Below are 53797 nucleotides of genomic sequence, written 5' to 3' on the forward strand. Positions count from 1 at the left end.
GGGGAGGTGCCGGCGGGCGAGATCGGCTACCTGGTCGACGAGATCGCCCCGGCCGTCCGGGCCGTCGGCGTCGACGACCCCGAGGCCTCCGAGAAGGCGATGCGTGCCCACGTGGGCCGCACGGTTCGCCGGCTGAACGCGGTGGACGTGGTGGCCGACGCGGTGGCCGGCGGGCGGGCCGGTCTGGTGGGCGCCGTCTACGACCTGGACACGGGACTGGTCGAGCTGCTGCCCTGATCGCCCGTTAAGTCGTGATCATGCCTCGGTGATCTTCATGCACCGATCCTCGACGCATGGGCTGAGATTCACCAAATGAAAAGGCGCCCGTCGGCCGATGGCCGGCGGGCGCCTTGACGTCGGGGACGCTCAGCCCTCGAAGATGCCGGCTTCGGCGAGACGCTTCTCGGTCGCGCCCCAGCCGTCCTGCGGGTGGGCCTCGTCGAGAGCGGTCAGCTCGGCACGGATCTTGGCACCGTGGCCGGCGGCAGCCAGGACGCGGATCTCCTCGACGAAGGCGTCCGAGTCGGTCTTGAGGTGCGCGGTCTTGCCGTTGGTCAGGTTCCGCACGTACGCGAAGCGACCCTTGGCGAGCGGGATGACGTACTTGTACTCGCCGAGCACGCTGAGCGCGCCGCCCGTTCCCTGGCCCGCGCGGACTGATGCGCGGGCGGTCTTTGAGGTGTTGCTCGCCACGGCGGGACTCCTTGGAGAAAGCAGAAAAAAGGCCTTGGTAACTCTACACGATACCGGCGGGACCGTGCCGTCCGAGCAGGTTGAAGCGTTGTTCAGGGTGTGCCGCTACGGCCGAGCCGATGTCGATGTTGCCGATTCTCTGGCGCACCATCCGTACCAACCGGCATCATGGGACACGATCAACCGCGGTCGAGGTCGTAGGGGAAGACGCACCTCGGTCTCCGGGAGGTCACCGTGCCAACGTGTGGCGTCGTATACGTCCACTCGACTCCACTCGCCGTGTGCCAGCACGTCGAGTGGGCGATCGCGCGCGTACTGACCGCGCCGGTCACCCTGCACTGGACGGCGCAGCCGGTTGATCCCGGCATGCGGCGCGCCGAGTGCAGCTGGACCGGGCGGGCCGGTACTGGCGCCGAGCTGGCTGCTGCCCTCAGGCAGTGGCCCATGATCCGTTTCGAGGTGACCGAGGAACCCAGTCCCGGAGTCGACGGCGAGCGTTTCATGCATGTCCCCGGTCGAGGCCTCTTCCACGGGATCATGGGCGCGTCGGGCGACATCCAGATCGGCGAGGACCGGCTGCGCGCCATCATGGCCTCCGCGCGGGCGCCCGAGGCGCTCGCGCATGCCCTGGAAAAGGCGCTCGGCACGGCCTGGGACGCCGAACTGGAGCCCTACCGGTACGCCGGCGACGGCGCACCGGTGACGTTGCTGACCCGGGTGGGTTGATCCCGTACGGTCATGATCCACTTTTACGGATCGGCCGTGCGTCCGCCACGCCGGAGCCGGCCCGGGGCGTGTGTCCGAGTGCGGCCAGGTCGCGGCTCGGCCATGCCGTGGCCCGGCTCCGGTGCTCGAGCGCGCCGTAGTTCGGCCCCCCCGGGATGCGCCGTAGTTCGGCCCCCCCGGGATGCGCCGTAGTTCGGCCCCCCGGGATGCCCCGGCAACCGCGTGCTGATTCGATGGCGGGCGTGATGACACCGGCGGGTCCGAAGAAGATGGCGGCCGTGCGGGCCGCTCTGGTCGTGCCGTTGCTGCTCGCGGCGGCGGCGTGCGGCTCGGACGAGGAACCGGAGCCCGCGGCGAGCGCACCCGCGGCGCCGCCTCCGTCGGCTGCGCCCTCGGATCCGAGCCCGAGCCCGTCGGGAGATCCCTCGGCGCGGGCGGCCGCCGCCGTGGCCGCGATGAGCGACACCGACCTGGCCGGTCAGGTTCTCATGCCGTACGCCTACGGCAGTTCGGCCACGGTCGTGGACAAGGGCTCGGCCGCCGGCAACCAGGGTCTCGCCGGGGTGGACACGCCCGCCGAGATGATCGCCAAGTACCGCCTGGGCGGCCTGATCCTCGTCAGCTTCACCGCCAAGGACCCGACCGGCGCGACCAACCCCACGACCAACGTGGAGAACCCCGAGCAGGTCCGCAAGCTGACCGACGGCCTGCAGGAGGCCGCCCGGAAACTGCCCGGCGGCGCCCCGCTGATGATCGGCACGGATCAGGAGTACGGGGTGGTCACCCGCATCACCGAGGGCGTGACCATGTTGCCCTCGGCGATGGGGGCGGGCGCCGCGGCGCAGCCCGGGCTGACCGAGGCGGCGTGGCGGGCGGCCGGCGAGGAGCTGGCCGCGATGGGCGTCACCGTCGACTTCGCGCCGGTCGCCGACACCCTCGGCCCGCCGGCCAACACGGTGATCGGCTCGCGCGCGTTCGGCTCCGACCCGCAGGCGAACGCCCAGCAGGTCGCGGCGGCCGTGCGCGGGCTCGAGGGGGCCGGCGTGGCGGCCGGCCTCAAGCACTTCCCGGGCCACGGGCACACCAGCGGGGACAGCCACGAGGGGCTGCCGGTGATCTCGCAGAGCCGGGCCGCCTGGACCGCACAGGATCTGCCGCCGTTCCGCTCCGGCGTGGGCGCCGGGGCCGGTGTGGTGATGTCCGGCCACCTCGACGTGCGAGCGCTGGACAAGGGCGTGCCGGCCACCTTCTCCAAGAAGATCATGACCGACGTGCTGCGGGGGCAGCTCAAGTTCACCGGCGTCGCGGTCACCGACGCGATGAACATGCCGCCGGCGATGAAGTGGCCGCCGGGCGAGGCTGCGGTGCGGGCGCTCAACGCCGGCAACGACATGCTGCTCATGCCGCCGAACCTCGGCGCCGCCCGCGACGGCATCCTGGCCGGTCTCAAAGGCGGCTCGCTCAAGAAGGAGCGGCTGGTCGAGGCGGTCACCCGGATCCTCACAATGAAGTTCCGCACCGCCGCGCGGACCCGGCCCGAGCTGGCCGTGGTGGGCTCGCCGGAGCACGAGAAGGCGGTGGCGGCCCTGGACGCCGCCTCGATCACCGTGCTGCGCGGACCCTGCTCGGGGGCGTTGCTGAGCGGCCCGGTCACGGTCACCGCGCCGGGCGACCGTGAGGTGGCGCGGGTCAACCTGGTCCGCGCGCTGCAGGCGCAGGGCTTCAAGGTGCAGGCGGCCGGCGGGGCGGTGGTGCGCCTCGTCGGGTACGGGGACAAGTCCGTCGACCTGGATCCGGCGGCCCGGGTCACCGTCATGATGGACACGCCGCACCTGCTGGCCTCGTCCCGGTCACCGGTGCTCGTCGCCACGTACTCGTCGAGCAAGCTCTCGCTGAACGCCCTGGCCGCCGTGCTGGCCGGCAAGGCCCAGGCGCCCGGCCGGAGCCCGGTGGCTGTCACCGGGCTGCCCCGCACCGCCTGCTGACGGCGAAGCCCGGCCGTCCCCGGAAACTCCAGGAGACGGCCGGGCTTCCGGCGAATGATCAGACGCGGGTGAAGACCAGCGCGACGTTGTGACCGCCGAAGCCGAACGAGTTGTTCATGGCTGCGGGGATGTCGAGCTGGCGGGCCTTGTGCGCCGCCACGTCGAGGTCGAGCTTGTCGTCCGGGTCGTCCAGGTTGATCGTGGGGGGAACCACGCTCTCCCGGATGGCCATGATGGTGGCGATCGACTCGAGAGCCCCGGCCGCGCCCAGCAGGTGGCCGGACATCGACTTGGTCGAGGTGATCACCGGGTGGGTGCCGATCGCCGCCTTGATGCCGACGATCTCACCCATGTCACCGACCGGCGTGGAGGTGGCGTGCGCGTTGACGTGGACGATGTCGGCGCCGGTCAGCCCGGCGTCGCGGATCGCCCGGGTCATCGCGCGGGCGCCGCCCTTGCACTCCGGGTCGGGCTGGACGATGTCGTAACCGTCCGACGTGATGCCGGCGCCGGCGAGCCGGGCGTAGATCCGCGCGCCGCGAGCCCTCGCGTGGTCTTCGCGCTCGAGCACCAGCGCGCCCGCGCCCTCGCCGAAGACGAAGCCGTCGCGTCCCTTGTCCCAGGGGCGGGAGGCCTTCTCCGGCTCGTCGTTGCGCGTCGACATGGCCCGCATGTTGGCGAACCCCGCGTACGGCAGCGGGTGGATGACCGCCTCGGTGCCGCCGGCCACGACCACGTCGGCCCGGCCGGAGCGGATGATGTCGAGGCCCAGCGACATGGCCTCGGCGCCGGTCGCGCAGGCGCTGGCCATGGCGTGCACCCCGGCCTGCGCGCCGAGCTCGATGCCGACCCAGGCCGCCGGGCCGTTGGGCATGAGCATCGGCACCGTGTGCGGGCTGACCTTGCGCTGCCCCGACGCCTCGAGGATGTCGTCCTGGTTGAGCAGCGTGAGCGCACCCCCTATGCCGCTGCCGAAGCTGACGGCCAGACGCTCCTTGTCGATCTCCGACCCCTCGAGGCCGGCGTCGGCCCAGGCCTGCTTCGCGGCGATCAGCGCGATCGCCTCGGAGCGGTCGAGCCGGCGCATCCGCACCCGCTCGATGACCTCGGACGGGTCGACCTTGAGCTGGGCCCCGATCTTGACCGTGAGCTGCTCGGCCCACTCCAGGGTGAGGCGACCCACCCCGGAGCGGCCGGCGAGCATGGCGTCCCAGGTGGACGCGACGTCCCCGCCCAACGGGGTGGTCGCGCCGAGCCCGGTGACGACGACGTCGACGTTGCTCATGTCAGTGGTTCGCCTCGATGTAGGTCACGGCGTCGCCGACGGTCTTGAGGTTCTGGACCTCGTTGTCGGGGATCTTGACGCCGAACTTCTCCTCGGCGGCCACCACGACCTCGACCATGGACAGCGAGTCGACGTCCAGGTCGTCGGTGAAGGACTTCTCCTCGGCGACGTCGTCCGGGTTCACCCCGGCGACCTCCTCGAGGATTTCGGCGAGGCCGGAGGTGATCTCTTCGCGAGTAGCCATTACTGGTAGTTCCTCTCGATGGTGGGGACTGCTCCGACAGGAAGAACGCTTACGGACAGCGGACGACCTGGCCGGCGTAGGTGAGGCCGCCGCCGAAGCCGAAGAGCAGCACCGGGGCGCCCGAGGCGACCCCGCCGCTCTCGATCAGCTTCGACAGGGCCAGCGGCACACTGGCCGCGGAGGTGTTGCCCGAGTGGACGATGTCCTTGGCCACGACGACCTCGGGACCCAGACCGAGCCGCTTGACGATGCCGTCGATGATCCGGGTGTTGGCCTGGTGGGGCACGAAGGCGGCCAGCTCGGAGGGCTTCACGCCGGCCTTCTCGCAGGTCTCGAGCGCGAACGGGGCCAGCGCGGTGGTCGCCCAGCGGAAGACCGTCTGACCGTCCTGCTCGATGTAGGGCTGCCAGCCCTCGATCCGCAGCGCGTCGCCCTTGTCGGGGGCCGAGCCCCACAGGACCGGGCCGATGCCGGGCTGCTCGCCGTCGGCCACGCCGGTGACGACCGCGGCGCCCGCGCCGTCGCCGAAGAGCACGGCGGTCGTGCGGTTGGTCCAGTCGGTGACGTCCGACAGCTTCTCGGCCCCGATGACCAGGGCGTTGCGCGAGGCGCCGGCCCGGATCGCGTGGTCGGCCGTGCCCAGGGCGTACGAGAACCCGGAGCAGGCCGTGTTCAGGTCGTACGCGGCCGGGGCGGTGATGCCGAGCCGGGCCGCGACCCGGGTGGCGATGTTGGGGCACCGGTCGACCGCGGAGCAGGTGGCCACCGTGACCAGGTCGATGTCGGCGGCGGTCAGGCCGGAGGCGGCCAGCGCCTTCTCGGCCGCGAACGTGGCCATGTCGGCGACCGACTCGCCGTCGGCGATGCGCCGCTCGGCGATGCCGACCCGGCTCTTGATCCACTCGTCGTTCGTGTCGATCGTCGCCGCTAGGTCGTCGTTGGTGACGACGCGCGAGGGCTGATAGTGGCCCATCGCGAGAATCCGGGTGCCGGCGGTCATCGTGGTGCTCCTTCGATCGGGTGTCCACCGTGCCGGGCGATCAGATCCTGGGCGGCGGGCAGGTCGTCCGGCGTGTTGAGGGTGACGATCTCGGGGGCCCCTTCGCCCTTGAGCTCGCGCTTGACCAGCCCGGCGAGCGTGCCGGCGGGCGGAAGTTCGAGCACGCCGGTGACACCGAGGCCGGCCAGCGTGCGCATCACGAGATCCCAGCGCACCGGTGCGGTCACCTGGCGGACCAGGCGCCGGACCATGTCGCCGCCGTCGGTCACGGCGGCGCCGTCGAGGTCGGACAGCAGGGTGCGGGCCGGGCCGGTGACGGTGACACCGCCGGCGATCGCGTCCAGCGCGGCCTCGGCGGGCGCCATGTAGGGCGTGTGGAAGGCGCCGGCCACCTGGAGCGCGATGATCCGCGCCTTGGCGGGCGGCTCGGCCGCGAGCCGGGCCAGCCCGTCCAGCGACCCGGCCGCCACGATCTGGCCGGCTCCGTTGCGGTTGGCCGGGTGCAGGCCCTGCTTGTCGATGGCCGCGAGGACCTCTTCGGGGTCGCCGCCGAGGACGGCGCTCATGCCGGTGGGCTCGAGGGCGCAGGCGGCGGCCATCTCGCGGCCGCGCACCCCGGCCAGGGCGATCGCGGCCTCGGCGGGCAGGACCCCGGCGATCGCGGTGGCGCCCAGCTCACCCACGCTGTGCCCGGCGACCACGTCGACGCGCTCCAGCGGCAGCCGGCCCGCGGCGAGCAGCGAAGCGGCGACCAGCAGAGGCTGGGTACGGGCGGTGTCCTTGATCTCCTCGGCGCCGGCCTCGGTGCCCAGGTGCACCAGGTCCACGCCGGCCAGAGCCGACCACCAGCGCAGCTTGGTCTCGGCGCCGGGCAGATCGAGCCAGGGGATCAGGAAGCCGGGTTTCTGGGAACCCTGGCCGGGGGAGAGTACGGCGAGCACGTCCTCGACTCTTCCGGATCGGTCGCGGTTGCGGGGTTGACGGCGGCCACCAAACCCTACGACAGCGATTGTAGGAACCCTACAAACGCCTCCGTTAATCGTCCTTAATAGTCCTCTTTTGAGGGGCCTTCAGAAGCTGAACGATCTCTCATCCGCTGCAGTGAGTTATGTCGCAGGATCGAGACGGCCCACTGTCAGGGCGATCCGCAGGGCGAACGCGTCGCGGCCGTCGAGCGGCGACAGGCCGGTCACCTCGGTGACCCGCTTGAGGCGGTAGCGGATCGTGTTGGGGTGCACGTAGAGCTCACGGGCCGCGCTTTCGAGCACGCCGCCGGAGGCGAAGAAGGCGTCCAGCGTCTCCAGCAGGCCGCTGCCGGCCCGGGCGAGGGCGCCGTAGGCGTCGTGCCGCAGCGCCCGGCGCGCGTCCATGTCGCCCGCCAGGACGCGTTCGGGCAACAGGTCGTCGGCGGCCACCGGGTTGGGCGCGCCGGGCCAGGCGGGCGCCGCCCGGAAGCCGGCCAGAGCCGCGCGGGCCGACTCGGTGGCCTGGTCGAGCGACGGCACGGCCGGGCCGACCACGATCGGACCGGCCCCGAAGCTGACCGCGAGCGCCTCGGCCGTGGCCACCGGGTCGGTCGCGCCGCCCATGACCACCACCAGGCGGTCGCCGTGCACGCCGCCGATCACCTCGATGCGGGCGCGGCGGGCGGCCCGGTAGACCGCGTGCAGGACGGCGGTGATGTCGCCGCCGGGTGACCGGCCGACCACGACGGCCACCGGCGGGGCGTCGGCCCAGCCGAGGGCGGCGGCCCGGCTGGCCAGCACGTCCGAGGAGTCGCCGCGCAACAGGGCGTCGACCAGCAGGGCCTGCAGGCGGGCGTCCCAGGCCCCGCGCGACTCGGCCGCGCGCGCGTAGACCCGGGCCGCCGAGAAGGCGATCTCCCGGGAGAACTTGAGGATGGCCTGGAGGAGGGGCTCCTCCTCGCCCGGGGCGGCCAGGGCGGCCACCTCCGTCTCGGCCACGTCGATGGTCACCTTGATCAGCTGAACGGTCTGGGTCAGCGTGAGCAACCGGGCCAGCGCGCGCGGCGCCGCGGCGAAGACGTCGTCGGAGATCTCCTGCGTGGTCTCGGCGACCACGCCGCCCGACCGCAGCCACTCGACCAGCGACCGGACGCCGGCCTGGGCGACCAGCATGACCCAGGACCGCTGGTCGGCCGGCAGCGCGCGGAACCAGGGCAGTGTCTCGTCCATGCGGGCGACCGCCGAGGTGGCCAGCGCGCCCGCGTGCCGTTCGATCCGGCGCAGGGTGGCGGCCGGTGGCGGCTTCGCGGCGCCGGTGGCCGGCGCGGTCTCTGACACGTCCTTAGCGTGCCACGAGCGCGGGCCGGGTGAGTTTCATACCGTTTTGACCCTTAAGTCCGGAGTAGCGGTGCGCCCCTGCCGTGATTTCGGTCGGTGACCTGGCAGGGTGTCGTCCTAGCGTCGGCAGACTCACACCCGTCCGGGGTCAGGGCGGGCTACGAACTGCCGATGAAAGACCGCGACAGCTTGAGGGGAGGCGAGATGACGGAACGGGAGATCGAGCCCGCCCCGGCGACGGAGGCGTTGCCGGTTCCGGCGATCGCCGTGCCGGCCGAGGAGCTTCCCGCTCCGCCGGTGGTCCAGGACGACCCGGGGCCGAGCCGGGTCGGCTGCCGCACCGAGCTGCACGGCTGGGCCGGTGGCCACCTGCACGGGGCCGTGCGCCCGCGCCGCCGCGCAGCCGGTCGCGGCCGGCCGCCGGGACGCTGGTGCTGACGGCGTGCTGAGTACCACGGTCGGGTGAGCCACGCGTCTGCTCCCGGGCGCGTCCCGGCGGCCGGGCCGCGAAGCCGGAACGGTGAACCGGTGGACGACAAGAGACGGCTGATCCTCGACCAGGCGCTGGCTCTCGTCGACGAACGCGGGCTCGCCGCCATGTCGATGCGAGCGGTAGCCGAGCGGGTCGGGCTCACCTCGATGGCGCTCTACCCGTACGTCGGCGGCAAGGACGCGCTGCTCGACGGCCTGGTCGACCTGCTCAACCTGGAACTCGGCGACGAGGTCGGCGACGGGCTCGGCGACAACGGGCTCGGCGACAACGGGCTCGGCGACAACGGGCTCGGCGACAACGGGCTCGGCGACAACGGGCTCGGCGACAACGGGCTCGGCGACGGCGGGGCGGAGCCGGACTGGCGGCGCCGGCTGCGAGCGCTGGGCCGGGCCGTGCGCGGCCTTGCCGCTCGACATCCGGGGGCGTTCCCGCTGCTGCTCAACCGCTCGGCGGCCGGCGCCTCGACGTCGTGGCTGACCGCCGCTCTGCGGGGCGTCCTGCACGACGCGGGTGTCCCCGCCGGGCACGTCCCGCGTCTGGCCCGGATGATCGTGGCCTTCCTGCTGGGCTACGCGACCGGCGAGGTCACCGGCGGCCTGCCGGCCCCGGCTACGCCCGAGGCGGGTCAGGCCGAGTTCGAGGCCGACCTGTCCGACCTGGTACGCCTGGTGGAGACCGCCGTCCGGGTGGCGTAAACGCTGTTCCGCACCGAACAGGGGTGTTCGGCACCTATAAAGGGCCTATGTCCGGCGACAACGACACGGCCCTGCGCGAGTTCGTGACCAGCCGCCTGCCTCAGCTGCGCCGCTCGGCCTTTCTCATGTGCGGCGACTGGCGGATGGCCACCGAGCTGACCCGCGCCACCCTGGCCCGCACGGTGGCGGACAGCCGGCGGGGCGTCGTGGCGGACGCGGACGTCTACGCGTACGCGGACCTGATGGAGGCCTGCCGCCGCCGCAACCGCCGCCGCGAGCACGTCTTCGTGGCGTCGCCCGGCGCGGCCGGCGTGGAGGCCGAGTCCATCCTGCTGCTGGACGCGCTGCACAAGCTCACCCCGCGCTGCCGCGCCGTCCTGGTGCTGCGTCACTGGGACGGCTTCGACGTGCCGGCCACCGGGGCGATGCTCGACCTCGACGAGGAGCAGGTGGCCGCCTACGAGAAGGCCGGGCTCGCGGCCCTGGAGAAGCTGCTCGGCGAGTCCGAGGCAGCGATGGCCGGATGAGCGCGCCGCTGAACCGGCTGCTCGAGCACGTGCTCGAGGGGGAGCCGCCGCTGGGCGATGAGGTCGACGCCGTTTTCCGCCGCGCGGCCCGGCTGCGCCGCCGCCGGACCCAGGCGGTGCTTCTGGCCGGCGCCGGGACGGCCGGGCTGATCGTCGTCCTCGGCTACGTGCTGACCGCCACCCTGCTCGACGCGCCACCGGCCACCATCTCGTCCGGCCCCAGCACTCCGGCCGGGGTTGCGGCGGTCCCGCCGCCGCCCGTGCCCAGCGGGGCGTCCGCGCCCGGGCCCGCGCCCGGGCCCGCGTCCGACGGGGTCCTCAAGGTGATCGGGCCGCTGGTCAAGGGGCGGGAGCTGCGCGTCGAGCCCGCGTCGCAGCGCAAGGGCGACGGCTGGCGGGAGTACGGCCTCACCGACGCTCAGGGACGCTCGCGCGGCACGGTCCAGGTCGCGGTCTTCGACGTCCGCCGGAAGTGGTGCTTCCCGGTGGCGGCCGATCCCGAGGCGTGTGCGCGCGCGGACCGGGCGAGCGGGCTGGAGTTCGTCCGCTACGACGACGTGAGCGACCCGGACCGGCAGGTGCGGCAGACCCTCGCCCGCCGGCTCGATGGCGATCGTGTGCTGGCCGTGCAGGTCGCGGGGGAGCCCGGCGTCGGGGCGCGGCGCGGGAAGCCCGGGCTGACCGGAGCCCAGGTCGAGCAGGTGGCGACCGACGAGCGGGTCTTCGACGCCTTCGACGTGGACGAGAACTGCGACGACGGGTGCCCGGCGTTCCGGACACCCGTCAAGTGAGCAGAGCGGCGCGAACCCGGCCGCGGGCCGCCGTGGTCGATCAGGCGCTGTGGTCGATCAGGTGCTGTGGTTGATCAGGTGCTGTGGTTGATCAGGTGCTGTGGTTGATCAGGCGCTGTGGTTGATCAGGCGCTGTGGTCGATCAGGTGCTGTGGTCGATCAGACCCGGCGGCGGATCAGGAACGCGATGCCGGCCAGGCCGACCAGGATGATCATCAGCACGCCGCCGTTGAGCAGGAAGAGCCGCCGCATCTCGCCGAGCACCTCGCTCGCGTCGGCGGGCGCCTCGGCCTGGGCGTCGAGATCCTGCCCGACACCGCCGCCGATGCCGCCGGCCACCACGTCGGGCTTCGCCTTGATCGGCACGCCGCTGACCCGCAACGTCTCCGGCATGGTCAGCCGGCCGTAGAACCAGCCGTCGGCGATCTTCTTGGTGCCGGGCTGCTTGGCCGGGCGGTGCGCCCGCGGGCCACCGGCCGCCATCGGGAAGAGCTCGTAGGTCTGCAGGGCCGACTTGTTGGCGAGCACGGTGATCGTGTATTTCGGCCCGAGCTTGTCGGCCTTGAGCGCCGTGGTCTGCGACCGGGCCGAGGACATCCAGTTGACCTCGCTGAGCAGGCTCCCGAACAGGCGCTTGCTCTCCGCCATGGTGATGACGATCGCCTTGTCGATGTCCTTGCCGACGATCTGGATGGTGTTCGCCTTGGGCGCGGGCTTCGGCGCGGCGGAGGCGGCGTTGGGCGCCAGCCCGATCGCGAGCGCGGCCGTCACCGCGAGCACCCCGGCCGCCGACACCAACCGCGTCAGCGCCACCCGGGCGCGCGAACCGTGATCAGTCGAACCGTGACCAGTCGAACCGTGACCAGTCGAACCGTGACCCGACAAACCGTGATCAGGCGAACCGTGACCCGGCGTCCCCCGACCCAATACCCCTCGAACCATCGTCCGGCCTCCCCGCCCCGTGGTGGACATGGCTTCGCGCACCATTGGCCACTCCCGCGACAGTCCGTCGTGGAGCGACCGAGGCCTTCAGCCTTCCCGAGCGGACGCCCGGGCGCATCTCAGGCCGGACGAATTGCTGCCATCCGGTGGATGACGTTCGACACTACGAGGGCCGTTGATCAGCGGGCCGAATAGTACCTACTGCCCGCAAGGGATGGGGGCCCGGTCACCCGCTCAGCGGATTTCACCACCGTTACGACGGCGGACGAATGGCGGACCGGGCCACCTATGCGATAAACAGGGACGTTTCAGGCGAAGTTTCAGGCCGTGAGGCGGGCTCGCGCGGCCCGCAGCCGGGCCAGCGTGCGCTCGCGCCCGAGCACCTCGACCGACTCGAAGAGCGGCAGCCCGACCGAGCGGCCGGTCACCGCGACGCGTACAGGCGCCTGGGTCTTGCCCAGCTTGAGCTCGCGAGCCAGGCCCACGGCCTCGAGCGCGCCCTTGAGCGGCTCGGCCGCCCACTCCTCGAGCGCCTCGAATGCGGTCACCGTGGCGTCCAGGATGTCGCCGGCGCCCTCCTTCATGGCCTTGGCCCACGACGCCTCGTCGAAGGCCGGCTCGTCCAGGAAGAAGAAGTCGACGTACTCCACGATCTCGGCCAGCACCGCGATGCGGGTCTGGGCCAGCGGCGCGACGGCGGTGAAGACGTCCACGTCGAAGGCGGCCGGGCTCCACGGCGGGGACGGGATCGTGTCGGTGCCGCTCAGCCACGGCGTGCAGAGCTGGATGAACTCCTCGACCGAGAGCGCGCGGATGTAGTCGCCGTTGAAGGCCCGCAACTTCTTGATGTCGAAGAAGGCGGACGCGTGGTTGACGTCCTCGAGCCGGTACTCGTCCTCGATGACCTGCCACGGGACGATCTCGCGGTCGTCGCTGGGCGCCCAGCCGAGCAGCATCAGGTAGTTCTTCATCGCGGCGGCCAGGTAGCCCTCGTCGCGGTAGCTCTCCAGGGCCACCTTGTCGCGGCGCTTGGACAGCTTCTGCCGTTTCTCGTTGACGATGACCGGCACGTGGGCCCAGATCGGCGGGGTGTGGCCCAGCGCCTCCCACAGCAGCTGCTGCTTGGGCGTGTTGGGCAGGTGCTCCTCGGCCCGGATCACGTGGTTGATGCCCATGGTCATGTCGTCGACGACGTTGGCCAGCAGGAACAGCGGGGAGCCGTCGCTGCGGGCGATGACGAAGTCCTCGATCAGCTTGTTCTCGAAGGCGGGCTTGCCGCGCACCAGGTCGACCACCACGGTCTCGCCCTCGTCGGGCGTGCGGAAGCGCAGCGCGTGGCCCTCGCCCGGCCCGAGCGCCCGGTCACGGCAGAAGCCGTCGTAGCCGGTGTGCTGGTTGCCGGTGCGGGCGATGACGTCCTCACGCTTGCAGTCGCAGTAGTAGGCCTTGCCCTCGCCGTAGAGCCGGGTGGCCGCGGCGATGTGGTCCTGCGCGTAGGACGACTGGTAGTACGGCCCCTCGTACGACCCTCGTTCGATGCCGATCCAGTCGAGCGCCGAGAGGATGCCCTCGGTCCACTCGGGACGGTTGCGGGCGGCGTCGGTGTCCTCGATGCGCAGCACGAAGACGCCGTCATGCTGCTTGGCGTAGATCCAGTTCTGCAGCGCCGTACGGGCGCCGCCGACGTGGAACATGCCGGTCGGGGAGGGGGCGAAGCGTACTCGAACAGTCACCCGCTAAGGGTACCTACGCCACTGAGCGGATTTTCATCACCGCTACCGCACCCGCCAGGGTGACGACGCCGGTGAGCCCGAACAGCGCCGGATAGCCGCCCAGGTGGGTGACGATCGGGGCGGCGAGCAGGGGGCCGAGCGCCTGGGGGGCGGCGCTCGCGATGTTGACCACGCCCAGATCGCGGGCCCGGTCGCCCTCCGACGGGAGCACCTGGGTGATCAGGGCGGTGTCGACGGCCAGATAGACCCCGTAGCCGGCCCCGAACAGCAGCGAGGCGACGATCGAGACGGGCCAGGTCGGCCAGATCGCCAGCAGGGTGGCGGCGATCGTGATCAGCACGCCCGACCAGACCACGAAGATCTTGCGGCGGCCGAGGCGGTCGGAGAGCCAGCCGCCCAGCATCGCCGTGCCGATCATGCCCACCGTGTAGAGCAGGATCATGTACAGCAGGCCGGTGTCGGGGTCCTCGAGCTTGACCGCGTCGGTGAGGAAGTAGAGCAGGTAGAGCGTGCCGAGCGCGTTCCCCAGCTGCACCAGGAAGCGGGTGCCCCAGGCCCAGAGATAGTCGGGCTTGCCCCGCAGGTCGATCTTCCACCGGACCTTGACCTTGTGGTCGCCCGGGAGCGGGTCGTCCTGCGTGAGCAGGGCGAACGGGGTGGTCAGCACGACCAGGCCCAGCCCCAGGGCGATGTACCCGGTGCCGATGTCCGTGAAGACGGCCGTGACCAGGATGGCTCCGATCACCAGGCCCAGCGCCTGTGGCATGCCGATCCAGCCCGAGACCAGGCCGCGCTGCGCGACCGGGACCCGGTCGGGCACCGCCGCGGTCAGCGACGCGAGCATCGTGTTGATGCCGATCGTCACGAAACACCAGGCCAGCGTCACGGTCAGCAGGTTCGGCGCCTCGGCCAGCACGGCGATGGCCAGCACCGAGATGATGCAGCCGCCCAGGGTCCAGACGTGCCGCCGGCCGTACGGGCGGCCGAACAGCTTGAGGCGGGTGCGGTCGGAGAGGGCCCCGGCGAGCGGGTTGACCACGATGGCGACGATCGCGCCGATGCCCGTGACCACGCCCAGCCAGAGCTCTTTGTTGTCCGGGGCGATGTCGGCGACCTGCATCGGCAGCAGGATCTGGATCGGCGTGAAGTAGGCCATCCAGAGACCGAGGTTGGCCGCGAAGAGCAGGCCGATCCAGGAGCGGCGTACCGGCTCGACCGGGGTGGCGAGGACCGGAACTCCGTGCGCGACGGCCATCCGGCCTCCTCGAAAGGTGAAATTTCCTCGGAGATTAGAGGATCACAGACCCCTCGGGAAGGCCTGCGGCCACCCACTTCGGCAGCTTACGGATAAGGGGGACGAGTGGTCCAGACCCTGTGTCATTTGACCGGTGCTGTGGGTAGCGGTAATTTACCGAACGGCTAATTAACCGGCGAGTAAAACAACCAGCTAGGGGTCAGGCATGGGGAAAATCATCGCGGTGGAGTACGTGACCCTCGACGGGGTCTTCGAGGAGCCGGGCTGGAGCGGGCCGTACTTCAACGACGAGCTCGGCGCCTGGCAGGACGCGAATCTGCGGGAGGCCGACGCGCTGCTGCTCGGCCGTAAGACGTACGAGGGCTTCAAGGCGGCCTGGCCGCAGATGGAGGCCGAGACCGGGCACTTCGGCGTCAAGATGAACTCGATGCCCAAGCACGTGGCCACCACCACGCTCACCGAGCCGGAGTGGAACGCGACCTTCCTGCGGGGCGAGGTCGCCGACGCCGTCCGAGAGCTCAAGGCCGGCCCGGCTTCGCTGCTCATCAACGGCAGCGCCGACCTGGTCAACTATCTGACCCGGCACAACCTGATCGACGAGTACCGCATCATGATCTTCCCCGTCGTGCAGGGCGAGGGTCGCAAGCTCTGGGCCGACGGCACCAAGATCGCGCTGTCGCTCACCGGCACCTGGCAGACCACGACCGGCGTCGACGTGGTCACCTACGTCCCGGCCTGATGAGCGAGGTGGCCGCCGATCGGCTGAGTGCCGTCTTCGCGGCGCTGGCGGATCCCACGCGCCGGGCCGTCCTGGCCCGGCTCGCCGAGGGGCCGGCCACGGTCAACGAGATCGCCGAGCCGTTCGCCATGACCCTGCCGGCGGTCTCCAAGCACCTCAAGGTGCTGGAACGAGCCGGTCTGATCTCGCGGGGGCGGCAGGCGCAGTGGCGGCCGTGCCGGCTCGAGGCCGAGCCGCTGCGGGCCGCCGACGAGTGGATGAGCCGCTACCGGGTGTTCTGGGAGGGCGCCGACGCGGCCGGCCCGGGCTGAGACGGCAAGGCCGGACCCGCCCCGAGGGGCGGATCCGGCGTTGGTGTCCCGTTCAGCTCAGCTGTCGCCGCCGGTCTCGCCGACCGGAGCCGCGTTCACGTCGTCGATCGCGTACTTCTTGGCCGCCTCGGCCGGCACGTGCGACGGCACCTTGCCGCGCAGGGCCAGCTGACGCAGCGTGGCCACGACCACCGACTCGGCATCCACGTTGAAGTGGCGCCGCAGCGCGTGCCGGGTGTCGCTCATGCCGAAGCCGTCGGTGCCCAGCGACGTGTAGTCGTTCGGCACCCACCGCGAGATCAGGTCGGGCACCGCGCGCATGAAGTCGCTGACCGCGATGACCGGGCCCTCGGTGCCCTCGAGCTTCGTCTGGATGTACGGCTTGCGGGGCTCGTCGCCGACGTGGAGCAGGTTGTGCTCCTCGGCCTCGACCGCGTCGCGGCGCAGCTCGGTCCACGAGGTGACCGACCAGACGTCCGCGCTGACCCCCCAGTCCTGGGCGAGCAGGTTCTGGGCCTTGAGCGCCCAGGCCAGGCCGGTGCCGGAGGCCAGCAGCTGCGCCTTCGGGCCGGTGCTCTCGGCGGCCGGCGCGTACCGGTAGATGCCCTTGAGCAGGCCCTCCACGTCGAGGTCAGCCGGCTCGGCGGGCTGCACGGCCGGCTCGTTGTAGACGGTGAGGTAGTAGAAGATGTTCTCCTGCTTCTCGCCGTACATGCGGTGCAGGCCGTCCTCGACGATGTGCGCGATCTCGAACGCGAACGCCGGGTCGTAGGCCACCACGGCCGGGTTCGTCGCCGCGATGAGCAGCGAGTGACCGTCCTCGTGCTGCAGGCCCTCACCGTTGAGCGTGGTCCGCCCGGCGGTGGCCCCCAGCAGGAAGCCGCGGGTCATCTGGTCGGCCGCGGCCCACAGCTCGTCGGCCGTGCGCTGGAACCCGAACATCGAGTAGAAGATGTAGAGCGGGATCATCGGCTCGTCGTGGGTGGCGTACGACGTGCCGGCGGCGATGAAGCTCGCGGTCGACCCGGCCTCGTTGATCCCCTCGTGCAGGATCTGGCCGTTGGTCGCCTCCTTGTACGACAGGAAGAGCTCGCGGTCGACCGACGTGTAGGTCTGGCCGTGCGGCGAGTAGATCTTCTTGGTCGGGAAGAGCGAGTCCATGCCGAACGTGCGGGCCTCGTCCGGGATGATCGGCACCCACCGGGCGCCGAACTCCTTGTCCTTCATGAGGTCCTTGAGCAGCCGGACGAACGCCATCGTGGTGGCGATCTTCTGCTTGCCGCTGCCCCGCTTGACGTCGCCGAACGCCTTCGAGTCCGGGATCTTCAGCGACTTGGCCGTGGTGCGCCGCGACGGGATGGACCCGCCCAGCTCCCGGCGCCGCTCGAGCATGTACTGCATCTCGTCGGACTTCTCGCCGGGGTGGAAGTACGGCGGGAGGTACGGGTTGTCCTCGAGCTGCTTGTCGCTGATGTCCAGGTAGAGCCGATCGCGGAAGCCCTTGAGGTCGTCCAGCGTCAGCTTCTTCATCTGGTGGGTGGCGTTGCGGGCCTCGAAGTGCGAGCCCAGCGTCCAGCCCTTGATCGTGTGCGCGAGGATCACGGTCGGCTGGCCGGTGTGCTCGGTGGCCGCCTTGTACGCCGCGTACAGCTTCTTGTAGTCGTGGCCGCCGCGCTTGAGGTTCCAGACCTCGTCGTCGGACATGCCCTCGACCAGCTTGCGGGTGCGCGGGTCCCGGCCGAAGAAGTTCTCCCGCACGTACGCGCCGGACTCGCCCTTGTAGGTCTGGAAGTCGCCGTCGGGCGTGACGTTCATGAGGTTGACCAGCGCACCGTCGGTGTCGGCGGCCAGCAGCGGGTCCCACTCCCGGCCCCAGACGACCTTGATGACGTTCCAGCCCGCACCGCGGAAGAACGACTCGAGCTCCTGGATGACCTTGCCGTTGCCGCGCACCGGGCCGTCGAGCCGCTGCAGGTTGCAGTTGATGACGAAGGTGAGGTTGTCGAGCTCCTCGCGGGCGGCCAGGCCGATCGCGCCGAGCGACTCGACCTCGTCCATCTCGCCGTCGCCCAGGAACGCCCAGACGTGCTGCTGGCTGGTGTCCTTGATGCCGCGGTTCTGCAGGTAGCGGTTGTAGCGCGCCTGGTAGATCGCGTTCAGCGGGCCGAGGCCCATGCTGACCGTGGGGAACTCCCAGAAATTGGGCATCAGCCGCGGGTGCGGGTACGACGGCAGGCTGTTCGGGGCGTGGGACAGCTCTTGGCGGAAACCGTCGAGCTGGTCGGTGGTGAGCCGGCCCTCGAGGTAAGCCCGCGCGTACATGCCCGGGGAGGCGTGACCCTGATAGAAGATGTGGTCGCCACCGCCCGGGTGGTCCTTGCCCCGGAAGAAGTGGTTCATGCCGACCTCGTAGAGGCTGGCGCTCGACGCGTACGTCGAGATGTGGCCGCCCACGCCGATCTCGGGCCGCTGGGCACGGTGCACCAGCATGGCCGCGTTCCACCGGATGTACGCCCGGATGCGCCGCTCCACGAACTCGTCGCCGGGGAACCAGGGTTCCTGCTCGGGCGGGATCGTGTTGATGTAGTCCGTGGAGGTCAGGGGCGGAACGCCGACCTGTCGCTCCCGGGCCCGTTCGAGCAGGCGCAACATAACGTAACGGGCTCTCTTGACGCCGCGTTCGTCGATGACTCCGTCGAGCGACTCGACCCACTCATTGGTTTCTTCGGGGTCGATGTCCGGAAGCTGGCTCGGCAGGCCGTCACTGATCACCGGGCGCTTGCGCTCCGTGGCCACAGGCATTCCTCTTGGTCGGGTGTCGGAACCGAGCGGCCCATTGTGTGAGTCGCGCGGGTGTAACTCCATCCTGCCCCTTCGCCGTGCGCATCGTCACGCCTACCGTGCGGGCGGCGATCCGGGACACATCGGTTACCGATGAGTAACTATTCGGTGACTCAACCGGGCAGAAAGCTGAACCGTACCTGGCGCTCCGGGTTGTCGCCGTTGGTGTCCACCAGGCAGACCGACTGCCAGGTGCCCAGGGCCATCCGGCCGCCGATCACCGGCACCGACGCGTACGGCGGGATCCAGGCCGGCAGCACGTGATCACGGCCGTGTCCCCGGGAGCCGTGCCGGTGCCGCCAGCGGTCCTCGGCCGGCAGCAGCTGGTCGATCGCGGCCAGCAGATCGTCGTCCGAACCGGCGCCGGTCTCGATGATCGCCAGACCGGCCGTCGCGTGCGGCACGAAGATGTGCAGCAGCCCGTCCCCTTCGGACTCGACGAACCGTTCGGCCTCACGGGTGATGTCCCGCACCACGGGACGCGACCCGGTCCGAACCGTGATCACTTCGGTACGCATGGCCCGAGTCTGCCAGCTTGCCCGGCGAGCCTTCGCAGGTCCCGGCACGTGTGGCCGGGCACGAGGCGATTTGCGGCGTGGCGGGGCGCGCACGGGTGGGCAATGCTGGTCCGGTGACCACCCCGCAGAACCTCGATGAGCGCTTCCGCAATGCGGTCATGGGACTCCGCCGGTCCGAGCCGACCCAGGCCGCTCCGGACGGCCGCCGGCCGCCCGGCGATGCCGTCCGCGACGGTTCCACCCTGACCGGCGCCCGCGCCCTCGAGTTGTTCGACGCCCAGCTCGCCAGCCGCCACCTCGACCTCGCCGCCCGCTGGCTGCGCAGCTTCAACGAGGGCTTCTACACCATCGGATCGTCCGGTCACGAGGGCAACGCGGCCGTGGCCGCCGCGCTGCTGCCGACCGACCCGGCTCTGCTGCACTACCGGTCGGCCGCGTTCTTCTGCGCCCGGGCCAAGAGCTTGACCGACGCCGCGCGGGACGTGCTGCGCGGCGTCGTCGCGTCCTCCCGCGACCCGATCGCCGGCGGCCGGCACAAGGTCTTCGGCAGCGCCGACCTCAACATCGTCCCGACCACCTCCACCGTGGCGTCCCACCTGCCCCGGGCCGTCGGGCTCGCGTACTCGCTGTCCCGGGCGCTCCCGGACAGCCGGTGGACGCGCGACGCGATCGCCGTGGCCTCGTTCGGCGACGCCTCGGCCAACCACGCCGCGGCCACCGCGGCGCTCAACTCGGCCGGGTGGTTCGACCACTCCGGCGTACGGCTGCCCCTGCTCCTGATCTGCGAGGACAACGGCCTGGGCATCAGCGTCCCCACGCCCGACGGGTGGATGGCGGCCATGCTGGGGTCGCGCCCAGGGCTGCGCTACACAGCGGCCGACGGCTGTGATCTGGCGGCCACCTACGACGCCGCGACCGAGGCCGTGGGTTACGTGCGCCGTGAGCGCCGACCCGCCGTGCTGCACCTGTCGACCGTACGACTCATGGGACACGCCGGAGCCGACGCCGAGGTCGCCTACCGCACCACCGACGAGATCAACCGCGACCTGGAGCGCGACCCGCTGATCGGCACGGCCCGGCTGCTGGTCGAGGCCGGCCTGCTCGGGCCCGACGAGGTGATCACCCGCTACGACGAGGTCGGCTGGCAGGTGCGCAAGGTGGCCGAGGAGGTGCTGGGCGAACCCAAGCTGGCCGGAGTGGCCGAGATCGTCGCGCCGCTCGCCCCGCGCCGCCCCCTGCGCGCGGCCCACGAGATCACCGAGGTGGCCTCGCGCGCCCTCGGTCCCGGCGCCGCGGCCCGCTCCCGGGCGTTCGGCGGCAAACTGCCCGAGCAGTCCGGCCCGCTCACGCTCGCCCAGACCATCAACGCGACGCTGACCGACGCTCTGGCCTACCACCCCGGCGTCCTGGTCTTCGGGGAGGACGTGGGGCGCAAGGGCGGCGTCTACGGGGTCACCAAGCACCTGCAGGAGCGGTTCGGCGACGATCGGGTCTTCGACACCCTGCTCGACGAGACGACGATCCTTGGGCTGGCCCTCGGCGCCGGGCTCGACGGGCAGCTCCCGGTGCCCGAGATCCAGTATCTGGCCTACCTGCACAACGCCGAGGACCAGCTGCGCGGCGAGGCGGCCACCATGTCGTTCTTCTCGTCCGGGGCCTACCGCAACCCGATGGTCGTGCGGGTCGCCGGGCTCGCCTACCAGCAGTCCTTCGGCGGGCACTTCCACAACGACAACTCGGTCGCCGTGCTGCGCGACATCCCCGGCCTGGTGCTGGCCGTGCCCAGCCGGCCCGGCGACGCGGCCCCCATGCTGCGGTCCTGCCTGGCCTCGGCGGCCTCGGACGGCACCGTCTGCGTCTTCCTCGAGCCGATCGCGCTCTACCACACCCGCGACCTCTACGAGCAGGGCGACAACGAGTGGCTGGCGCCCTACGCCGGCCCGGCCGCGTGGGCCACCGAGCACGTGCCGATCGGCCGGGCCCGCACCTACCCGGTCGGCGACGCGGCGGACCTGACCATCATCACGTACGGCAACGGGCTGCGCATGTCGCTGCGTGTGGCCGCCCGTCTGGCCGAGCAGGGTTACGGATCCCGAGTGGTGGACCTCCGCTGGTTGAGTCCGCTACCGGTCAACGATCTGGTCCGCGAAGCCGCCGCCACCGGCCGCGTGCTGATCGTCGACGAGACCCGCCGATCGGGCGGCGTGGGCGAGGGAGTTCTGGCCGCCCTGGTCGATGGCGGTTTCGTCGGCGCCGCTCGCCGTATCGCATCGGCCGATTCACTGATTCCGCTGGGTCCGGCAGCACAGCATGTGCTGGTAGGGGAGGATGCCATCACACAGGGTGCCCACGCCCTGCTGGCGCGGTAAATTGCCACACACTCGGTGCGCCACTTGCGCTGGGGCCCGGGAGTGTGTGGACTACCCCCAGGTTTACCTTGGAATTGACAGCTAGGAGGACTTCGACAGTGAGCGCGACCGCTGGTCAGGCCGACGGCGTACGCAGCCTGGCGGACCGGTTCGGCTTCGAGCCGAACATGGTGGTCATGGAGATGGGCTACGACGACGATGTCGACGAGGACCTCCGTGACGCCCTGACCGAACGTGTCGGCGAGTTGGTCGACGAAGACACCGACGAGGTCGTCGATGCGGTGCTGTTGTGGTACCGCGACGGTGACGGTGATCTTTTCGAGATTCTCACCGATGCCCTGGGCCCCCTCGCCGACAACGGCGTGGTGTGGCTGCTGACCCCGAAAGCGGGCCGGGACAACCACGTCGAACCGAGCGAGATCAGCGAGTCGGCCCCCACGGCCGGTCTGCAGCAGACCTCGACGGTCAACGCGGGCAAGGACTGGACCGGCGCCCGGTTGGTCTCCCCCAGGGGCAACAAGAAGAAGTAGCTCGCTGCCCTTCCACCTGCGGTCGGCGTCCAACGGGACGCCGGCCTGGCTAAGGTTGTGCCCATGCCACTCGCCGTCGGCGTCGTCGCGCCGGAGTTCGCGCTGAAAGACCAGAACAACCAGCTCGTCAGCCTCGGTGACTTCCGCGGTCGCAAGGCGGTGCTGCTGGTCTTCTACCCGTTCACCTTCACCGGCACCTGCCAGGGCGAGCTGGCCGGCATCCGCGACAACCTGCCCGACTACCAGAACGAGTCGGTGCAGGTCCTGGCGGTCAGCGTCGACTCCGTCTACGCCCACAAGGTCTGGGCGATGCAGGAAGGCTTCGACTTCCCCCTCCTGGCCGACTTCTGGCCGCACGGCGCAGTGGCCCAGGAGTACGACGTCTTCCACACCGGCGGCGGCATGGCCAACCGAGGCACGTACCTCATCGACCGCGACGGCGTGATCCGCTTCGCCGAGATGCGCGGCCCCGGCGAGCCCCGGGACCAGAAAGCCTGGCTGGCCGCCCTGACCGACCTGCCCGGCTGAGTTTGGGTAGGATGACCACTCCGGCCGCATGCCGTGCCGGGCGCGTAGCTCAGTGGGAGAGCACTCGCCTTACAAGCGAGGGGTCGTAGGTTCGAAACCTACCGCGCCCACCCGTGTGTTCAGCAGCTCCCGCCTCTGGTTCAGCAGGTAGCGGTACCCATTCGGTGCTCCCGATTCATGGCGATCAGGCCGTCGAGGGTGTCGCGGGTTTCGGTGAGATCGGCGATGTGTGCGGTCAAGCGGTCGCGTTCCTGCATCATCCGCTCGAAAGCAAGGTCGGAGTTCTCGTCGGTCGGTGTCTGCACGCAGGGCAGAAGCTCGAGGATCGTGCGGCTGGACAGTCCGGCGGCGTACAGCGACTGGATGAGCGCCACCCGTCCCACCTCGTTCTCGGTGTAGTGGCGCTGCCCGCTGGCGCTGCGGGCGCTGTACAGCAGGCCCTGTTCCTCGTAGTAGCGCACAGCGCGCACGCTCACCCCGGTGCGTGCCGCCAGGTCTCCGATCCGCATGGTCCCCTCCTCCGGCCGACAGGCCGTTCCATCCGCGACGCCGACATCTGACGTCAACGTCAGTGTTCCAGCGTAGCCGCACGCCCGGCGGGCAGACGGGACCGCTCAAGTCGGCACTCCGGCTGTACGGGTGCTTTGCTCCGGTGGGCTACGGCTCGCAGTGGTTTGGGTGCAGCTTGGTCTCGGCACTTCGGCGACGTCGGCTTCGTCGTGACGTCTCGCGCGTCGAGCGCCGGAGTCGGACGGCTGGGTGACGATTACACCGCTGGAGGTGTGAGAGTGGGTTTCGCGGCCGGGGTCGAGGCTCGGATCACCTGGCTGCGTTGGAAGGCGAAGTCGAGCGTCAGCGCGGCGTAGACGGCGACCATCGTGTAGATGGCGGCCTTGCCCGCGGGCGGTGTGTTGGTTTCGATCATCGTGTCCACGAGCATGAGGGCGGTCACGACGGTCAGGATGCCGACGTTGGCGGTGTCGGTGCGCGACCAGGTGGCGCCCGGGCGGTTGAGGCCTCGTAGGGCCTGCTCGCGCAGGTGCTGCACCAGGAAGGCGAGGGCGACTGCTCCGAAGAACATCCAGAGCCAGCCCCAGTGGTCGCCGTCGGCCACGTCGGCGACTCCGTCGGTCAGCAGGTTGGCGCCGAGGTAGCCGGCCGGGATGGTGCGGAAGAAGCTCGGACCGGCGGAAAGATTCACATCGTCAGTATCGGGGACGCTGTTGAGGTGAGGGGGGCCGTCGGGGGGCGACTGCCGCGGTGGCTCGTCACGGCTGCTGTGCCGGTTTCCGGGCCTGGTAGAGCCAGGCGTACCGGCGCAGGACCAGCGGGCCGCGCGGGGTGAGGTCGTCGATCAGCCGGCGCCGGAAGTCGGCGCGGCGAGCGGGGGGCAGGTCGTCGAAGAACTTGCGGGTGCCGTGGGTCTGGAACCACTGCCAGAACGTCTCGGCGTCGGCCACGGGCAGCTCCAGCCTCAGATCTGTTTCCCGAATCTGCTCGAAACCGGCGGCGGTGAGCGTCTCGATCTCGTCGAAGGGTGCGCCCATGCTGCCTTGTGGTGGCAGGTACGAGGCGAACTCGGCGAACAGCGCGTTGGCCCCGTCGGCGAACTTGAAACCTTCGGGTACGCGGCCCGGGGTGGTGAAGGCGAACAGGCCACCGGGGCGGAGGACCCGTCGCACTTCCCGGCTGACGGCCTCGGCATCGTCCAGGATGTGCATCGTCAGCCCGGCGGTGACCACGTCGAACGAGTCGTCGGGGAAGTCGAGGCCGGCCGCGTCCATCAGCCGCACGTCGAGGCCGGGCTGCTCGTCCCGCAGCCGCGCCACCATGGCGGGGGCGGCGTCCGTCGCGGTCACTTCGAAACCGCGCGCCCGCGCCGGAACGGCGATCGCTCCGCGGCCGGCTCCGATGTCGAGCAGACGGCTTCCCGGCTTCGGGGCGGGCAGACGGCTTCCCGGCTTCGGGGCGGGCAGACGTCCGGCGACCAGCCGCCCGAAGCCGGCGAAGAACGGCAACACGTCGTCGTAGCGCCCGGCGACACGGTCGAACAACTCGACCACGGATTCCGTCACGTCCGGATCCTCACCGTCCGGCAAACCCTGCGGCAAGGCAATTAGGCCCGCGTACGGCGTTCCGGCTGCGCTTGGGAGCCGCGCCCGACCCCGCGGAGCAGGTGGACAGCTTTGGCGCGAGGAACGGCTCAGCCGGCCCCGCCGCCGCAGCCGGGACCGCCGCCGCCGGGGGAGGAGTAGTCAGGTGGGGGCGGCCCGAACGGGTTGCGGCCCCGGACCGGGCGGCCGGCGCCTTGCAGGTGTTGCAGGCAGAGGGCGCCGGGCACGTCGTAACAGGTGCCCCGGCCCCCGCAGTCGGCCAGGTAGCGCCGGCCGCCGGGGAACTTCAGTTGCTGGTCGATGCGGAACAGCAACGGCAGCGCGGTGGGACCACCCGGCTCGTCCTGCCGGGCCAGCCGGTGCGTCTCGGCCAGCGCTCCGAAATCGACACCCGGCGGCGAGGCGGCATCGGCCGGTGGCGGCGGGAACCGGCGGCCGAAGGCCTGCTTGCTGAAGGCGGCGTAATCGGTCTGCAGGGCCACCCCGCGCCACAGGGCGTACGCCGCCGACGACGGCATGGTCAGCTTGGCCCGGGGATGACGGGCGGCCAGGCGGAACCACTGCCGGGTCGCGGACTCGACCTGATCGAGATCGGCCTGGGCCAGTTTGTCGTGCTCGGCCGCGAAGCGCTGGCGCACGATCGCGGGAGCGCGGTAGGCGTCGATCGCGGCGAGTCGGTGGTCGGTGCGTCGCCAGCTCATCGTCCGACCGTGCCGCGCACCCACGGCAAGGGTCATCGGTCGTTCGTCTCCCGATGGTGTCGGATCACGGACCGAATGCCGCTTCACCAGCGGCGATGCTGCCACCCTGGCCACCACACGAACGCCGGCGCCGCCGGGGAGCACGCCCACGTCAAGCACTGCCGGAGAGGGTGCCGGATGGCCGAGATCTCGCCGGATCTGTTCCGGCGCTGGTATCGCTCCTTCGAGGAGGACACCGACGACCAGGCCGTCTACCGGCCCGCCGACTTCCCGTTCCCGCCCAGCCGGGCGCCGCGACCGGGTTTCGAGCTGCGGCCGGGTGGCGCCTATGTCGAGTACGCCGCCGGGCCGGTCGACGGAGCCGTCGCGAGCCCGGGCCGCTGGGAGCCGGGGGAGGGCGACGCCGTCCGCGTGCGGGCCGGCGCGGCGTCCCGCCTGCTGCACATCGTCGCCCACGACGACCAGGTGCTGAGGATCCGCCGTTAGCTGGCGCCGACAGCGGAAGCAGGCAGCAAGAGCCGAGCAGGCAGCGAGACCCGAGCACACAGCGAAATGCGAGCAGACAGCGAAAGCAGACAGCGCGAGGAGATGAAGCCCGATGGACACCGCCGACATCGTCGAGACACCGGTACGGCGCCGCTGCGGCAGCGAGGACGTGCACCGCCGGCTGCTCAACGAAAGCCTGAACTACCGGCTCAACCGGGCCGCCATCGAGAATCTCGCCTTCGCCTTCGCCACGGGGCAGGAACAACCGTCGCGGGCCGAGGTCGTGACCGTGCCGGTGGTCGTCCATGTCGTCTTCGGCGCCGACGAGCAGAACGTCTCGGACGAGCAGATCGACAGTCAGATCGCCGTGCTCAACGAGGACTTCCGGGCAACGAACGCCGACGTCGCGAACGTGCCCCCGGTGTGGCAGGGCCTGGTCGCCGACGCGCGTCTGGAGTTCCGGCGGGCGAGCGTCGACCCGCAGGGCAACCCGACCGACGGCGTCACCCGGCGGCGCACGGATGTGCTCTCCTTCTCGGACGACGAGGCGGTGAAGTTCACCGCCCGGGGCGGCGCCGACGCGTGGCCGGCCGACCGCTACCTCAACGTCTGGGTCTGCCGGCTGGGCGGCGGTCTGCTGGGTTATGCCCAGTTCCCCGGCGGGCCGCCGGCCACCGACGGCGTGGTGATCACCCACACCGGGTTCGGCACCACCGGTACGGCGGCCGCGCCGTTCAACCTCGGGCGGACCACCACCCATGAGATCGGCCACTGGCTCAACCTGTTCCACATCGGCGGCGACGACGGCACGGGCTGCAGCGGCACCGATTTCGTGTCGGACACCCCCAACCAGGCCGGGCAGAACTTCGGCACGCCGTCCTTCCCGTCGGTCACCTGCAACAACGGGCCGGACGGCGACATGTTCGTGAACTACATGGACTACACCGACGACGCGGCGATGTTCATGTTCACCCACGGGCAGATCCTGCGGGTCGAGGCCTGCCTGGCCGGCCCCCGCCAAGGCTTGATCACGGCAGCCGGCAGCCCGCCACCAGACAGTGCTCCGGCGAACAGTGCTCCGGCGAACAGTGCTCCGGCGAACAGTGCACCGGCCAACCGCGCACCGGCCGACGCCGCGCCGGTCGGCGGCGAGTAGGGCCGGGAAAGGCGGCGCCGGCGCGACAACCGTTCGCGGGCATACGCCCCGCCGGCGGCCGGTCGTCGCGCCGTCGCCCGTCACCAGGGGGGACGGCTGTTGGCCGACGGCCGTCCCGGACGTGGTGGCACCGGTGGGGCCGGACGCGCGGTAGTGCCCGGCCCCACCGACCCCCTCAGCCGGCGGTCTCGGTGGCCGCCGGCCCGGTGGGCGGGGGATCGACGGCCGGGAGACCGGCGGAGCCGTCGCCCGCCGACCCCCAGCGACCGCCGGGCGCGAGCTCGCCGAGGTGTTCGAGCCGGGCCCGGATGCCGCCGGTGCTGCGCCCGAACTCGGCCACCAGCTCCCGCCGGCGCGCGCCCGCCCGGTAACGCGTGACCAGGCGTTCGTCGTCGGTCGAGGTCCAGCGGGCGCCCTGGTTGGGGTGCCGGTCGTGCCGGTCGGGCGGTGGACCGGCCGGGGCCGGCCGCGACCGGGTCATCGCGATCAGGCCGGCCAGCGTCGAGGTGAGGACGTCGGTGAGCGTGGGCAGGTCGGCCGGGGAGATGCCGCCGCTGATCTCGCTCACCACGTGACCGTCGCCGTCGCTGCTGACGATGCAGAGGTCGATGCGGTGGTCGTCGGTGGGGAAGGCGGTGACCTGGTAATCGATCTCGCCGAACACGAGGCGGCGATCGAGGGTGATGGGGGATGACTGGAGGGCGGTGTCATTCATGGCCGTGACCCTAGGGCTACCCTCCGACAGTTTTCGGCGGTGCCGGGCGGGCGATTTCAGGGGATTCGCGCGGCCAGCACGCGGACTCCCGGACCGTCGAGCTCACCGAGCACGGCCCGTCGTCCGGTCAGCGCCATCATCAGGGCCTCGGCCGGCCCCGTGACCAGCGCGCCGGTCCCGTATGCCCAGTCCAGATCGGTGGCTTCGAAGCGCAGCCCGGTGAGGCGCCGGCGCGGGGTGAAGCCGACCGCCCGCCCGCCGGTCAGGAAGTCCAGCGACCTCCGCAGGTGATCGAGGCTGAGTCCGTGCGGCAGCCCGAGCGGCCGTCGCATGTCCTGCCCGTGCACCTGCAGGTCGGTGAGCTGCCCGAGGTACCCGACGATGGGCGGCCGGAAGCCGGCCGACGCGTGCCGGCGCAGGCCGGCCGCGAGCGCGGCGGGCGGCTGCCGGGCGACCTCGGCCGCGAGCAGCGCGTTGGCCCGGTGGAGCCGGAACCGGCCGCGGATCATCGCCGACAGGGTCGCGCGGGGTGGGGTCTCGACCGCGGCCAGCAAATGCCCCGCGACCTGCCGGACGGTCCACGCGCCGCAGAGGCTGGGCGTGTCGAGCTGGGCCGGGGTCAGCGACTCGATCAGGTCGGCGACCCGGCGGCGTTCGCCGGCGATCGCGTTACGGACGGGATCCATCACCGCCCCACCCTACGGAAGGGGAGCTCAGACCTGCTCCGGCGCCTGGCCGGGGCGTTCGGCTACGGCCCGCCGTACCGGCCCTCCCTGAGGTCTCTGCGGGAGCGGGTGGCGGCGGGCGATCCGCGACCGGTGGAGCTCGTCTGGACGCACACCTCGGTGATCCGGATGGCGCTGGGCCGGTCGGCGTTCGACGCGTTCGTCGCGATGTTCGAGGCCGCGCAGTCGGCCGACGAGAACAAGCCGTGGAACGAGCGCCTGGTCTTCCGGATCTTCGACTGACGGGCCGACAGAGGCGACGAGCCGAGAGAGACGACGGACCGAGAGAGGCGACGGACCGAGAGAGGCGGCGGGCCGGGGAGGCGGCGGGCCGGGTCAGGGGACGCGCCGAGGGAGGCAAAGGGCACCCGGTCTGCACCCGAGCGGTTCCTCAACCGGGCCCCCCGATCACCGATTGCTGAGAGTGCCGGCGGGACGTCCCGCCGGCGGGCGGGCCCCGGTCGGCATCCCCCCGGCGATCGGGCCCGCCCTGCGACCGCAAGCGATCGGAAGGCGGAGGGCGCATGCCGGCTGAGTTGCAGATCGGCATGGACGCCGAGAAGACCGTCGTTTCCCCGTACGCCCTGAGGTTGCGCACCGGCCGCGCCGTCAAGCACCGATCCGGGTCGCTGACCGAGCTCGTCCCCGTGCCCGCGAGCGGCGTCAGCCGGACCGCCCGCCGGGCCGGCGCCTGCCGCCTCAGCCTCTCGCTGGTCTTCGTCTCCGCTGCTCTCTACGCCGTCGGCGTGCCGTGGTGGCTGTCGTTCGCCGCCTCCGTCGCCACCGTGGCCACCGTTTGGTACCGGCAGGACCGGGCCGCCCAGGAGGCCTGCTTCGACATTCCGGCCGGCGACGACGTGCACGTGCTGCGGACCGGCGAGGAGCGCGCCGTCCTCCAGCGCGCCGTCGGTGTCTCGCGCCGCATCCGGCGTACCTGGCCCGGGCTCTCCGGCATGATCGACCCGGATCTGGCCGACCGGTCGCTGACCCGGGCCCTCGACGACCTGGGCGGGTTGCTGGCCCGACGGCAGGAGCTCCGCCGCCTCCGGACCGAGATCCAGGGTGTACGGCGTCAGGACGTCCCGGCCGACAGCCCGGCTGTGCAGGCGCTCGCCGCCCAGCGGGACCGGGCCGATCAGCTGTGGCGCGAGACCGGCCGGCGGATCAACCGCATCCTGCGCGGCCTGGACCGCACCGCGCTGGCCGGCGAGGCTTTCCTGCGGGAGCGCGAGATCGACGAGACTGCCCGGCGGGCCGAGTTCGTGCTGGCCGGCCTGGCCGATCGGCACGCGGCCCCGATGACCGAGGCCGGTCCCGAGCTGGCCGACCGTACGGCCGCGGTGATCACGGCCTACCGGGAGCTGGCGGCCGCGGATCCCCGGTGATCGGGCCCGGCTTCGCCGAATGCGCGAAGCTTGGTTGCTATGACGGCAAACGAAGACGTGCTGCGGGAGGTGGGGCCGAGGTTGCGGGCCCTGCGCCGTGGCGCCGGCATCACCCTCACGGCCCTGGCCGACACCACCGGCATCTCGGTGAGCACGCTGTCGCGGCTCGAGTCGGGGCAGCGCAAGGCGACCCTCGAGCTGCTGCTGCCGCTGGCCCGGGCCTATCACGTGCCCCTCGACGAGCTGGTCGGTGCGCCGCCGACCGGCGACCCCCGGGTGTACGCCCGGCCGGTCCACCGATTCGGCCAGACGATCCTGCCGCTGACCCGCAATCCCGGAGGTCCGCAGGCGTTCAAGCACCTCATCGAGGCCGGCCATCGGCAGGAGCCCGATCCCAAGACGCACGAGGGCTACGAGTGGCTGTACGTCATGAGCGGCCGGCTACGGCTCGTCCTGGGTGAGCACGACCTGATCCTGCCGCCGGGCGAGGCGGCCGAGTTCGACACCCGGGTGCCGCACTGGTTCGGCAGTGCCGAGGGCGAGGCGGTCGAGTTTCTATCGATCTTCGACAGTCAGGGCGCCCGCATCCACGTGCGGGCCCGGCCCAGCAAGAGTTCATCCCTTTGAGTGACTCGACCGTCACCCTCTGAAGTACTACGGTGTCACTCGACATGCCCGGCCCGGCGAAGTGTGCTGCTGAGGCCGGTGGGTGCCGGCTGCGGCGGGCGGAGCGGCGCCGACGGTACGAACGGCCGATGGACGGTCCACCACATAGGTCGATGAACCCCGATTCAGTGGCCTGGTGGCCATATCAACCGGAGGCGCCGTATCCAAGCGCGACACGCCTCGTTGGTCCCGGCAGATCCACCCTTTGCAAGTTGCCCGAAAAACTACGAGCATCGGTGAGCAGGCGATCACACACTCTGTGCGACTTGTGCGGACGTGGAGGGGTCAGACTGCAGATGACACAAGGGCTCGCCGGCGGGGGTCGTCGGTGAGTCGGGGGAGGCACCGTGGACGAGCTGCCGATCGGCCGCCGCGTCGCCTATTGGCGCGGCCGACGCAAGATGTCCCAGCAGGTTTTCGCTGACCGGCTGGGAAAGTCCAAGAGCTGGGTCGACAAGGTGGAGCGGGGAGTCCGCCGGCTCGACAAGTTCTCCGTCGTCTACGAGATCGCCGACGTCCTTCAGGTCGATGTCCAGCTGTTGCTGGGCAAGGACGTGGAGCGCCGGCCGGAAACGCAGAACTGCATCGACCAGGTCGAGGTCGAGGAGATTCGTGCCGCTCTGGAGCGGTACGACCAGATGAGCGCGTTCTTCCAGGCGGTGCCCCACTCGCCGCCGCTGGCCGAGATGCGCAAGGCGGTCAGCCACGCGTGGCTGACCTATCAGCACGCCAAGTACGGCGTCCTGGCGCGCATGCTGCCCAAGCTGCTGCGGGATGCCCAGGCGGCCGACAGCGCGTACGCGACCGGCGCCGAGGCCAAGGACGCGGCCCACCTGCTCGGTCAGGTCTATCAGATCGCGTCGTCGGCGCTGCGCAAGGTGGGCGAGCACGAGCTGTCCTGGCTGGCCGCCGACCGCTCGATCGCCGTCTCGCAGCGAGCCGGTGACCAGCTGCTGGCCGGTCTGGCCAGCTTCCGGGTGGGCAGTGCGCTGCTCGCGCTCGGCCGGGTGCGCCCCTCGCTCGAGGTCAACGTCAACATCGCCAACCGGCTGGCTCCGGCCCACACCCAGGAGCCCGAGCACAAGGGCCAACGGCTTTCGGTGTACGGCATGTTGCTGCTCAACGGGGCGATGGCGGCGGCCCGCATCGGTGACAGCGCGACCGTGCGCGACCTGCTCTGCGGCGCCGAACAGGCCTCGCTCGAGCTCGGCGGCGACTTCAACCACTACTGGACCAGCTTCGGCCCGACCAACGTGCAGCTGCACCGGTGTGCCGCGGCGGTCGAGCTGGGCGACGGCCGGGCCGCGGTCGACACGCACGAGAAGATCGACGTGGTCGGCTTCAACGCGCTGCTGCCGGAACGCCGGGCGCACCACTTCCTGGACATCGCCCGGGGCTACACCCAGATCGGCGACATCGAGAAGGCCAGCGAGATGCTGCTCGAGGGCGACCGGCTCGCCCCGTCCGAGATCCGCTGCCGCCCGCTCGCGCACGAGGTTCTTTCCGACGTGCTCCGCCGCACGCGGGGCACTCCGCCGGCTCCGATCGCGGAACTGGCCGAGCAGATGGGAGTCGGTGTATGAGCAGGGCCTTCGGTCCGCGGCCGGGTGGCGGGTGGGGGATTCGGACGTGACGATCGGCAACGTCGCGCCCGGGGTGCTGTATGTCCTGGTCTGCGGCTCGCCCATGGCCCGCGACGTCGGCATCCTGGTCGGTCTGGCCCAGCAGGAGGGCTGGGAGGTCTGCGTGATCACGACACCCGACGGCCGCAAGTTCGTCGACGTGGCCGCGCTCCAGGCCCAGACCGGTCATCCGGTGCGCAGCTACTACAAAAGCCCCGGCGACCCCGACGTGCTGCCCCAGGCCGACGCGATGATCGTCGCCCCCGCCACGGTCAACACCGTCAACAAGTGGGCCGCCGGCATCACCGACACCCTCGTCCTCGGTCTGCTGATCGAGGGCTACGGGTACGGCGTGCCCACGGCCGTCGTCCCGTACACGAACAAGGTCATGGCCCTGCACCCGGCGCTGCACGAGAGCCTGGCCAAGCTGCGGGACTGGGGCGTGCACGTGCTCTACGGCGAGGACGTGTGCCGGCTGGGCATACCGGGACAGTCTGACCGGTTCCGGGGCCAATTCCCCTGGCGGCGGGCTCTGCAGGCGGTCAGCAGCCCGGTGTCGATGAGCAGCGGTAGCCAGGTGGAACCGGCGTAGGCCTGTCCTGCCGATCGGGCGGCCGGGGCCCGATAGAGTTGTCGGCCGTGACCGATTCCGCCGCAGCACCCACCGTTCTCGACGTGGTGAACGCCCTCGACCGGCGCTATCCGCGCGACTGGGCGGAGTCGTGGGACCGGGTCGGACTGGTGCTCGGCGACTTCGAGCGCCCGGTCCGGCGGATCCTCTGCGTCGTCGACTGCGTGCCCGAGACGGTCGACCAGGCGCTCGCCGTGCGGGCCGACCTGATCGTCGCCCACCACCCGTTGCTGCTCAAGCCGGTCTCGTCGATCGCGCCCGACACGTACAAGGGCCGCATCATCCACCGGCTGATCCGCAACGACGTCGCGCTCTACAGCGCGCACACCAACGCCGACGTGGCCAATCCCGGCGTTTCCGACGCCCTCGCGGCCCGGTTGGGCCTGCGCGATCTGCGGCCGCTGGTGCCCGCCTCGGGCGCCGCCGCCGGTGAGGGCCGCGGCATCGGCCGCATCGGCCGGCTCGACGAGCCGATGGACCTGGCCGAGTTCGCCGGCTTCGCGGTCACCCGGCTGCCCGCCACCGCGGCCGGCATCCGGGCCGCCGGCGACCCGTCACGCCTGCTGCGCACGATCGCCGTCTGCGGCGGCGCGGGCGACTCGTTCCTGGCCGACGCGACCCGTGCGGGCGTCGACGCGTACCTCTGTGCCGATCTTCGCCACCATCCCGCGAGCGAGCATCTCGCCGAGGACGGGCCCGCGCTGATCGACGTCGCGCACTGGGCGACCGAACGCCCCTGGCTCGACGACGTCAGCGACTGGCTCCGCGGGGAGTCCGGCGCCGACGTCATCGTGTCTGATGTGGACACCGACCCCTGGACCGTGCACGCCCGGGACGTACCCGAAAAGAAGGAGCCCCTGCTGTGAAGGCCTCGCCGGAAGCCCAGCGCCGCTTGCTCGACCTGCAAGCCGTCGACACCGCCCTGGCGCAGCTCGCGCACCGGCGCAAGTCGCTGCCCGAGCTCGCCGAGCTCGACGCCGTGGCGCGGGAGCTCGCCGCCCTGGAGGACGAGCGCGTCCGGGCCCAGGTCGCGGTCGACGACCTCGACCGTGACATCAGCCGCTTCGAGAAGGACATCGAGCAGGTCCGCGCCCGCAAGGATCGCGACAAGCAGCGGCTCGACGCCGGCGGCGCGCTGCGCGAGATCGAGGGTCTGCAGCACGAGATGGCCACCCTCAACCGGCGGCAGTCCGAGCTCGAGGACGCCGAGCTCGAGCTGATGGAGCAGCGGGAGACCGCCGAGACGGCGCTGTCCGCGGTGCAGGGCCGGATCAACGCGGCCGACGAGCGCCGCCAGGCGGCCGAGCGGCGGCGCGACGAGGCGCTGGCCGACATCACCAAGGAGCAGGAGTTCAAAGCCTCCTCGCGGGGTCCGCTGGCCGCCGACCTGCCCACCGACCTGGTCGGGCTCTACGACAAGATCCGGCTCGAGTCCGGTCTCGGGGCCGCGCTGTTCCGGTCGGGCCGCTGCGGTGGTTGCCGCATCGAGCTCTACGGCGCCGACCTGAACCGGGTCAAGGCGGCCGCGCCGGACGACGTGGTCCGCTGTGAGGAGTGCCGCCGCATCATGGTCCGCACCCAGGAATCGGGACTGTGAGGGTCACGGTCGAGGCCGATGGCGGGTCCCGGGGAAATCCGGGCCCGGCCGGGTACGGCTCGGTGGTGCTCGACAGCGCCGGCGGGGTCCTGCTGGAACGGCAGGGCTCGCTCGGCGTCACCACCAACAACGTCGCCGAGTACACCGGGCTGATCGAGGGGCTCAAGGCCGCGATCGAGCTGGGCGCCACCGAGGTCGACGTGCGGATGGACTCGAAACTGGTGGTCGAGCAGATGTCCGGCCGCTGGCAGATCAAGAACGCCGGTCTGCGCCCGCTGGCCGCCGAGGCCGCCCAGCTGGTCGCCCGGCTCGGCCGGGTGTCCTTCGAGTGGATCCCGCGCGAGCGCAACAAGGCGGCCGACGCCCTGGCCAACCGCGCGATGGACGAGGCCGCGGGCAAGCCGGTCCGTGATCGCGTCGAGCCCGAGGTGGTCACCCCGGCGCCGCCGCGATCGTGGGCGCCGCCGTCCCTGGAGAACGCGACCCGGCTGATCCTCGTCCGCCACGGCGAGAGCACGCTGACCCGGCAGGGCCGCTATTCGGGTCGCGGCGACGTGCCGCTCTCGGACGAGGGCGAGGCCCAGGCGATGGCCGCGGGCGGCCGGGTGGCGGGGATCGCGCGGGACGTCACCGCGATCGTCAGCTCGCCGCTGAGCCGCTGCGTGCGGACGGCCGAGCTGATCTCCGCCGAGGTGGGCGGCGTCCCGGTGACCGTCGTCGACGACCTGATCGAGGTCGACTTCGGAGCCTGGGAGGGCCTGACCTTCGCCGAGGCGCAGGAGGGCTGGCCGCGCGAGATGGACGCGTGGCTGGCCTCGACCAGCGTGGCGCCGCCCGGCGGGGAGTCGTTCCAGGCGGTCGCCAAGCGGGTGCGCGCGGCGATGGCGACGGTCCTGCAGTCGTACGCCGGTGGGGTCGTCGTCCTGGTCTCGCACGTCTCGCCGATCAAGCTGATCCTGCGGGACGCGCTGGCCGCCTCCGACGCGTTCCTGCATCGGCTCTACCTCGACACCGCGGGCGTGTCCACCATGGATGCCTGGCCGGACGGGAACATCGCCGTGCGCTCGGTCAACGAGACGGCTCATCTCCGCTGACCTCATGATTGCCCATTGATTCTCCAGGGCGGGACGTTTAGCTTCCTCAATTAGGAAACTTTCTTCAACGTTTTCGCCCCCTGGAGGGCTCATGCGTGTTCTGACCCGCCGTCTCATCGCCGCGGCGGCCGTCGCAGCGGTGGCCACGACGGCCGCTGCGACACCCGCACAGGCGAACGTCAAGCCGTACGTCAAGGTCGGCTACTTCACCCAGTGGGGCATCTACGGCCGCGACTTCCAGCTCGCCGACGTGCAGAACTCCGGCGCCGCGGCCCGGCTCACCCACATCAACTACGCGTTCGGCCCGGTCACCGCCGACGGCGTCTGCGCCTCGGCCGACCCGTGGGCCGACTGGCAGACGCCCTTCTCGGCCGAGAACAGCGTCGACGGCGTCGCCGACGTCGCCGGCCAGCCCCTCTCCGGCAACCTGAACCAGATCGCCGAGCTCAAGAAGAAGAACCCGAAGCTGCGGGTGCTGATCTCGCTCGGCGGCTGGTCCGGCTCCAAGTACTTCTCGGACGCGGCCCTGACCGACGTGTCCCGGCAGAAGCTCGTCGCATCCTGCGTGGATCTCTGGATCAAGGGCAACCTGCCCGAGCTGCCCGCCGGGGCCGCGGCCGGGATCCTCGACGGCATCGACCTCGACTGGGAGTGGCCCGGCTCGGGCGGCGAGGTCGGCAACATCATCCGGCCCGAGGACAAGCGAAACTTCACGCTGCTGACCGCCGAGTTCCGCAAGCAACTGAACGCCCTCTCCCGTACGACGAAGAAGCGCTACGACCTGACGGCGTTCCTGCCCGCCGCGCCCGCGAAGGTCGACGCCGGCTTCGAGGGCGAGATCTTCAAGTACTTCGACTTCGCGACGGTTCAGGGCTACGACTTCCACGGCTCGTGGGAGGCGCGGACCAACCAGCAGTCGGCTCTGCGCGTGCCGGCCGGAGCTCCCGACAATCCCGACTTCTCATCCGAGGTCGCGATCGACAAGTGGGTGTCGCTCGGCGCCCCGCGTCGCAAGCTCGTCCTCGGCCTGCCCTACTACAGCCAGGGCTGGACGGGCGTGACCGGCGGCGGCAACGGCCTGTTCGCGCCCGCCACGGGTGCGGCGCCCGGTAAGTTCGCCGCCGGCACCGAGGACTACAAGACCGTCAAGACGCTGCCCGGCTTCAAGGTCCACCGGGACCTGAAGGCCGGCCACGCGTGGCTCTACGACGGCACCACCTTCTGGACGTACGACGACCCGGCGGTGATGCTGCAGAAGTCCCTGTGGATCCGGAGCAAGGGTCTGGGCGGCGCCATGATGTGGTCGCTCGACGGCGATGACGCCAACGCGTCGCTGACCAAGGCCGTCTCGACGGGTCTCTGGACTCCCTGACCGCCGACGGGGGTGGTGCGCCGCCCGGCCCGCCACCCCCTCCGGCGCCGCATCGACGGTCGCCGTTCGGCGCAGCGTGTCGCCCGTTGGGCGCATGATGATCGCTTGTCACGGTCGTGCCTCGTTAGCGTGACTGTGACCGTCTCCACAGTTACCAGGAGGTACGGCTGATGGCGGATTCCGAGACGCCGAAGGCAGTGCCCGCAGCCCGCAGCGATCGCAGCCCGTGGAACTGGCTGCTCCTGATCCCGATCGTGCTGCCCGTGCTGACCCCGCTGTTCAATCACGACTCGCCCCGGTTGTGGGGTTTCCCGGCCTTCTACTGGCTCCAGTTCCTGTTCATCCTCGTCGGCGTGACCACTACGACGATCGTCTTCCGCATGACGAGGAAGTGACGGCATGGGCGACCACATCACCGAGATCGTCGTCTTCACCCTTCTGTTCCTGCTGGTCAGCGGCATGGGCTTCGTCGCCGCGCGGTGGCGGGCGCCCAAGGACATGGAACACCTCGACGAGTGGGGGCTGGGCGGCCGCAGCTTCGGCGGGTGGATCACCTGGTTCCTGGTCGGCGGTGACCTCTACACGGCGTACACGTTCGTCGCCGTACCCGCCCTGATCTTCGGCGCCGGAGCGGCCGGGTTCTTCGCCGTGCCGTACACGATCATCATCTATCCGCTGTTCTTCCTGATCCTGATCCGGCTCTGGTCGGTCTCGCACCGCCACGGTTTCGTCACGCCGGCCGACTTCGTGCGCACCCGGTTCGACTCGCCGACGCTGGCGTTGCTGATCGCGATCACCGGCATCGTCGCCACCATGCCGTACATCGCCCTGCAGTTGATCGGCATCGAAGCGGTGCTCAAGACCATGGGCGTGACCGGCGACAGCATGCTGGCGAGACACGCGCCGATCATCATCGCGTTCGCGATCCTCGCCGCTTACACGTATCAGTCGGGCCTGCGGGCGCCCGCGCTGATCGCCTTCGTCAAGGACACGCTGATCTACATCGTGATCATCGTGGCCGTCATCTATCTGCCCTACAAGCTGGGCGGCTGGGGCACGATCTTCGACGCGGCCGAGGCGAAGTTCGACGCCTCGCCCAACCCGAACGACGGCATCACCCTGAACGCCAACAATCAGATCCAATACATCACGCTGGCGATCGGCTCGGCGCTCGCGCTGTTCCTCTACCCGCACAGCATCACCGGCGTTCTGGCCAGCAAGAACCGCAACGTGATCAAGCGGAACATGTCGGCCCTGCCGGCCTACAGCTTCCTGCTCGGGCTGCTCGCGCTTCTCGGGTACGCGGCCATCGCGTCCGGGGTGAAGCCGCTGGCCGACCCCGCGACCGGCAAGGTGGACAGCAACACGGTCGTACCGCTGCTCTTCGACATGCAGTTCCCGGCGTGGTTCGCCGGCGTCGCCTTCGCCGCGATCGGCATCGGCGCCCTGGTGCCGGCCGCGATCATGTCGATCGCCGCGGCCAACCTGTTCACCCGCAACATCTACAAGGAGTACCTGAAGAAGGACGCCACCAACGCCCAGGAGGCGCGCGTCTCGAAAATCACGTCGCTGGTCGTCAAGGTCGGCGCGGTGGCCTGCATCGTCTTCCTCGACCCGCAGTTCTCGATCGACCTGCAGCTCATCGGCGGCATCATCATCCTGCAGACCGCGCCCGCGGTGGCGCTCGGCCTGTTCACCCGCTGGCTGCACCGTGGCGGGCTGATCGCCGGCTGGGTCGCCGGCATGGGCCTGTCGATGTGGATGCTCTGGCAGATCCCGAACGCGGCGACCGGGCGGGCCCACTTCGGCGGCTCGGCGTTCCCGCTGTCCGACTTCGGCTTCGACACGAAGCGCACGATCTACGTCGGCTTCGTCACGGTCCTGGTCAACCTGCTGGTGGCCGTGATCGCCACGCTGATCCTGCGGGCCGCGAAGAGCCCGGAGGGCGTGGACGGCACCACGCGGGACGACTACTTCGCCGACGAGGGCGACCCGCGCATCGACAAGGACGTGGTCGCCACGGTCGACCGCCCGTCGTCGACCTGACCGAGCCTGGCCCGCTCCCGGGCCAAGGAGACGCCGCGCCCTCCGCCAAGGGCGCGGCGTTCTCTGTTCCCCGACCGGTGCTGTTCAATGGCCCGGTGACACGAGACTGGGTCGGCTGGCACGACGAGTACGCGACCCCGGGCTCCGCACTGGCCCGGCGGCTCGAGGTGGTGCGCGGCCACCTGCGCCCGCTGCTCGACCGCCCCCGCAGCGTGATCAGCATGTGCGCCGGCGACGGTCGCGACGTCCTCCCGCTGCTGCCCGCGGGCTCCCGCGCGGTGCTCGTCGAGGGGGATCCGGTGCTCGCCGACCGGGCCCGCCGCTCGGCCGCCGACGGCGTCACCGTGCTCACCGCCGACGCCGGCACGACCACCCCGTACGCCCCGGTCGCCCCGGCCGAGATCGTGCTGGCCTGCGGCGTCTTCGGCAACATCGCCGACGAGGACACCCGCCGGACGATCGCGGCGCTGCCCAGCCTGCTCGCCCCCGGCGGCACGGTCGTCTGGACCCGCGCCGGCTCCGAGGCCGAGACCGTACGCGACGTCTTCGCCGCCAACGGATTCGCCGAGCTGGCCTTCACCGCGCCGTCCGACGCCCGCTTCCGGGTCGGCGTGCACCGCCTGACCCGCGCCCCCGACCCGTTCCTACCGGACGTCCGCCTCTTCACCTTCACCTGATGCGCCGTCGCCTGATCCACCGTCACCTGATCCACCATCGCCCGACGCCGGCTCCGACTCGTCCAGGTACAGGCAGAACGGGTGCCCGGCCGGATCGATCATGACCCGTACGGTGGCCTGCGGCTGGAAGTCGGCCCGGGTCGCCCCGACGGCGACCGCGTGGGCCACCGCCTCGTCGAGGTCGTCCACCTCGATCTCCAGGTGCATCGACATCTGCGGCCGCCCCGGTTCGGCCGGCCAGACCGGCCGCACATAGTTCTCCTCGGTCTGGAACCCGAGGTTGTAACCCGCGTCCGCACCGGGCGAGACAGCACCCCCGAGCCCGTTCTCGGCCGGGAAGAACTGCCAATCCAGCAGCCGCGCGTAGAACCGCCCCAGCGCAGCCCCGTCCGGCGCGTCCAACGTCACGCCCCACCACTGCTTCCGCCTCCGTAGCGGCATCGCGTCCTCCTCCGGTTCGTGAGCCGAGTCCCCGCGCTGACCATCATCGATTACGGTCAGGAGCATGATCGGCACTGAGGTCTCTGGTCTGCGGCGGGCTCGGGTCGCCACGTCGGCGATCTTCGCGGCTCACGGGGCCGTGACGGGGACGTTCGCGGCGCGGGTGCCGTGGATCGCGGACCACGTCGGGGTGGGGCCGGGTGGGCTGGGGATCGCGTTGCTGATGCCGGGGGTCGGGGCGCTCGTGGCCATGCCGCTGTCGGGGCGGCTCGTGCACCGGTTCGATCTGCGGTCGCTGGTGCGGGTGCTGATGCTCTGCTGGGTCGGGGTGTTGCTGCTGCCGGCGCTGCCGACCTCGCTGTGGCTGCTCTGTCTGGCGCTCGTCGGGTACGGCGCGGCCGCCGGGCTGGCCGATGTGGCCATGAACGCGCACGCCGTGCTGGTCGAGGATCGGTACGGCCGGTCGGTCATGTCCAGCTTCCACGGGTGGTGGAGCGTGGGCGGCCTGGGCGGGTCGGCGATCGCCGTGTTCGCGGCGCGGGAAGGGCTCGGGGCGCCGGCTCACTTCGCGATCGCCGTGGCCGTGCTCGCCGTCGTGGTGCTGGTGGCCTCGCCGGGCATCGTGCCGCACCGGCCCGAGCCGTCGCTCGAGGAGCCGCCCGCGTTTGCGCTGCCGTCCCGCGCCGTGCTGCCGATCGGGCTGATCGGGCTGTGCGCGGTCTTCGCCGAGGGCGTCAGCCTCGACTGGGCGGCGGTCTACGTACGGGATCTGCTCGGCAGCCCGGCGGCGACCGCGGCGGCCACGGTCTCGATCTTCTCGGTGTGCATGGCCGTGGCCCGCTTCGGCGGTGACTGGGTGGTGCGCAAGCTGGGGCCGGTCACGACGGTGCGGATCAGCGGGGTGTTCGCGACCGCCGGCGCGTTGATGATCGTGGTGTTCGAGCCGGTGGCGCTGGTGATCGCCGGCTTCGGGCTGCTCGGCATCGGCATCGCCGTGGTGGTGCCGCTGGTCTTCGCGGCGGCCGGGCGCAGCAGCGAACACCCGGGGCGCAGCATCGCCGGGGTGGCCGGCATCGCGTACGGAAGTGGTCTGATCGCCCCGGGCATCATCGGGGGGATCGCCCACCTGTCGTCGCTCACGGTGTCGTTCGGCGTGATCGTCGGCCTGATGGTGATCATGACTCTGGGGGCGTCGGTTCTGCGGCGCTGAGGTCCTGCGGCGCTGAGGTCCTGCGGCGCTGAGGTCCTGCGGCGCTGAGGTCCTGCGGCGCTGAGGTCCTGCGGCGCTGAGCCGCGTCTCCGAAGTGGAGCCGGCTCAGCCGGTGTGGGCGGCTGTCGAGGGCCAGATGCCGCCGTCGGCGAAGCGCGCCGCCCAGTAGAACGGGTTGACCTCGAGCAGCGTGCGCGTCGACCACCCGGACGGGCTCTGCGGATCGCCCACCCCGACCTGCACCTCCGGGCCCCACAGCGCGAGACGCTCCTGGCAGATGCCGCACGGGGCCAGCACCACGATGTCGTCGCTGCCGGGCTTGCGGCTCACGCACACCGACGCCGTCACCCGCTTGTCCAGCGTGTAGGCCTGGCAGATGGCTCCGGTCTCGTGGCACAGGGTGACGCCCATGTTGATGTTGTCGAGGCAGACGCTGGTGAGGATCTGACCGTCCTCGAGATACACCGCGGCTGCCCCGCCGTACTCCTCGGCCGACCATCGGCGGTTCATCTGGTCGACGGCCGCGTCCACGAGGCGCTGATCGAGCTGCATGGCGTTGGAGGCTACGGCACCTCCGTCGCTCATCGTCGATCCAGCAGGCGGTGGGCCTCGGCGAGCACGTCCGCGTCGATCAGCTGAGTCGCCCGTCGGTGGTCCGAGAGGTACTCCCGGCCGAGCACGAACAGCCGGTCCGCGAAATCGGAACTCGACCCGATGGCCCGCCAGAGGAAGTCGGCGGGCACCAACTCCCCGGCGATCGCCTGGGAGGCCAGATGCCGTACGGCGATGCGCTGGGCCTCGTGCGCGTCCGGCGCGTAGTGCTCGAGGCCGACGTCGCGCAGCGCCGCCTCCAGGAGCGCGGGCGCTTCCTCCTCGGCGTCCTTGCGCATCACCCCAGCCAGAATCGCGACGTTGTCGCCGTCATGCCCGGCGACGAGCAGGGCGCAGGCGGCGTCGACCAGCTCGGCGGCGTCATCACCCTCGACGCTCCACAGCGCCGCCGCCAGCCGCATCCTTTCCAGCGCATCGTCCATCCCGTCAGGATCCTTGCTCCCGTACGCGCCGTCGCGCGCATCACCGCCTCGCCGGACGCCTCGGGAAAGCGCGCTCAGCCGGTCACCGCTTCTTGCCGGGGGTATGCATGTCGATCAGCTGCGAGACCATTTCGGCCGCGAACGCCATGGGCGCCATGCGCAGGGCCAATGCCCGCGTGGGATGCGGGTGGCCGTCCCGGGTGAGGCGGGCCAGCCAGCGCTTCTCGAGCTGGTGCCGGCCGAACGTCATTGCGATCGTGACGCCCATCACGCCGACGAGCGCGGCAGTCTGGCGCTTGTCGAGCGTGAACTCCGCGATCGGCTTCGCCGGGTCGGCGTCGGCCGTGGCCGGTTCGCCGGACCCGTCGGAGTCGGCGGCCGCGGGCTCCGGGGAGTCGGCCGGCTTGTCGCGCAGCGCGTCCACCTCCGAGCGGATCTCGCGGAAGGCCCGTCGTGCATCGGGCGCGGCGGCTGCATAGCCGGCCGCGCCGACCGCGACGAGGCCCAGGCGGACCAGCCGTCGCTTCGCGGGCGGCAGTTCGCGGGCGGCGATCCAGGCGCTGGTGAAGGCGGTGTTCAGGGTGGCCACGGTGACGGCGCGCGAATAGGAAGCGGAAGCCATGAACCGACCGTAGCCCTCCCTGGCAACCGGATCGGACGCCTCGGGCGACGCGGCGCCGGCCCGGGGAGCCGTAGTCTTAGACTCCCGCCGTGACGTGGTCAGTGCGGACGTACGACCCGGCCGACGAACCGTCCTGGCTGCGGTGCCGGGTGCTGGGTTTCCTGGACACCGCGTACTTCGACGACGTCTGGCCGGTGAAGCCGCCGTCCGCGGGCCTGGATCTGGTCGCGGCGACCGCCGGCACGGTCGCCGGAATCCTGACGGCGACCGTGAACCGGGAGGCGGCCACCATCGACACCGTGGTGGTCCACCCGGATTTCCGGCGGCAGGGCGGGCTCTGCTCGACGAGGCGATCCCGCTGCTGCGCGCGGACGGCGTCACAGAGCTCGATGCCTGGACCCGGGACGATCGGGGCACGCTGACCTGGTACCGGAGTCTGGGCTTCGCGGAAAGCAGTCACTACCTCCACGTGTACGCGGACCGGTACGCCGGCCCGGCGGAGCCGGAGAGCGCCGGCCTCACCGCCCGGCCGGGCCTCAAACCGATGGCCGGCTTCCTGCACGGGCGGATGCCCGACGAGCAGTGGGCCCGCGAACACTTCCGCCGCGTCCACGTCTGCCGCCGCTTCGCGCGTCGGTTGTGACCCGCCCGCCCGGCCGCGCCGCGTCCCCGGGCCGGCGTAGCTTGAAAAAATGAGCGAGCCGCGGGTACTGGTGATCGGGCTGGATCCGTACCGGGTGCCCGGGCCGTGGGATCCGGCGCCCGTGGCCGAGAAGATCGCGGCCGGGATAGCCGAGTTCGCGGCGGCCGGGGTGGGCGCCGAGAGCTGCCTCGTCGGTCTCGACGGCAGCGACGACATCGAGGCGGTCGTGACGGCCGCGCTCGGGCGGTGCTCATGGGAGGTCGTCGTCATCGGCGGTGGCCTTCGGACCGAGGACCAGCTCGACCTGTTCGAGCTGGTGGTCAACCTCGTGCACCGGCACGCGGCCGGGGCGGCGATCGCCTTCAACAGCACGCCGTCGGACACCTTCGAAGCGGCGGCACGCCGGCTCACGCCGCCGGTCTGAGCGCCCGCCGGGGTGAGACCATGCTGCGATGCGGACGTCGGTGGGGGTTGTGCACGCGGTCGTGAACGGGCTCCGGGCCGGGGACGACGTCGAGGCGTCCGACCGCGGGCGGGTGCTGGCCTGGCTCGAGCGGACCGACGACGTGTTCCGGCGGGCCAAACCGGCCACCCCGGAGCAGCACCTGGTGTCGTACGTCGTGCCGGTCGATCCCCGCGACGGGGCGGTCCTGCTGGTCGACCACGTGAACGCCGGGCTCTGGCTGCCGCCGGGCGGGCACGTCGAGCCCGACGAGGATCCGCTGGTCAGCGCCCAGCGGGAGATCGGCGAGGAACTGGGGCTCGACGGTTCGCGGGTGTCGCGGGAGCCGGTGTTCCTCACGGTCACCCGCACCGTCGGCCTTGACGCCGGGCACACCGACGTCAGTCTCTGGTACCTGCTGCCCTGCGAACAGGAGCAGCCTCTGGTGGTGGACGACGAAGAGTTCCACCGCGTGCGCTGGTGGTCGAAAGCGGAGCTGGCGGCGGCCGACCCGGCCCGGTTCGACCCGCACTTCTTCCGGTTCCTCACCAAGATCGACGGCTGAACGCCCCGGTCGCGACACGCTCGCGGTGTCGCTGCGATTGCCGGCCGCGCGGGCGGGCGCGGATGCCGGAAACCGGCCGCAGAATCAGCGCCGACTCAGCTCCGCCGGGCCGGGGACCGGCGGGTTCAGCGGGGCCAGGCCGAAATGCTTGACCGTCAGATCGGTGACCTCGTCAGGACAGCGCGGTGTTGTCGACACGCAGGTCGTCGTCGCGGCCGTCGAACTCGGTCGTCGAGTTGAGCATGTGGCGCCGTCGGCCTGCAACAACAGCGCACAAGACCGGTCGAGGTCGCGTTTGGGCGGCTTCTCGGCCGGGCGATCAGGCCGGTGTTGCGGGCGAGCCGGACGGTCTGTGTCGCCTCGAGTCGAGATGCGGACCCGGGCGCCACGCCGGAGGAACAGCTCGAGAGGCGGTGGCTCACTGATCTTGAAAGCGATCGTTCGGTGCGCGCCGGCGTCAGCGGACAGCGCGATACAGCAGCAACAGCCCGATCACCGTGCCGAAAGCGACGATCACCGCCCGCAGCACCCCCGACGGCAGGCGGCGGGCCACCTTGGCCCCCGCGTACCCGCCGACCACCGTGGCCGGCGCCAGGATCAGCACCGCGCCCCAGTTGACCGGCGCGAACACCGCGAACACCAGCACCGTGACCAGCCCGACCGCGGCCGACAGCACGTTCTTGAGCGCGTTGATGCGGTTGAGTGGCTCGTCCAGGATCAGGGCGAGCGCCGCGACGTACATGACCCCCAGGGCCGCGCCGAAGTAGCCGCCGTAGATCGCCCCGACGAACACGACGACCTGCAACGAGACGGCCGCCCGGCGCGCCGACATGTGCCGGGGGTGCCCGACCAGGCCGCGCAGCCGTTCCTGGAAGGCCAGCGTGGCGGCGGCGCCGAGCACCAGGAACGGCACGATCAGCTCGAAGGCGCGGGCCGGGGTGAGCAGCAGCACCGCGCAGCCCGCGGCCGAGCCGACCACGCAGGTGGGCAGGATGTGGACGAGCCGGGCCCGTTGCCCGGCGAGGTCGGCCCGGCTGCCCACCACGCTCGAGACGTACCCGGGGAAGACCGAGATCGAGTTGGTCACGTTGGCCGCCACCGAGGGCAGGCCCGTCGCGATCAGGCCGGGGAAGGTGATCAGCGACCCGCCGCCGGCGATCGCGTTCATCGCCCCGGCGGCGAGGCCGGCCACCACCAGCAGCAGGACATGTGAGAGATCCATGGTGAGGTCGAATCTACGGGCCCGGACGGCCGGTGGGGGAGCCGCCGAGGCGGTCCGTAGACTGACCGGGCGACGGACGAGTCGGCCAGGCGGTCGCGTCGGCGCCCTCCGGGGTGCCGCCGAGGAACGTCCGGACTCCGCAGAGCAGGGTGGTTGTTAACGGCAACCCGGGGTGACCCGCGGGACAGTGCCACAGAGAACAGACCGCCGGCCTTCACGGGCCGGTAAGGGTGAAACGGTGAGGTAAGAGCTCACCAGCACCCCGGGCGACCGGGGTGGCTAGGTAAACCCCACCCGGAGCAAGGCCAAGCAAGGCCACCACCGCGAGGCGGTGGCCGGCGCAGGCGTTCGAGGGCTGCTCGCCCGAGCCTGCGGGTAGGCCGCAAGAGCCGAGCCGGCAACGGCCGGCCGAGATGGATGACCGCCCATGGCGGCCTTCGGGCCGCCGGGACAGAATCCGGCGTACCGGCTGACTCGTCCGTCACCCTCCTGGTCAGGGTGCTTTGTGCCCTCATCCACCTGGTGTTTCGAACGTAGGTTCTAGTCGACATCAGTCGATGGTGGTCGACGTTTGACGGCCCCGCCACGGCCCAGACGGCCCCGCCACGGCCCAGACGGCCCCGCCACGGCCCAGACGGCCCAGGGACGGCCCAGGAACGATCTTCAAAGCGGGAGGGTCGCGTACCTGAGCGGGCATCCCGTCGCGCAGGCCCCGCCCGGCCGGGCAGGCGCGGTCTGGCTGCCTCCCGGTGTGCGATGGGTACCCGCCGGGCTTCGACATCCCAGAGCCGCCGGGTCCAGGGCGGGTAGCCCGGCCGCCGGAGGCACTACCCGGGTGCAGGGTCGGAGATCCTGCCCGCCGGAGGCTGCCGCTAGTGCGACGTCTCGCGCGACCGAGACAACAGGGCTGGCGACTCTGTCCGCACCCCGAGTCCCGCCCATTACCGTGCAGTCGACCCTGCTGCCAGAGACAGTATGCAGCTGTGTGGCATGTGGGTCGACGGGATGCCGCAGCACAGGGTGGCCGGAGAGAGCGGATCTGACTCGAAGCGCCTCAGCATCTCGGTACGGTCCGCATATGGCAACTGATGGCTCGCGTCCGATCGCAGTGACGCTGCGCGCCGAGGACTGGGGGGCGCTCATGGACGTCATGGACAACGCGACCTCCATGGCGGTCGAAGAAGGCGACCCACACAACATCGTGCCGGTCGCCAAACGCGTGAGAGAAGCGGCCAGCGCCGGCCTCTACGAAACCGACGAACGACAGCTCCCGCTTGACCAGCTCACTAGCGTCGAACTGTCAGCGTCCGACTGGCGATACGCGGTACTCACTCTGGCGGTGTGGGCCGAGGCCGGCGAGGGGAACGTCCCTTGGCTCGACCCTGAGAGCACTGAGTCCGACCCTGACGGCACTGTTGAGCGCGAGTTGATCGCTGGCATTACGGCTCAGCTTCCCGAGGGCACTCTCGGAGCCGACGGTTCCTGAAACCTAGAAGCCAACAGCCCCGGTTGTCTCTGTAATGAGACGGCCGGGGCTTCGTCGTGGTCGGCCGAGGTTTCGGTCTGCGCGGCCGGGTCGACGCCGGGAGCGCAGCGGCAAGGCGTCGATCCCGGACCGCGCCTTGAAGATGTAGAGAAAGTTCTCACCGCCATTCGTGCTCAGCGGTCACGAAGAAATCTTGTCGCGTCTCATGACGTCCGTGACAAACGAGTCTCAGCACCTGCGTGACACCGCTAGAGTCGATCGCCCGGACGGTGATGACAGCCCGTAGTCTTGCGAAACGCGCGGCGTACGTCCTCACACGCCGAGAAGAGTGCACTCCATCAAATTGGACGACGTCCCGAGTCAATCCCACCAGAGCGTCTGCAGACGCATCCCGTCAGGTACGGGTATTGGCTTAGCCGGCGGCGCATCGTTCCACCACTCGTACGACACCTCCTGCTCGGGATTGAGCGCAGCGGTCAGTCTCAGCACTTCACTTGCGGGAGCCCTCGTGACGACATACACGTGATCGCTGAATGGCCACTCGTCGTCGCCTAGTACCTCACTGATGCCCACCTGGACGTCGTGTACGTCGGGCTGTTCTCGGACGTCACGCAACACAGTGAAGAACGCCCGCACACCGGGATGGTGGATGAGGTTGCATCCAATCGATCCCAGGTCTTCGTTTCCCTCGAAAAACAACTCAAGGCTGACGACCGGCTCCGACCCGACGCCTGACTCGTAACCGCCCTGACGCTGGATCTCTGCCAGCAGGTCAGGCAGCATAGCGACCACCTTCCTTCCCATGCCTCTATCCGATCGTTGCATCGCTACAGCAGCGAGAAGCAGCGATGGACACATGTCGATCCAAGGGGCGTTCCGCGCGTCGTTCGGCCCTCAGTTTCACAGACCGTGATGTGCCGGATGTTGGTGTCACGCACGCCCTGATACCGATCTGTCACGCAGGTCCCGGGACAAGACAGTCACGAAGAAATCTCCCTGTTCCAATTTCCTGTACGACTTTAAGGCGGCCCGAAACGGGCCGCTCACTCCGTCGCCGAGGGCAGCGCACCGCCGCCCGCGAGGGATGCGGGCGGCGGCACGCTAAGCGCTCCTCGGCGACACTCGTGGAAAGCGAGGAGGAGGTCGGGCCTGCCGAAGACCGTCAGAGTCTCGGTTCTAGGGATGCTCCGTCCGGCAGCCAACCGGCACGGCCTGGGCGACGCGGTGCAGTTGCCGCGTCGGGCCGTAGCGCGTGTGGCGGGCTCGTGCGTGGTTGCGATTACTGCGCCTCCGGCGGGGCTCTCCAGCCCCGGGATGGTCGCGCACACCCGCCACCCTCGATCCGGGGCAAGCCGAGCAGACTCCGCCGGCGCCCGCCAACCTGGGTGCCTAGGGTCACGGGCCGTCCGGCATGGCGGGCGCCGGCCGAGCCCGCTCCCCGGAAGGCGGATCGAGGGTGACGGGATGGCGCTGACGCCGCCGATGCATAGCGGCTGGTCCTCCGTCTAAAGTCCGAGACGTCGGTGTCAACCCTGCCTTGACGATGCATGCGGACGGAAGCGCCTGTGAGTGCATACAGTTAGCCCTGAATCGATACGATGCCTCCATGCTTCCACAGGGCTATGAACTCTGGCTTGCTGAAGATCTAGGCGACAACGACGAGATCCTTCTCGGTCGTGTCATCGGGTGGCACATCGGACGCGAGATCAAGGAGCATGACGACTCCTCGGCGATCTTCCCTCTGGTTGCCTACGAAAACCGACAGACCGGCGCTGGATCGATCAACATCGCAGATACCCGTTGGTACCTAGCGCCTACACGCCAGGAGGCGCTAGCGAAGGCTGAGCACGCGCGCCTCAAGGCCCAACCTTAAGGATTCTCCGGGGGCGCGGGCTCAATACGCGAGAGCGCCCTCATCAGAGCTCTGGTCAGCACCGGAGTGTCGGCGTCTCCCGTCCAGGTCACCGCCTCTACAAACGGTTTATCGGAGGCTTCTTGACCGTTGGAGGTCGCCAGTCGGTTACTTTCCAGAACTGCGGGAGCCAAGGGCTGATTGGTAACCACCAGGACAGGTACTACGTTGCCGCGAGCAAAACCTCGCGCTTGGTAAATTGCAGGCATCCCGAGGCTGCCCCTTACGCCGTATTTGACTTCTACGTCGACCATCTTCTTGTTGACGATCAGCGTCAAATCGGCACCTCGGTCATGATCATTACGGACGACCATAGCTCCGGCCGCTTGGAACGCAAGCGTCAAACGAGTCAGGTACAGATCATGTCTGTAACGCGGCGACTGCATAAGGCTCGGCTCGATGATGGAGGCCGCTTCTACGATGCCTGCTGCCACTTCAGCGTTGTCTTCTGCCCGAGCCTGCTCGATCGCCCGCTCAACGCGGCGTCGCCGACGTTCCAGTTCAACCCCATGCTCCGAGGTTCCAAGCCTGATTAGCGGCGTTCCCTGCAACCCCATGAGCAGGAACGCAGCGCCCATCAATACCAGCACAGCTGAGCCAGCCTGGTTCTCAGTTGCAAAGACGGACCAAGCACCGCCGCCACCAGCAAGGAGGCCGAAGAAGAGTGCGCCAGCACGCTCCCACGCGGTTAATGGAGCTGCTTCAAACTGGTCGTCAGGCTCCTGAAGGTCCTGTTCGGACGGCACAATCTCGCTGGAGGAAGGCTCTTCTGGCACGCATCGACCATAGTCTGGAGGGTCCAGCTGCCTAACACAGACATCGCTCGACCTAGAGTGGCCGGTGATGTGTGTTCCGGTGCGAACGCTGCTTGACGCATGTCGTCGTGCCCTATCCGTGCCCGACGCAACGGCCATCACCGGGCACCAGGGGTCCACATCAGGCAGGCCGCCAAAGGGACTGACCTGCGCGTGACTAGGGACAAGCCGATGCGGAGAGTGGGGTAGCAAGGCTTCCGAAACCGATGGTGATCATCTTCCAAATTGATTACCCGGTGAGTTCTGAGCTACGACGAGCAGAGGCGGCGCCTTCGTCGCTCGATCGCCTACTTCGGCCGATGATCGGGGCCGGCGGGAGCTGTCGACTCCTCGTCCCGAACTGGCAGTGCCGGCGTATCTCCGTCGTGTTCAGTGTCCTGCTCTCGGAGCCGGCGTTCGAGCTCATCTACGATCTCGTCGGTTGGTACCTCGACGATGACTGTCACCTGGGGAGTGGGCTGAGGAGATGACGGTTCTTGCTTCGGCGGATTCCGGTCCGAGATGAGCTGGACGATCATGAGCAATGCCATGACATAGGTCAGAATCCGGACATCGTTCTGGCGTAGCACCTGGAGCAGATGCCAAAGCCGCGTGTCCTTCAGCCGTGCTTCGATCTGCTCGGGCTGACCCTCCTGGGAGACTTCGATCAGCAAGGCCAGCTCGTGTTCGGTGAGTGGAGCCTGCGTCAACTCCTCAACCACCTGCGCTATTGCCGCACGAGGAGGGGATATGATTCGCGATCCCTGCGCACGGCCGGTGAAGTGGTGCCGCTGAATCGCGGTACGGACTGCAGCCGACTGCCCAACATTGAAGCCACCTGGACGCATGAGGTGCCATGTTACCCGGAGTTACGGCATCGCGAGGCGGCCCGGAATCAGGCGGTGGGTGACCAACTGAGTGACGATCGAGGCGTACAAGGCAGACGCCCATGAACGTCAAGGGACTGTTTGGGCAGCTCATCGGTACGTCGAGCGCAGGTCAACGCCGGGTGTTGGTTGCCTGGGGGTCAAGGCGTCTTAAGCTGCAACCTGGCCGGTAATTAGCCAGCAAGGCCAAGCTTGCGATAGACGACCATGTTGACTGGGGTTGACAAGGTAGTGAAGTTATCCTCGACTGGCTGTGGGGCGTCGAGAGGATCGCCATGGCCGCAGCCGCTGATCATGATTGGAACTTCAAAGACGCATTCGCGTCTGCCGCAGGCGTAATCCCGACCCTGCTTTTGGCCCTGGTCCTCCAGAAGGAGCTACTAACAGTTGCCGTAGCGTTCTCGGCCAAATTCCGCCAAATGGCTGAGAATCCACCCAAAGCTATGCGAATCACCCAAGCGATTGCCAAGTTTATTTCGCCTGCATCCGCGCGAGCGATGGGTTATATGGATGTTTTCATCCACCCCTCCTTTTTGATCCTGCTAGCAGTAGGTGCAGAGCTCACCGCGCTATTTGGTATCGCAGAACCGCCGGCGTGGCGCGCTGGTGGCGCTGGGCGAGTGTTCGCGTTTTTCTCGCTTGGACTGCAAGCATTCGTGATTTGGCAGCTAATCTTTACAATTGCCCTGGGTCTACTCATAGTCTCTCTTCGGGCAGAATCAGCGGATGAAGAACAGGATGACAGCGATCGGGATCCTGATCAGCCGAAGGGGGCAGCCGAATGTCTAACTGAGTGACGCACCGCGACCGTGCCAGATCCGTGCCAGAACGGTCGGTCATGGTCGGGGCGTAGAGGGAAGCTACGGGCAGTCGGCCGACATTCGCCCAGGTGAACAACTTGCAGCGCAGTGACCTTGCCTGAGAACCGTCCTGGCAGTGTGGGAGTCGCGTCTGACAGCAACGGTGACAGCAGCCGGCGCGGACGACGAGGACCAGGGCGAGCCCTTGTCGGACGACCGTCCGAGGTCGCAGCGACAGACGGACGAGTCCGGACGGCGCGCCCAGAACTTACAAGCAAGGGTTACACGTGACCGACCCTCGCGAGTCTTGGGGGCTTTGTCGCGCCCTTCTACGACACGTCCGTCTTCTGCCAACCCGCGGGAGCTTCTCAAGGCCGATCAGGACTTCAAGGCCGAGATGTTGTTTCAGCATGTATTTGAGATTGCGGCCTTCGATGATCTCGATACGTCCGTTGGCTGCGGCGAAATCGCGGCTAGCCTTGCCCACCCATGAGGTGGTGACGAGGACACCCTTGGCGGCACGCTTGTGGTCCATTACGCCGGCAAGGGCGTGGACGGCCTCGAGCCCCACGATCCTGCCGTAACGCTTGGCCTGGATGATGCATAGTCCGCCGACGATGGGGTCCTCGTTGATGGCGACACCGTCGACGCCTTCATCCTTAGAGGCCTGAGTAACCCAGGACTTCATGCCGATGGCCTCGAAGAGCCGGCGGATGAGGTGCTCGAACTCGCTGGGCGAGAGCTTGAGCAAATCAGTGCGGCTGTCCATGCCGGCGATAACGTCGAAGTTTTGTTCCGGCGCTGGCTATCCGTCGGCGCGCCCGTACTGCGCTGCGCTGGTCTGGGTGACTAACTGAGTGACGATCACCAGCAACACCGGCGAACACCCATGGACGTCAACGGACACTTTGAGCCGGTCAGCGCAGTTCTCGGTCGAGGTCGGCCGGTGGTGGTTGTTGCCTGGGGGTCAAGGAGTCGTCAGCCAGGGGCGGTGCGTTCGAGATAACGAGTGCTACTCGTTATCGATCTTCGACATTGCCGTTCTGATGGCAGTGTAGGCATCAGCAGCGGCGGTCTCAATTTTCCTGCCCGCATCAACGATCAAGCCCCAGACCTGTCGCTCGTTCTCCTCGGTGAGTGGGTCGGCCGGCACAAGCTGGTACCCATGGTCAACGACGGATTCGAGGCCCGCCAAGGCAGCATCGAGTCTGCGCCACTCGTCCACTAGCTCATCACCTTGAAAGAGCAAGCGAACGCGAATGTCCATCAGGCGAGCCGTCGAAGCATGACCTGCGGCCTGAGCAGCCACTGAATCCCAGTCGTAGGACTCGTCATGCTCGCTGCGGTCAAACAAAATCGCAAGTGAGCCGTCGATATTGTGTAGCAGATTGCCGATCTCATAGAGGACCGCGATGCGGTCTGGCCGCAACCTGGACGGACGCTCCGAGGCAAGCTTGCGGCGTTCCCTCTCGTTCTCAACGTCAATGCGATGGTGCTCCCGAGCATCCGTCCGGTCTTGGACGATCTTCACGCCCCAGAGACTTGCACCACCACCAACGAGCGCACCAATCGCGACGCTGATCAGGTTTGCCCACCAAGGAGTCACCGATGGAGACTACTGAAACTGCACTACGTGGATCGACCCCGACCGCTTCTCGTGTCGTGAGTGTCTAACTGAGTGACAACCAGCGGTGACGATGTCGGACGAACATGGACGTTGGCGGACTCTTCTCGCAGGTCAGCCGGGGTGAACCCCAAGGTCGAACGACCATGATCGTTCCTTGACACGGAAGCGGTCGTAGTAGTCATACGACGTCGCGCACCCAGCTAACACCGCAGGCGAGCAGGATGAACAGGGCGACGGTGCCGATCCGTAGCCAGGGTGTGTCTTCGATTTTGCGGTCTGCGCCGATGCTGATGCTGATGCCGACGCAGAGGGCGAAGATGATGCCGAGGAAGACGGTCAGCAGGTGTTGGGCGGTGGTGTCTTTTTCCCAGTAGGCCCATGCTCCGAGCACGGTGGCTCCCAGGGCGATGGCGGAGATGATGACGAGCGGGATAGCGATACGCCATCGCTTGAACGGCGTCATGGCTGCTGTCCGGTCTGCTCGGTGAGGTCACCGACGCCCAGGTCGCCGTGTACCTGGCCAAGTACGCCACCAAATCCACCGAGGTCACCGGGCACACCTCGACCCGGATGACCGAGGAACTGATCGCGGTCTACGCCGACCGGCACGGCACCCA

63 protein-coding genes, 1 tRNA gene and 1 other RNA gene (2 of these 65 running past the window's edge) are annotated in these 53797 nt (G+C 69.9%); 37 read left to right on the top strand and 28 right to left on the bottom strand.

Annotated elements, in window-relative coordinates; genetic code table 11:
- Window positions 1–237: the end of a carbonic anhydrase gene (locus HJC40_RS00550; RefSeq protein ID WP_249997602.1), read on the top strand. 384 nt of this gene lie to the left of the window's left edge; the window shows 237 of its 621 coding nt (coding positions 385–621); its start codon lies beyond the left edge, outside the window; it ends in the stop codon at window positions 235–237.
- 129 nt (window positions 238–366) lie between these two features.
- Here the strand turns inward: HJC40_RS00550 and HJC40_RS00555 are convergent, their stop codons facing one another.
- On the bottom strand, window positions 367–693 hold the full coding sequence (locus tag HJC40_RS00555) for a hypothetical protein (protein WP_249997604.1): 327 nt from the start codon (window positions 691–693) through the stop codon (window positions 367–369).
- A gap of 234 nt (window positions 694–927) precedes the next feature.
- Between HJC40_RS00555 and HJC40_RS00560 the strand changes: the two genes are divergently transcribed.
- Window positions 928–1419, top strand: coding sequence for a DUF3145 domain-containing protein (locus HJC40_RS00560; protein WP_249997606.1), 492 nt, complete (start codon window positions 928–930; stop codon window positions 1417–1419).
- A gap of 233 nt (window positions 1420–1652) precedes the next feature.
- Entirely contained in the window at window positions 1653–3404 is a 1752-nt protein-coding gene (locus HJC40_RS00565; RefSeq protein ID WP_374271040.1) for a glycoside hydrolase family 3 protein, read from the top strand.
- Between the two features lie 58 nt (window positions 3405–3462).
- Here HJC40_RS00565 and fabF read toward each other — a convergent pair whose 3' ends face one another.
- From fabF to HJC40_RS00590, 5 genes are all read right to left on the bottom strand, one after another.
- Entirely contained in the window at window positions 3463–4689 is a 1227-nt protein-coding gene (gene fabF / locus HJC40_RS00570) for a beta-ketoacyl-ACP synthase II (RefSeq protein WP_249997607.1), read from the bottom strand.
- 1 nt (window position 4690) lies between these two features.
- Window positions 4691–4933 (bottom strand): acyl carrier protein, encoded by a 243-nt coding sequence (locus HJC40_RS00575; protein ID WP_203788909.1) that lies wholly within the window; start codon window positions 4931–4933, stop codon window positions 4691–4693.
- A gap of 49 nt (window positions 4934–4982) precedes the next feature.
- Window positions 4983–5933 carry a beta-ketoacyl-ACP synthase III gene (locus HJC40_RS00580; RefSeq protein WP_249997608.1) on the bottom strand — a complete coding sequence of 317 codons (951 nt, stop codon included), beginning with the start codon at window positions 5931–5933 and terminating at the stop codon, window positions 4983–4985.
- Window positions 5930–6874, bottom strand: coding sequence for an ACP S-malonyltransferase (locus HJC40_RS00585; protein ID WP_249997609.1), 945 nt, complete (start codon window positions 6872–6874; stop codon window positions 5930–5932). The genes HJC40_RS00580 and HJC40_RS00585 overlap by 4 nt, the downstream gene beginning before the upstream one ends.
- A 165-nt stretch (window positions 6875–7039) precedes the next feature.
- On the bottom strand, window positions 7040–8128 hold the full coding sequence (locus HJC40_RS00590) for a helix-turn-helix domain-containing protein (protein WP_308200833.1): 1089 nt from the start codon (window positions 8126–8128) through the stop codon (window positions 7040–7042).
- 312 nt (window positions 8129–8440) lie between these two features.
- Between HJC40_RS00590 and HJC40_RS00595 the strand changes: the two genes are divergently transcribed.
- The 4 genes from HJC40_RS00595 (at window position 8441) to HJC40_RS00610 (ending at window position 10742) form a co-directional block, all read left to right on the top strand.
- Window positions 8441–8674: a hypothetical protein gene (locus HJC40_RS00595; RefSeq protein WP_249997611.1), complete on the top strand. Its 234-nt coding sequence runs from the start codon at window positions 8441–8443 to the stop codon at window positions 8672–8674.
- Window positions 8675–8764: 90 nt separating this feature from the next.
- The gene (locus HJC40_RS00600) at window positions 8765–9424 is read left to right on the top strand and encodes a helix-turn-helix domain-containing protein (protein WP_249997612.1); all 660 of its coding nucleotides are present in this window, start codon (window positions 8765–8767) and stop codon (window positions 9422–9424) included.
- Between the two features lie 47 nt (window positions 9425–9471).
- The gene (locus tag HJC40_RS00605; RefSeq protein WP_249997613.1) at window positions 9472–9951 is read left to right on the top strand and encodes a hypothetical protein; all 480 of its coding nucleotides are present in this window, start codon (window positions 9472–9474) and stop codon (window positions 9949–9951) included.
- Complete coding sequence (locus HJC40_RS00610; protein WP_249997614.1) at window positions 9948–10742, top strand: hypothetical protein; 795 nt, start codon at window positions 9948–9950, stop codon at window positions 10740–10742. Before HJC40_RS00605 ends, HJC40_RS00610 begins: the two co-directional genes overlap by 4 nt.
- Before the next feature lie 159 nt (window positions 10743–10901).
- On the opposite strand, the gene HJC40_RS00615 is transcribed toward HJC40_RS00610, so the two are convergent.
- The 3 genes from HJC40_RS00615 to HJC40_RS00625 all read right to left on the bottom strand — a co-directional run bounded on the left by HJC40_RS00615 (window position 10902) and on the right by HJC40_RS00625 (window position 14672).
- A complete protein-coding gene (locus tag HJC40_RS00615; RefSeq protein WP_249997615.1) occupies window positions 10902–11555 on the bottom strand; it encodes a hypothetical protein in 654 nt (217 codons plus the stop codon).
- 449 nt (window positions 11556–12004) lie between these two features.
- Window positions 12005–13417, bottom strand: a complete 1413-nt coding sequence (gene gltX, locus HJC40_RS00620; protein WP_249997616.1) for a glutamate--tRNA ligase — start codon at window positions 13415–13417, stop codon at window positions 12005–12007.
- 13 nt (window positions 13418–13430) lie between these two features.
- Window positions 13431–14672, bottom strand: coding sequence for an MFS transporter (locus HJC40_RS00625; protein ID WP_249997617.1), 1242 nt, complete (start codon window positions 14670–14672; stop codon window positions 13431–13433).
- Window positions 14673–14877: 205 nt separating this feature from the next.
- Here HJC40_RS00625 and HJC40_RS00630 point away from each other — a divergent pair, with 205 nt between their 5' ends.
- Both HJC40_RS00630 and HJC40_RS00635 read left to right on the top strand, forming a co-directional pair.
- Window positions 14878–15411 carry a dihydrofolate reductase family protein gene (locus HJC40_RS00630; protein WP_249997618.1) on the top strand — a complete coding sequence of 178 codons (534 nt, stop codon included), beginning with the start codon at window positions 14878–14880 and terminating at the stop codon, window positions 15409–15411.
- Entirely contained in the window at window positions 15411–15722 is a 312-nt protein-coding gene (locus tag HJC40_RS00635; RefSeq protein WP_249997619.1) for a helix-turn-helix transcriptional regulator, read from the top strand. The genes HJC40_RS00630 and HJC40_RS00635 overlap by 1 nt, the downstream gene beginning before the upstream one ends.
- A gap of 57 nt (window positions 15723–15779) precedes the next feature.
- Here the strand turns inward: HJC40_RS00635 and aceE are convergent, their stop codons facing one another.
- Complete coding sequence (aceE, locus tag HJC40_RS00640) at window positions 15780–18518, bottom strand: pyruvate dehydrogenase (acetyl-transferring), homodimeric type (RefSeq protein ID WP_308200812.1); 2739 nt, start codon at window positions 18516–18518, stop codon at window positions 15780–15782.
- 158 nt (window positions 18519–18676) lie between these two features.
- The gene (locus tag HJC40_RS00645) at window positions 18677–19081 is read right to left on the bottom strand and encodes a YjbQ family protein (protein WP_249997620.1); all 405 of its coding nucleotides are present in this window, start codon (window positions 19079–19081) and stop codon (window positions 18677–18679) included.
- Between the two features lie 158 nt (window positions 19082–19239).
- On the opposite strand from HJC40_RS00645, the gene HJC40_RS00650 reads away from it, so the two are divergent.
- From HJC40_RS00650 to HJC40_RS00665, 4 genes are all read left to right on the top strand, one after another.
- The gene (locus HJC40_RS00650; RefSeq protein ID WP_249998197.1) at window positions 19240–21450 is read left to right on the top strand and encodes a thiamine pyrophosphate-dependent enzyme; all 2211 of its coding nucleotides are present in this window, start codon (window positions 19240–19242) and stop codon (window positions 21448–21450) included.
- A gap of 98 nt (window positions 21451–21548) precedes the next feature.
- Entirely contained in the window at window positions 21549–21980 is a 432-nt protein-coding gene (locus tag HJC40_RS00655) for a DUF3052 domain-containing protein (protein WP_215795830.1), read from the top strand.
- Window positions 21981–22043: 63 nt separating this feature from the next.
- On the top strand, window positions 22044–22508 hold the full coding sequence (locus HJC40_RS00660; protein ID WP_249997621.1) for a peroxiredoxin: 465 nt from the start codon (window positions 22044–22046) through the stop codon (window positions 22506–22508).
- Window positions 22509–22546: 38 nt separating this feature from the next.
- Window positions 22547–22618, top strand: a tRNA-Val gene (locus tag HJC40_RS00665).
- Between the two features lie 30 nt (window positions 22619–22648).
- Here HJC40_RS00665 and HJC40_RS00670 read toward each other — a convergent pair.
- The 4 genes from HJC40_RS00670 to HJC40_RS00685 all read right to left on the bottom strand — a co-directional run bounded on the left by HJC40_RS00670 (window position 22649) and on the right by HJC40_RS00685 (window position 25323).
- Window positions 22649–23017, bottom strand: a complete 369-nt coding sequence (locus HJC40_RS00670; protein ID WP_249997622.1) for a MerR family transcriptional regulator — start codon at window positions 23015–23017, stop codon at window positions 22649–22651.
- A gap of 257 nt (window positions 23018–23274) precedes the next feature.
- Window positions 23275–23709, bottom strand: a complete 435-nt coding sequence (locus tag HJC40_RS00675; RefSeq protein ID WP_249997623.1) for a hypothetical protein — start codon at window positions 23707–23709, stop codon at window positions 23275–23277.
- Window positions 23710–23776: 67 nt separating this feature from the next.
- Window positions 23777–24583, bottom strand: coding sequence for a class I SAM-dependent methyltransferase (locus tag HJC40_RS00680; RefSeq protein ID WP_249997624.1), 807 nt, complete (start codon window positions 24581–24583; stop codon window positions 23777–23779).
- A gap of 128 nt (window positions 24584–24711) precedes the next feature.
- The gene (locus HJC40_RS00685) at window positions 24712–25323 is read right to left on the bottom strand and encodes a hypothetical protein (protein ID WP_249997625.1); all 612 of its coding nucleotides are present in this window, start codon (window positions 25321–25323) and stop codon (window positions 24712–24714) included.
- A gap of 177 nt (window positions 25324–25500) precedes the next feature.
- On the opposite strand from HJC40_RS00685, the gene HJC40_RS00690 reads away from it, so the two are divergent.
- Both HJC40_RS00690 and HJC40_RS00695 read left to right on the top strand, forming a co-directional pair.
- A complete protein-coding gene (locus HJC40_RS00690) occupies window positions 25501–25809 on the top strand; it encodes a hypothetical protein (protein ID WP_249997626.1) in 309 nt (102 codons plus the stop codon).
- Between the two features lie 112 nt (window positions 25810–25921).
- Window positions 25922–26965, top strand: coding sequence for a zinc metalloprotease (locus HJC40_RS00695; RefSeq protein ID WP_249997627.1), 1044 nt, complete (start codon window positions 25922–25924; stop codon window positions 26963–26965).
- Window positions 26966–27140: 175 nt separating this feature from the next.
- Here HJC40_RS00695 and HJC40_RS00700 read toward each other — a convergent pair whose 3' ends face one another.
- Window positions 27141–27680, bottom strand: coding sequence for a hypothetical protein (locus HJC40_RS00700; protein ID WP_249997628.1), 540 nt, complete (start codon window positions 27678–27680; stop codon window positions 27141–27143).
- A 56-nt stretch (window positions 27681–27736) separates the two neighbouring features.
- Window positions 27737–28366, bottom strand: a complete 630-nt coding sequence (locus HJC40_RS00705; RefSeq protein ID WP_249997629.1) for a maleylpyruvate isomerase family mycothiol-dependent enzyme — start codon at window positions 28364–28366, stop codon at window positions 27737–27739.
- 132 nt (window positions 28367–28498) lie between these two features.
- On the opposite strand from HJC40_RS00705, the gene HJC40_RS00710 reads away from it, so the two are divergent.
- The 12 genes from HJC40_RS00710 (at window position 28499) to HJC40_RS00765 (ending at window position 39495) form a co-directional block, all read left to right on the top strand.
- A complete protein-coding gene (locus HJC40_RS00710; RefSeq protein ID WP_249997630.1) occupies window positions 28499–28648 on the top strand; it encodes a hypothetical protein in 150 nt (49 codons plus the stop codon).
- A 281-nt stretch (window positions 28649–28929) separates the two neighbouring features.
- The gene (locus HJC40_RS00715) at window positions 28930–29790 is read left to right on the top strand and encodes a hypothetical protein (RefSeq protein WP_249997631.1); all 861 of its coding nucleotides are present in this window, start codon (window positions 28930–28932) and stop codon (window positions 29788–29790) included.
- Window positions 29791–29829: 39 nt separating this feature from the next.
- Entirely contained in the window at window positions 29830–30417 is a 588-nt protein-coding gene (locus HJC40_RS00720; RefSeq protein WP_249997632.1) for a helix-turn-helix domain-containing protein, read from the top strand.
- Window positions 30418–30803: 386 nt separating this feature from the next.
- Window positions 30804–32039 (top strand): helix-turn-helix domain-containing protein, encoded by a 1236-nt coding sequence (locus HJC40_RS00725; RefSeq protein WP_249997633.1) that lies wholly within the window; start codon window positions 30804–30806, stop codon window positions 32037–32039.
- A 46-nt stretch (window positions 32040–32085) separates the two neighbouring features.
- A complete protein-coding gene (locus tag HJC40_RS00730) occupies window positions 32086–32670 on the top strand; it encodes a flavoprotein (RefSeq protein WP_308200813.1) in 585 nt (194 codons plus the stop codon).
- Between the two features lie 47 nt (window positions 32671–32717).
- Entirely contained in the window at window positions 32718–33575 is an 858-nt protein-coding gene (locus HJC40_RS00735) for a Nif3-like dinuclear metal center hexameric protein (protein ID WP_249997634.1), read from the top strand.
- Window positions 33572–34306, top strand: coding sequence for a zinc ribbon domain-containing protein (locus HJC40_RS00740; RefSeq protein WP_249997635.1), 735 nt, complete (start codon window positions 33572–33574; stop codon window positions 34304–34306). Before HJC40_RS00735 ends, HJC40_RS00740 begins: the two co-directional genes overlap by 4 nt.
- Window positions 34303–35400 carry a bifunctional RNase H/acid phosphatase gene (locus HJC40_RS00745; RefSeq protein ID WP_249997636.1) on the top strand — a complete coding sequence of 366 codons (1098 nt, stop codon included), beginning with the start codon at window positions 34303–34305 and terminating at the stop codon, window positions 35398–35400. The genes HJC40_RS00740 and HJC40_RS00745 overlap by 4 nt, the downstream gene beginning before the upstream one ends.
- Window positions 35401–35491: 91 nt before the next feature.
- Window positions 35492–36772, top strand: a complete 1281-nt coding sequence (locus HJC40_RS00750) for a glycoside hydrolase family 18 protein (protein WP_249997637.1) — start codon at window positions 35492–35494, stop codon at window positions 36770–36772.
- 170 nt (window positions 36773–36942) lie between these two features.
- Complete coding sequence (locus HJC40_RS00755; RefSeq protein ID WP_249997638.1) at window positions 36943–37167, top strand: DUF3311 domain-containing protein; 225 nt, start codon at window positions 36943–36945, stop codon at window positions 37165–37167.
- Window positions 37168–37171: 4 nt separating this feature from the next.
- The gene (gene mctP / locus HJC40_RS00760; RefSeq protein WP_249997639.1) at window positions 37172–38818 is read left to right on the top strand and encodes a monocarboxylate uptake permease MctP; all 1647 of its coding nucleotides are present in this window, start codon (window positions 37172–37174) and stop codon (window positions 38816–38818) included.
- A gap of 95 nt (window positions 38819–38913) precedes the next feature.
- A complete protein-coding gene (locus tag HJC40_RS00765) occupies window positions 38914–39495 on the top strand; it encodes a class I SAM-dependent methyltransferase (protein WP_249997640.1) in 582 nt (193 codons plus the stop codon).
- Here the strand turns inward: HJC40_RS00765 and HJC40_RS00770 are convergent.
- Complete coding sequence (locus HJC40_RS00770; protein ID WP_308200814.1) at window positions 39463–39936, bottom strand: VOC family protein; 474 nt, start codon at window positions 39934–39936, stop codon at window positions 39463–39465. The genes HJC40_RS00765 and HJC40_RS00770 overlap by 33 nt on opposite strands.
- A 64-nt stretch (window positions 39937–40000) precedes the next feature.
- Between HJC40_RS00770 and HJC40_RS00775 the strand changes: the two genes are divergently transcribed.
- Window positions 40001–41146, top strand: a complete 1146-nt coding sequence (locus HJC40_RS00775; RefSeq protein ID WP_249997641.1) for an MFS transporter — start codon at window positions 40001–40003, stop codon at window positions 41144–41146.
- Between the two features lie 105 nt (window positions 41147–41251).
- Here the strand turns inward: HJC40_RS00775 and HJC40_RS00780 are convergent, their stop codons facing one another.
- The 3 genes from HJC40_RS00780 to HJC40_RS00790 form a co-directional block, all read right to left on the bottom strand.
- Window positions 41252–41698, bottom strand: a complete 447-nt coding sequence (locus HJC40_RS00780; RefSeq protein WP_249997642.1) for a cytidine deaminase — start codon at window positions 41696–41698, stop codon at window positions 41252–41254.
- Window positions 41699–41727: 29 nt separating this feature from the next.
- Window positions 41728–42180, bottom strand: a complete 453-nt coding sequence (locus tag HJC40_RS00785; protein ID WP_249997643.1) for a hypothetical protein — start codon at window positions 42178–42180, stop codon at window positions 41728–41730.
- 82 nt (window positions 42181–42262) lie between these two features.
- Window positions 42263–42802 carry a hypothetical protein gene (locus HJC40_RS00790; protein WP_249997644.1) on the bottom strand — a complete coding sequence of 180 codons (540 nt, stop codon included), beginning with the start codon at window positions 42800–42802 and terminating at the stop codon, window positions 42263–42265.
- 89 nt (window positions 42803–42891) lie between these two features.
- Between HJC40_RS00790 and HJC40_RS00795 the strand changes: the two genes are divergently transcribed.
- The 4 genes from HJC40_RS00795 to HJC40_RS00810 are packed head-to-tail and all read left to right on the top strand — an operon-like array spanning window position 42892 to window position 44452.
- Window positions 42892–43224, top strand: coding sequence for a GNAT family N-acetyltransferase (locus HJC40_RS00795; RefSeq protein ID WP_249997645.1), 333 nt, complete (start codon window positions 42892–42894; stop codon window positions 43222–43224).
- 47 nt (window positions 43225–43271) lie between these two features.
- Window positions 43272–43445 carry a hypothetical protein gene (locus HJC40_RS00800; protein ID WP_249997646.1) on the top strand — a complete coding sequence of 58 codons (174 nt, stop codon included), beginning with the start codon at window positions 43272–43274 and terminating at the stop codon, window positions 43443–43445.
- 49 nt (window positions 43446–43494) lie between these two features.
- Window positions 43495–43869, top strand: a complete 375-nt coding sequence (locus tag HJC40_RS00805) for a hypothetical protein (RefSeq protein WP_249997647.1) — start codon at window positions 43495–43497, stop codon at window positions 43867–43869.
- A gap of 28 nt (window positions 43870–43897) precedes the next feature.
- Complete coding sequence (locus HJC40_RS00810) at window positions 43898–44452, top strand: NUDIX domain-containing protein (RefSeq protein ID WP_249997648.1); 555 nt, start codon at window positions 43898–43900, stop codon at window positions 44450–44452.
- Between the two features lie 457 nt (window positions 44453–44909).
- On the opposite strand, the gene HJC40_RS00815 is transcribed toward HJC40_RS00810, so the two are convergent.
- On the bottom strand, window positions 44910–45674 hold the full coding sequence (locus HJC40_RS00815) for a sulfite exporter TauE/SafE family protein (RefSeq protein WP_249997649.1): 765 nt from the start codon (window positions 45672–45674) through the stop codon (window positions 44910–44912).
- A gap of 77 nt (window positions 45675–45751) precedes the next feature.
- Between HJC40_RS00815 and rnpB the strand changes: the two genes are divergently transcribed.
- Window positions 45752–46155, top strand: an RNA gene (rnpB, locus tag HJC40_RS00820) — RNase P RNA component class A.
- A 597-nt stretch (window positions 46156–46752) separates the two neighbouring features.
- Window positions 46753–47160: a hypothetical protein gene (locus HJC40_RS00825; protein WP_249997650.1), complete on the top strand. Its 408-nt coding sequence runs from the start codon at window positions 46753–46755 to the stop codon at window positions 47158–47160.
- Between the two features lie 360 nt (window positions 47161–47520).
- Here HJC40_RS00825 and HJC40_RS00830 read toward each other — a convergent pair whose 3' ends face one another.
- Window positions 47521–47943 (bottom strand): hypothetical protein, encoded by a 423-nt coding sequence (locus HJC40_RS00830; RefSeq protein ID WP_249997651.1) that lies wholly within the window; start codon window positions 47941–47943, stop codon window positions 47521–47523.
- Between the two features lie 823 nt (window positions 47944–48766).
- Here HJC40_RS00830 and HJC40_RS00835 point away from each other — a divergent pair.
- Window positions 48767–49033: a hypothetical protein gene (locus HJC40_RS00835; protein ID WP_249997652.1), complete on the top strand. Its 267-nt coding sequence runs from the start codon at window positions 48767–48769 to the stop codon at window positions 49031–49033.
- Here HJC40_RS00835 and HJC40_RS00840 read toward each other — a convergent pair.
- Together HJC40_RS00840 and HJC40_RS00845 are read right to left on the bottom strand one after the other, a co-directional pair.
- Window positions 49030–49848 carry a hypothetical protein gene (locus HJC40_RS00840; RefSeq protein WP_249997653.1) on the bottom strand — a complete coding sequence of 273 codons (819 nt, stop codon included), beginning with the start codon at window positions 49846–49848 and terminating at the stop codon, window positions 49030–49032. The two genes, HJC40_RS00835 and HJC40_RS00840, sit on opposite strands and share 4 nt — an antisense overlap.
- Window positions 49849–50174: 326 nt before the next feature.
- On the bottom strand, window positions 50175–50588 hold the full coding sequence (locus tag HJC40_RS00845) for a hypothetical protein (protein WP_249997654.1): 414 nt from the start codon (window positions 50586–50588) through the stop codon (window positions 50175–50177).
- Between the two features lie 440 nt (window positions 50589–51028).
- On the opposite strand from HJC40_RS00845, the gene HJC40_RS00850 reads away from it, so the two are divergent.
- Complete coding sequence (locus HJC40_RS00850; RefSeq protein ID WP_249997655.1) at window positions 51029–51550, top strand: hypothetical protein; 522 nt, start codon at window positions 51029–51031, stop codon at window positions 51548–51550.
- 271 nt (window positions 51551–51821) lie between these two features.
- Here HJC40_RS00850 and HJC40_RS00855 read toward each other — a convergent pair whose 3' ends face one another.
- The 3 genes from HJC40_RS00855 to HJC40_RS00865 form a co-directional block, all read right to left on the bottom strand.
- Complete coding sequence (locus HJC40_RS00855) at window positions 51822–52322, bottom strand: restriction endonuclease (protein WP_249997656.1); 501 nt, start codon at window positions 52320–52322, stop codon at window positions 51822–51824.
- Between the two features lie 243 nt (window positions 52323–52565).
- Entirely contained in the window at window positions 52566–53159 is a 594-nt protein-coding gene (locus tag HJC40_RS00860) for a hypothetical protein (RefSeq protein ID WP_249997657.1), read from the bottom strand.
- Between the two features lie 199 nt (window positions 53160–53358).
- Window positions 53359–53643 carry a hypothetical protein gene (locus HJC40_RS00865; RefSeq protein ID WP_249997658.1) on the bottom strand — a complete coding sequence of 95 codons (285 nt, stop codon included), beginning with the start codon at window positions 53641–53643 and terminating at the stop codon, window positions 53359–53361.
- 14 nt (window positions 53644–53657) lie between these two features.
- Between HJC40_RS00865 and HJC40_RS00870 the strand changes: the two genes are divergently transcribed.
- Window positions 53658–53797, top strand: partial view of a replication initiator gene (locus tag HJC40_RS00870; RefSeq protein WP_308200834.1) — the start only. 448 nt of this gene lie beyond the right edge of the window; only the first 140 of its 588 coding nucleotides appear in the window; its start codon is at window positions 53658–53660; the stop codon falls past the right edge of the window.

The sequence above is a fragment of the Actinoplanes sp. M2I2 genome (assembly GCF_023544445.1).
GTDB lineage: Bacteria > Actinomycetota > Actinomycetes > Mycobacteriales > Micromonosporaceae > Actinoplanes.

Excerpts from the sequence above, each read along its gene's own strand:
- HJC40_RS00780 (WP_249997642.1), bottom strand. The coding sequence starts at position 41,698 with ATGCAGCTCGATCAGCGCCTCGTGGACGCGGCCGTCGACCAGATGAAC.
- HJC40_RS00835 (WP_249997652.1), top strand. The coding sequence starts at position 48,767 with ATGCTTCCACAGGGCTATGAACTCTGGCTTGCTGAAGATCTAGGCGAC.
- HJC40_RS00580 (WP_249997608.1), bottom strand. The coding sequence starts at position 5,933 with ATGACCGCCGGCACCCGGATTCTCGCGATGGGCCACTATCAGCCCTCG.
- HJC40_RS00810 (WP_249997648.1), top strand. The coding sequence starts at position 43,898 with ATGCGGACGTCGGTGGGGGTTGTGCACGCGGTCGTGAACGGGCTCCGG.
- HJC40_RS00825 (WP_249997650.1), top strand. The coding sequence starts at position 46,753 with ATGGCAACTGATGGCTCGCGTCCGATCGCAGTGACGCTGCGCGCCGAG.
- HJC40_RS00565 (WP_374271040.1), top strand. The coding sequence starts at position 1,653 with ATGGCGGGCGTGATGACACCGGCGGGTCCGAAGAAGATGGCGGCCGTG.
- HJC40_RS00815 (WP_249997649.1), bottom strand. The coding sequence starts at position 45,674 with ATGGATCTCTCACATGTCCTGCTGCTGGTGGTGGCCGGCCTCGCCGCC.
- HJC40_RS00770 (WP_308200814.1), bottom strand. The coding sequence starts at position 39,936 with ATGCCGCTACGGAGGCGGAAGCAGTGGTGGGGCGTGACGTTGGACGCG.
- mctP (WP_249997639.1), top strand. The coding sequence starts at position 37,172 with ATGGGCGACCACATCACCGAGATCGTCGTCTTCACCCTTCTGTTCCTG.
- HJC40_RS00660 (WP_249997621.1), top strand. The coding sequence starts at position 22,044 with ATGCCACTCGCCGTCGGCGTCGTCGCGCCGGAGTTCGCGCTGAAAGAC.
- HJC40_RS00750 (WP_249997637.1), top strand. The coding sequence starts at position 35,492 with ATGCGTGTTCTGACCCGCCGTCTCATCGCCGCGGCGGCCGTCGCAGCG.
- HJC40_RS00605 (WP_249997613.1), top strand. The coding sequence starts at position 9,472 with ATGTCCGGCGACAACGACACGGCCCTGCGCGAGTTCGTGACCAGCCGC.
- HJC40_RS00670 (WP_249997622.1), bottom strand. The coding sequence starts at position 23,017 with ATGCGGATCGGAGACCTGGCGGCACGCACCGGGGTGAGCGTGCGCGCT.
- HJC40_RS00625 (WP_249997617.1), bottom strand. The coding sequence starts at position 14,672 with ATGGCCGTCGCGCACGGAGTTCCGGTCCTCGCCACCCCGGTCGAGCCG.
- HJC40_RS00645 (WP_249997620.1), bottom strand. The coding sequence starts at position 19,081 with ATGCGTACCGAAGTGATCACGGTTCGGACCGGGTCGCGTCCCGTGGTG.
- HJC40_RS00720 (WP_249997632.1), top strand. The coding sequence starts at position 29,830 with ATGACGGCAAACGAAGACGTGCTGCGGGAGGTGGGGCCGAGGTTGCGG.
- HJC40_RS00595 (WP_249997611.1), top strand. The coding sequence starts at position 8,441 with ATGACGGAACGGGAGATCGAGCCCGCCCCGGCGACGGAGGCGTTGCCG.
- HJC40_RS00855 (WP_249997656.1), bottom strand. The coding sequence starts at position 52,322 with ATGGACAGCCGCACTGATTTGCTCAAGCTCTCGCCCAGCGAGTTCGAG.
- HJC40_RS00830 (WP_249997651.1), bottom strand. The coding sequence starts at position 47,943 with ATGCTGCCTGACCTGCTGGCAGAGATCCAGCGTCAGGGCGGTTACGAG.
- HJC40_RS00850 (WP_249997655.1), top strand. The coding sequence starts at position 51,029 with ATGGCCGCAGCCGCTGATCATGATTGGAACTTCAAAGACGCATTCGCG.
- HJC40_RS00705 (WP_249997629.1), bottom strand. The coding sequence starts at position 28,366 with ATGGATCCCGTCCGTAACGCGATCGCCGGCGAACGCCGCCGGGTCGCC.
- HJC40_RS00635 (WP_249997619.1), top strand. The coding sequence starts at position 15,411 with ATGAGCGAGGTGGCCGCCGATCGGCTGAGTGCCGTCTTCGCGGCGCTG.
- HJC40_RS00700 (WP_249997628.1), bottom strand. The coding sequence starts at position 27,680 with ATGAATGACACCGCCCTCCAGTCATCCCCCATCACCCTCGATCGCCGC.
- HJC40_RS00775 (WP_249997641.1), top strand. The coding sequence starts at position 40,001 with ATGATCGGCACTGAGGTCTCTGGTCTGCGGCGGGCTCGGGTCGCCACG.
- HJC40_RS00575 (WP_203788909.1), bottom strand. The coding sequence starts at position 4,933 with ATGGCTACTCGCGAAGAGATCACCTCCGGCCTCGCCGAAATCCTCGAG.
- fabF (WP_249997607.1), bottom strand. The coding sequence starts at position 4,689 with ATGAGCAACGTCGACGTCGTCGTCACCGGGCTCGGCGCGACCACCCCG.
- HJC40_RS00755 (WP_249997638.1), top strand. The coding sequence starts at position 36,943 with ATGGCGGATTCCGAGACGCCGAAGGCAGTGCCCGCAGCCCGCAGCGAT.
- HJC40_RS00690 (WP_249997626.1), top strand. The coding sequence starts at position 25,501 with ATGGCCGAGATCTCGCCGGATCTGTTCCGGCGCTGGTATCGCTCCTTC.
- HJC40_RS00610 (WP_249997614.1), top strand. The coding sequence starts at position 9,948 with ATGAGCGCGCCGCTGAACCGGCTGCTCGAGCACGTGCTCGAGGGGGAG.
- HJC40_RS00715 (WP_249997631.1), top strand. The coding sequence starts at position 28,930 with ATGCCGGCTGAGTTGCAGATCGGCATGGACGCCGAGAAGACCGTCGTT.
- HJC40_RS00790 (WP_249997644.1), bottom strand. The coding sequence starts at position 42,802 with ATGGCTTCCGCTTCCTATTCGCGCGCCGTCACCGTGGCCACCCTGAAC.
- HJC40_RS00685 (WP_249997625.1), bottom strand. The coding sequence starts at position 25,323 with ATGAGCTGGCGACGCACCGACCACCGACTCGCCGCGATCGACGCCTAC.
- HJC40_RS00695 (WP_249997627.1), top strand. The coding sequence starts at position 25,922 with ATGGACACCGCCGACATCGTCGAGACACCGGTACGGCGCCGCTGCGGC.
- HJC40_RS00590 (WP_308200833.1), bottom strand. The coding sequence starts at position 8,128 with ATGGACGAGACACTGCCCTGGTTCCGCGCGCTGCCGGCCGACCAGCGG.
- HJC40_RS00785 (WP_249997643.1), bottom strand. The coding sequence starts at position 42,180 with ATGGACGATGCGCTGGAAAGGATGCGGCTGGCGGCGGCGCTGTGGAGC.
- HJC40_RS00865 (WP_249997658.1), bottom strand. The coding sequence starts at position 53,643 with ATGACGCCGTTCAAGCGATGGCGTATCGCTATCCCGCTCGTCATCATC.
- HJC40_RS00630 (WP_249997618.1), top strand. The coding sequence starts at position 14,878 with ATGGGGAAAATCATCGCGGTGGAGTACGTGACCCTCGACGGGGTCTTC.
- HJC40_RS00805 (WP_249997647.1), top strand. The coding sequence starts at position 43,495 with ATGAGCGAGCCGCGGGTACTGGTGATCGGGCTGGATCCGTACCGGGTG.
- HJC40_RS00650 (WP_249998197.1), top strand. The coding sequence starts at position 19,240 with ATGGGACTCCGCCGGTCCGAGCCGACCCAGGCCGCTCCGGACGGCCGC.